This window comes from Streptomyces sp. ISL-99, from assembly GCF_018614005.1.
Taxonomy (GTDB): Bacteria; Actinomycetota; Actinomycetes; order Streptomycetales; family Streptomycetaceae; genus Streptomyces; species Streptomyces flavidovirens.
On the sequence record NZ_JAGGPC010000022.1, the window covers coordinates 114,033 to 168,079 of the forward strand.

Genomic DNA, 54,047 nt, shown 5'->3' on the forward strand with positions numbered 1-54,047 from the left:
CCGAGATCGCACCCGCAAGGCGCCGTACCGGTGCCGGTCGAGGTGCGACCCCGAGGTCCTCACTGCCGCCCGCCCCGCCCTCTCAGGCGCCGGCCACCAGCAGCCCTCCCATCGTGACCATGGTCGCGGCGACCAGGCCGTCCAGTACCCGCCAGGACGTGGGTCGCGCCAACAGGCCGCTGAGCAGGCGGGCCCCGTAGCCGAGGGTCGTGAACCAGGTCAGGCTGGCGAGTACGGCGCCGAGCCCGAAGGCCCAGCGCAGCGTGCCGTGGTCGGCGGCGACGGAGCCGATCAGCAAGACGGTGTCCAGGTAGACATGCGGGTTGAGCCAGGTCATCGCCAGGCAGGTCAGCACGGCCTTCCGGGCGGAGCCGGCCGTGGCGCCCTGCGCCGTCAGGGCCGCGCCGGGGACGGGCCACAGCACACGCCGGGCGGCGAGGACGCCGTAGCAGATCAGGAACCCGCCGCCGGCCAGGCCGACCACGGTCAGGGCGGCGGGCCACGCGGTGACCACGGCTCCCACTCCGGAGACGCCGAGCGCGATGAGGAGCGCGTCGGACAGGGCGCAGATGGCCACCACCGCGAGGACGGCGTGCCGCCGGGCGCCCTGGCGCAGGACAAAGGCGTTCTGTGCGCCGATGGCGACGATGAGGGAGAGTCCGGTGCCGAAGCCGACGAGTGCCGCCGTGATGATTCCGTGGGTCATGCAGACGACGGTATGGATCATTGCGTCATCAGTACAGCTAAAGGTTCTAACGTACCCTTAGCGTTTGTGATGGATGAGCTGCCCCTGGACCTGGTGCGTACGCTGCTCGCGGCGGTGGACGAGGGCACCTTCGACGCGGCCGCCGCCGCCCTGCATGTGACCCCGTCGGCGGTCAGCCAGCGGATCAAGGCTCTGGAGCAGCGCACCGGCCGGGTGCTGCTGATGCGTACGAAGCCGGTGCGCCCGACGGAATCCGGGCAGGTCGTGGTGCGGTTCGCGCGTCAGCTGGCCCGGCTGGAGCTGGACGCGCGGGCGGACCTGGGCATCGCCGACGCACGGGGCCCGGCGCGGCTGCCCATCGCGGTCAACGCCGACTCCCTCGCCACGTGGTTCCTCCCGGCGCTCAACCGCGTGCCGCAGGATCCTCCGGTCTGTTTCGAGCTGCACCGCGAGGACGAGGCCCACACCACGGCCCTGTTGCGCGAGGGGCAGGTGATGGCGGCGGTCACGTCGTCGCCCGACCCGGTCGCGGGCTGCACGGTACGCCGCCTTGGCCTCGCCCGGTATCTGCCGGTGGCCGGCGGCGCCTTCGCCGCGCGCCACCTGACCGGGCCGCTGGAGCGCGACCTGCGCGACGCCCCGGTGATCGTCTTCGACCGCCGCGACGACCTTCAGGACGCCTTCGTACGGTCCCTCACGAACGACGGGACGGGGGCGGGCCCGGTGCGCCACTACGTGCCCACGTCGGAGGGGTTCTGCGACGCGGTGGCCGCCGGACTCGGCTGGGGACTCGTACCGGAACCGCAGGCGGAACCGCTGTTGCGCGCAGGCGTGTTCACCCTGCTCACGCCCGGCCGGCGCGTGGACGTTCCGCTGTTCTGGCAGCAGTGGAAGCTGGACTCGCCCGCCCTGGCAGCCGTGGCGGAAGCGGTGGCCAACACGGCCGCCGAGACTCTGCGCCACCCTGAGTGAGCCGGCCGGGCCTGCGGGCTGCGGCGTTTCCCTCTGTGCGGCGAAGCCTTTGGGGTGATCTGTCGCAACCGGCGCGGACACCCCGCGTTGATCAGCCCGCGTGATCAACATTCGCCCGTCCGCGGACCTCCCCGCAACTGTCAGGAGCCAGCCCATGCTGTACGGCAAAGCCTTGAGCGACGAGATCGCCTCCGCGGGGACGACACCTCTCATCGGCGTGTACGACATGTACTCCGCCTCCCTCGCGGCCGCGCATTACGACGGACTCTTCGTGTCCGGATTCGGCTTCGCCGCCTCGTACTACGGGCTTCCCGACATCGGGTTCATCGCCTGGCCCGACATGGTCGCCTTCGCCGAACGCCTGCGGGGCGCGTTCCCGCGGCACCACCTGCTCGTGGATATCGACGACGGCTACGTGGACGCGGAACTGGCCTGCCACGTGGTGCGGCGTTTGGAGCGGTCAGGCATCTCGGGAGTGGTCCTGGAGGACCAGAAGCGCCCGCGCCGCTGCGGCCACACCGAAGGCAAGCAGGTCCTGCCGCTGGAGATGTACCTCGCGAAGCTGAACCAGGTACTCGCGAGCCGGACCGACCTGCTGGTCGTCGCGCGGACCGATGCCACCGACGACGAGGAGATCCTGCACCGCGCGAGCGCCCTGGCGGCGACCGACGCGGACGTGGTGCTGGTCGACGGGGTGCGCAGTGTCGAGGCGATCCGCCGGATCCGTGGAGTCATCGGGAACAAGCCGCTGCTGTTCAACCAGATCGCCGGGGGCAGGTCCCCGCGGCTGTCGCTCTCCGAGCTCGCCGCGCTCGGGGTGGATGTGGCGATCTACAGCACGCCGTGCCTGTTCGCAGCGCACCGCGCGATGGAAGAGGCCATGGCCGAACTCAAGGCCACGGACGGACGCCTGCCCTCCGTCGACGGCAGCGGCAGCTCCCGTGCCGGTGCCGCTGTCGGTGTCGGTGTCGGTGTCGGTGTCGGTGTCGGTGTCGGTGTCGGCGAGGTCACCGCGATGCTGACGGAGAACCTCCGCCGCCACAGCACGCGCTGACCCACGAACCGCCCGTCACTTCGTGGTCAGGCCGCTCGAAGTCAGTGCGGCTGCCTCGGGCCCGGGTACAGCCTCCGCCGTACCTGCCACTCATGGACGAGCCGCCCGGCCAGCCCCCCTCCGTACACCACGAATCCCACTCCCACCAGCCAGGACTGCAGGACCAGCACCGTCCCGAACGGGCCGAACGTCACCGCGTTCGACGCGATCAGCGGCGAGAAGACGTACTGCGAGAAGATCCGGAGCCCGAGCAGCCCCACAGCCGTCAGGGCAGCCCCGGGCGCCAGTGCGCGCCAGCGGATCCGGCCGCAGAGCAGCAGCCGCTGCGACGCCCAGAAGAAGAGGAACAAGCCGACGACGTCGCCCCCGGCGACCAGCATGGTCACGACGGCGGGCGACCCCTCGGGAGCAGGAGTCTTGACAAAGAGCAGTAGGGCGGCGACCAGCATGGCCAGCCAGACGACGTGACGCCACATCGTGTGCCATCGCGCCGTCGGCAGGTCCCAGACGCGTTCGTACCCGGTCTGCACGGCGGATCCGAAGGTCACGCCGAACGCGGCCAGCGCGGCCAGACCGAATGCCGTGGTCCGCTGCAGTGCCTGCCCCGGCCGTCCGAACAGCTCCTGGATCTCCGCCTGCGACACCTCGGACACCCCGAGGCCTGTCACCAGCCACCGGGCGAAGCCCTGCCCGCTCGGCAGGTCGGCCGCGGCGACGACGATCAGGAGGGGCACCAGCGTGAGGAAACTGAGCGCCGCGAAGCCCATGGCGCGGTGCATGAGCTCCACCTCGCGCCCGCGCTGCCAGGTGAGTCCGACAACCGAGTCCCCCAGCCGTCGCTGCAGTCGGTCGAACGCATGTCCGTGCTGCGGGTGACCATCTTGCGGCGCACCGGAATTCAGGGGCATGTCCCGTGGAGTACCCGTAAGCGCTCGCGCCCCCTCGGACGTGCCTCCGAACGGGTGCCCCGAGGTTCAGCCTCGGCTACGGGTCCTTCACCGAACGGCGCCGCACCTCACAGACCGGTGGCACGAGGAAGCCTCGGTCGCGCCACCGGCCTTTCTTTCGTACGGCGAACCCCGGCAGTGCGGGGCCCGGCCCTCACCAGTAGTGCCGTCGACCACCCACCGCGCGCCCCAACGATCCCAGGATCCAGAGGACGGCCCCGATGGCGACCAGAACGATTCCGATGGTCCACAGGATGGCGATGTCGGCCACGAAACCGATGATGAGCAGAATGATTCCGAGGACGATCATGGTGTCCTCCGATCTTGCGGGAACGATCCTTCCACCCAGGGTGTCCCCACTCCCCATCAGGCCAAACCAGAATCCGCTCATACCGGCCGATGCCGCAGCGGCGCTACGGCTTCCACCAGGCGGACGAGGCATCGCGCAGCGTGTTCGTGCCGCAGTGCACCTCGCCCTGGCCGAGGTGGTACGTGTACCAGTCGTCGAGGTACGACACCTTCATGCCCGCCCCGGTGTACGCGGCGTTCACAGCGGAGGTGAATATGTCCTTGTCGCCGATGACCGGTCCCCATTGCCGCGGGGCCAGATAGCGGTTCCTGCCGAGTACGATCCCGTTGACAGCCCCCGGGACATAGGCACTGGTCATGACGGTTTCCGGGCCCTGCCCAGCACGGTCGGCGTGCCGCGCGAGCTCCTTCTGCTGCCCGTACTCGCGGACCGCGTCGGGTACCTCGCCGGCGCCCATCCGCGTCAGCCGCGGCATGCGCTCACCCCGCTCACCCTCTTCCGTACCCCGCGTGTAGAGCGCGGGCACCCGTACGACCTCGGCGTCGGTCGCACCCGTCGCGCGCTGGAGCACCTCCAGGTTCGCCTTGATCCGCTTCGCGGCCATGGCGTTGTCGGCCACCAGCCACTTCGAGGCGAGCGCCTGGTCGATGGTCTCCTTGGGGGCGGGCATGTCCTGACTGTCCGGCACCGAGAACATCCGCGTCCTGCCGTGGCCGGCCTCCTGCGCCTCGCGCAGCAGGCGCAGCCCCGCCTCCGGATCGGCGATTGCGATCTTCCAGCCGCGCGGGGTGCCGGCGGGGAGGAACTGGACGAACTCGTCCACGTGGCCCACGTGCAGCCACGAGGTGTCGAGGAGCAGCGGGTCCTGGAAACCCTGGGACTTCAGGAGCGTCCGCATCGCCTTCGCGGGCTTCGAGCCGATGTCCTTGCGCTCGCCCATGATGATGCGCCCGGCCGGGAAGGACCGGCCGCCGTGGGTGTACGGAGGGATGGTCTCCAGGTTTCCCATGGAGTTGAGGGTCCACTCCTCCGAGTCACGGACCCCGGACACCTGCACCACACCCACGCCGTTGCCGCGCAGCTTCTCGAACAGCTCCCGGCCGGCCTCACGGTCCGCCTGCGCCGACCGCAGCATGACGCGCATCGCCTGCCGGCGCCCGCCGGGGCCGGCCATGCTCACGTAGCCGGGCTCGACGAAGTCCTGTGCCCAGATGTCCCCGTACTTGTCGAAGGTCAGCAGCGGCTTGTCGATCCCGGCGGACTTGACCTCGGCCGCGAGGCCCTTGACGAAGGCATGCTGCCGGCGCGCGTACTCGTCCCTCCCCGGCACCTTGGTGACCATCAACTGCTGGGCGTTCTGGAGGTGGTGGTGGGTGAGCAGCGGGGCGACCCGCAATGTGACGTCGTCCGAGGTGCTCTTCCCGCCGGAGGTCACGGTCAGGCGGATCACAGCGCGGCCGTCCCAGGCGGCGCTGTCGCGTATCACGTCGGTTCCCTCGACGCCGAACTCCACGCCGGAGCGGAGTTCCGCGGCGGACAGGCGGGTCCTGGCCGTGACCACTGTCCAGCCTGAGGAGCGTTTGACGAAGACCCGCGTCTTCTTGCCGCCGGCCACGATCTTCAGCGTGCCGGTCGCCGTGGCGGGCAGCTTCGCCATCGGTACGGACCGCACCCGGGCCAGGTCGGCCGCGTCGCCCGCGCCGTTGACCTTGGCGTCGGCCGCGTCGTTGCAGGCGGCCAGCTTGGCGTCCGGCAGCCGTCGGCCGTCCGGGCCCTTGACCGCGCAACGCCTGGTGTCGTCGTCGATGTTGGGCAGGAAGACCGCCCCTCTGCGGGCGGACCAGCTGTCCTCACCCGCGGTGTCCGCCGCGCCGGTGACGTCCACCCGCCCGTCCCGGTTCACGTCCACCCGGAGGTCTGCCCGCGGCGGACCGGTGGCGAACGCCGGTGACACCGGCGCCAGTACGGCCCCTATGACAGTGAGAGCCACTGCCGCGCTTCTCGCCCGGCTCGTACCCAAGACGCATCCCTTCCTGGTGATCGGTTGTCAGACGGGAAGAGGCCGGGGACGAGCGGTGCGTTGCTTGCCGGCGCCGGGATCATCCCGGAGGTGTGCCGGGGTGCGGCTGGTGGACAAGGCGGCATCAGTCCGCGGCATGACGAAATGTGAGGCGTGGTCGGGTACGGGCGTGAGACGGCGACCGGCGGTATTCCCCCACACCCGGCGAGGGTTCACAGTTTCTTGAATTCAGAATCTCGTGTACCGTCCTGGCCGTGCTGACTCTCGCGTACGACATCGAGGTGCTTGCGCGGTTCGGCCGCGCGCTCGCCGACCCGATCCGCTGCCGGATCCTGCTCGCCCTGCGCGCGGCCCCGGCCCATCCCGCCGATCTCGCCGACGCCCTGGAGATCTCGCGGACAAGGCTGTCGAACCACCTTGCCTGTCTGCGGGACTGCGGCCTGGTCGTGGCCGTGCCCGTCGGCCGCCGGACACGCTACGAGCTCGCGGACGAACGGCTGGGGCACGCGCTGGACGACCTGCGAACCGCCGTGCTGGCGGTCGAGGCGGACCGTACCTGCCCGGACACGGAAGACAAGGATTGCTGCTGATGACCGCCGGGATACCCGTGGGCACCGACCCGTCCGCCCGCGCCGCCCGTGAAGTACTGACTCGCCGGATACGGCTGCTGGTCGCGGCGACCATCACCTACAACGTCGTCGAGGCCGTCGTCGCGATCACCGCGGGCACGATCGCCTCCTCCACCGCGCTGGTCGGCTTCGGCCTGGACTCCGTCATCGAGGTGTCCTCCGCCGCCGCGGTGGCCTGGCAGTTCTCCGCCCGCGACCACGCCGTCCGCGAGGCCCGCGAGAAGACGACGCTGCGGATCATCGCGCTCTCGTTCTTCGCGCTCGCCGCGTACGTCAGCGTTGACGCCGTCCGCTCTCTGAGCGGCACCGGCGAGGCGGACCGCTCCATTACCGGCATCGTGCTGGCGGCCCTCTCCCTGGCCGTGATGCCGTTCCTCTCCGTCGCCCAGCGCAAGGCCGGGCGGCGGCTGGGTTCGGCCTCGGCGGTCGCCGATTCCAGGCAGACCCTGCTGTGCACCTACCTGTCCGTCGTCCTCCTGGTGGGCCTGGTCCTCAACGCCACGCTCGGGTGGTCGTGGGCCGACCCGATCGCCGCTCTCGTCATCGCCGTCATCGCGGTCAGGGAGGGAGTCGACGCCTGGCGCGGCGAGGGCTGCTGCGGCTGACCCTCTGGGACGAGCCGGACGAAGCGATCACGCACACCGCTTCGACCGCGACCGGGACCGCTTGTGCCGGTCATACGGCCTCCGCCTCACGCGGGACGGGAGCGTCGCGCCGGGGCCGCAGGATGCCGGCCGTACAGGCGGCGATGACGCAGAAGGCCACGGGCAGGAAGAACGTGAGGTTGAGCGGGACCCAGTGGGTGAGCGGTCCGATGACGGCGGGCCCGGCGAGCATGCCGAGGTAGCCGAGGCCGGCGACACGGGAAACGTTGACTCCGGAGGCGTCCGGGTCGGCGTGGCCGGCGGCACTGAAGAGCTGCGGGATGCAGCCGGACAGCCCGGCCCCGAACATGGTCCAGCCGATCAGCGCCAGGGGAATCCACGGGGACAGCGCCGCCATGGTCAGGCCGAGCGCGGCGACGGAGGCGCCGTACCTCACGATGGCCACCGCTCCGAAACGCGCGGCCACCCGGTCGGCAAGCAGACGACCGACGGTCATGGCGGTGGCGAAGGCCCCGTACGCAAGGGCGGCGGTCGCGGCGGGCGCGTCCAGGACATCCCGCAGATGAAGCACACTCCAGTCGTTGGCCACACCTTCGCAGAGCATCAGCATGAGTGCGAGAGCGGCCAGTACCCAGATGCGCCGGGGTGTCCTGCGGGCCGCCTTCGCCCCGGCGGTGGGGGCTTCCGCGGCCGGGACCTCTGCCGTGCGGGCGGGCTCGGGCCGCAGCAGCGCGGGGGCGGCCACCAGGGCCGCGACGAGGCCGAAGAGCGCCACCGCTGCGAGAGTTACCGCCGGACTCACCCCCCAGCTGAGCGTGCGGGCGCCGACGAGAGCGGCCAGTACACCCCCGACGGAGAAGGTGGCGTGGAACGCGGACATGACGGGCCGCTCGTAACCGCGCTCCACCTGAACGGCGTGGGCGTTCATGCTGACGTCCAGGCAGCCGTTGCCGAAGCCGAGTACCAGCAGCGCCGCCCCCAGCGTCCAGGTGCTCGTGGCCAGACCGGGCAGGACCACGGCGGCACTGCACAGTGCCGCGCTGACCGGTACCGCAGTGCGGGCGCCGTAGCGGTCGGTGAGCGGGCCGACGATCTGCATGCCGGCGAAGGCTCCCGCGCCGAGCAGCAGCAGGAGCCAGCCGAGCACGGCATGGCTTGTCCCGGCACGATGCTCGATGGCGGGGATGTGGACGATCCACATCCCCATGAGGAAGCCGTTCAAGGTGAAGTACGCGAAGGTGGCCAGCCGACCGGCCCGCAGTGATCTCTCCATGCATACGAACATAACGAACAACCAGCTTGTTCGAAAGATTGCATTGGAAACAGGATCGATGTTCAATGCGAGTATGGGGAGCACAGACCGATGGAGACAGATCACCGATGCCGTGCGCGAGGCGGGCCGCATGGGTGTCGCGGAGCTGGCCGGACTCACCGGCGCTTCGGAGATGACCATCCGCCGCGACCTGGAGGTCCTGGCCGGCCAGGGCGTTCTTGAGCGCTACCGCGGAGGAGCGAGGAGCCTGCTGCTGTACGGCGACGAACCCCCGTTCGCGCTGCGTGCGCGGGAGGGGCTGGAGAGCAAGCAGCGCATCGCCGCCGAGGTCGCCGCGCTGATCGCCGACGGCGAGTCCGTCGTCCTGGACAGCGGCACCACCTGCCTGGAAGTGGCCCACGCGCTGGAGCACCGGCGCCTGACCGTGATGCCGTTGTCCCTCCACGGAGTCAACGCGCTGGCCGGGGCACCTCAGCTGACGCTGCTGGTGCCCGGCGGGCGACCACGACCGGGTGAGCTGGCGCTGACCGGCCCGCTGACCACGGCGTCGCTGGCCGCCGTACGCTTCGACACCGCCGTGATCGGCTACTGCGGACTGAACCCCGCGGACGGCCTGACGGCGTACGACCTGGACGATGCCGCCGTCAAGCGCGCCGCGATCGCTTCGGCCCGTCGCGTCATCGCCGTCGCGGAGTCCGCCAAGCTCTCCCGCACCGCCCTCGCCTTCGTGGCGCCCCTCTCCGCCCTCCACGTCGTCGTCACCGACGAGGCAGCCCCGGACGACGCGACCGGCGCGCTGGCCGCGGCAGGCGTGACCGTACGAAAGGTGTGAGACCGGGCCCTGCCCTGGCGTCCCTGAGCATCGCAGGCCATACGGGCCTAACGTGGAAGAACGGTAGCAAGCTCCTCTCCCTGGAAAGGAACGACCGGCTATGACCGATACCGGAACCCAGAACGTCAGTGGGAAGCACGGCGACCCCGCCAGCCGGGGACGGACCACCATCGCCGACAGCGCGGTCGAGAAGATCGTCGGAATGGCGGCCCGCGACGTGGCCGGCGTCCATGCGATGGGCAGCGGAATCTCGCGGGCCTTCGGAGCGGCGCGAGAGCGCGTGCCCGGCGCGGCCAGGTCCGTTTCGAGGGGCGTCAAAGTCGAAGTGGGTGAGAAGCAGACGGCGGTCGACCTGGAAATCGTCGTCGACTACGGCGTCTCGATCACGGATGTCGCCGGCGCCGTGCGAGAGAACGTGATCTCCGCGGTCGAGTGGATGACGGGCCTGGAGGTCGTCGAGGTCAACATCGCGGTCAGCGACGTGAAGCTTCCGGAGGAAGAGGAAGAAGAGGAAGAAGAGCAGCCACGGCTCCGCTAGCCGGCCTGCCGGCTCGGCCGCACACGGTCTGCTCTCCGGTTACGTTTACGTCCGCACGCGCTGTCCGGCGATACAGCTCACTTGTCGCTCGGCGGCGTCGGCTCACTTGTGTCGCTCGGCGCCGCCCGCGACGAGGCCAGCACCCCGATCTTGTCGATACGGTGCTCCGGGTTGCCCTTCTCGTCGCGCCAGAAGTTCCCGGCAGCGTCGTCCTCCGGCGTCGCACAGGTGGAGAGCGTCATCATGGCCTTGGTGGGCTGCTTGCCCGGCGAGCCCGGGACCGCGGCCCGCTGCTCAGCCAGTGACCGCTCCGAGCGGAACGACGTCATCCTGGTGTCGGTGATTTTGTACTCGTAGACCTTGCCGCCCGCCGTGACGAACACGGAGTCGCCCTCGTCGACGGACGGGAGTTCGCGCAGGGGGCCACCGGCCGAGAGGCGGTGTGCCGTGACGAGGTAGTTGCCGACTTCGCCGGGCCCGACACCGCCTTCATCGCCGTACGGGCTGGCGGCCACACCACGGTCCTGGATCCGCGTGCCTGCCCAGTCGTCGGTCGTCCCCTCGTACGGGACGACGCGCAGGTTCACGAGGCCGATGGACGGAATGGCCAGCAACGCCGTCTGCTTCCGCGTGCTGCTCTCGGGCGCAGCCGGCTCGGCACTGGACAAGGAGGGCGCCGGCCCGGCGATCGTCGCCGATGCCGCCGAGGCGGTGTCCGGCGAGAGCACCGCGACCGTAGCGGCCGCGGGTTTGTCCGCTGCGCCGTCATCAGCGCCGGTGGCGCAACCCACCAGGGCGACGAGGAGAGTGCCTGCGAGGGCGGCGGGGACGGGGCGGGGAGTGAACATGGCATTCCGGATCACGGGGGGGCGTCGGACAACGCCTGCGGAAAGGGCGCCCAGCTTTCCCACCAGAACAATCCGAACCGATCAGGTGTTCCCGCCCCGAACATCGTCACCATGCCCCCTCCCGCAAACAACGGCACTGGCCTTCGATATCGTCCGGCCAGCACCGTGCGAGGAGATCACCGATGAGCGCGACACTACGCCTGGGGGCCGAGCCCAGGACCAGCCCGCACGAAGTGGAACACGAGGTGAGGTACGCGGATACCGAGGGCGGGACCCCGCGCGTGGCAGCACACGTAGAACGCGAGCTGCCGCCCGGAGGCGTCCCGCAGCGGCCTGCGCACGCGCTGGACGGTGAGTCAGACCGGCGCGCCGGAAGCTGTCGGCTTCAAAGGCCGGATCTTCTGGTGGTACGTGTGGTGGCTGCTCTTCCCGCTCCAGGCCGCGATAGCCGTAGGCAGCCTTGTCGGGGGCGGCGGCGACGGCGCACGCGGGCCCCGGCGGATCATCTGGCGTACCAGGAAGGAGACGCCGCTGGAGTTCCGGTCCGGTGACGACGAAGTGCGCGTACACGTGGACTGGGTCGACTGGCGGCTTGCCGCCGCACTGCTGCTGCTGGTCCGCAGCTTCGGTCACTCCTGCTGGGACACGGTGAATCAGTAGAGGACGGAGGGGAGATACGCCCCGGCGGGCTCGTTGTAGAGGCCGATCGTCATGACGCTCATCAGCTGTTGCACCTTGAGGCCGTTTCCCAGACACCACTGGAGCAGCGCGCTGTTGGACGCGGGGACGAGAATGCCCGTGCCGCCGAAGGCGGGCGCCGCGGCGATGAGAGCACTGATGTCCTCAGTGCTCTCGCCGACCGCGTGCGCGAAGAAGGACAGGTCCGTGGCGTAGCCCGTGATACGCCCGCCGTGTTCGGTCACGCGGGCTGTGCCCATTTTGATCGCGTCAGTGAGTTCACCGCCGCGGTCGGTCCCGTGAACCTTGCGGCACACCTGGTTGCAGGCCGCCACATCCGCGTCCGTCGCGGGCCGCACCTCGTACCCCGGTACGGTCTTTCCGATCGGCGGCCCCTGCAGGCAGGCCACGGTTTCACGGAACTCGAACCCGAGGCCGGCGTAGAGGGCGAACGACCTGGAGTGATACCCGCTCTGCAGCAGCCGGATGCCGGGCACACGCCGCTCGGCGGCCCGCTGCATGACGTCCTGCATCAGCCGGCGCCCCACGCCGCCGTTCTGGGCGGCCGGGTCCACGGTGACGGGCCCGACGCCGACGACGGGCGAGCGCTCGTCGAGGAAGTTGCTGCCGACGATCCGGCCGTCGATTTCGGCGACGACACTGTAGAAGCCGGGATGGTTCAACAGCGTCTCCATCATCCCGCCGGCCGCGTCCGCAGCAGGAGTGTCCGACGGGAACCCGTGCTGTCGGGCGATTCCGGAGAAGGCATCGAAGCAGATCCTGCCGGACTCCGCGGCATCTTCGGGCCTTCCTGGGCGCAGTACGAGATCCACGATCCGATGCACCTCCTGTATCCGCTGCCTCAAGCCCTTTCCGGCCGGGGGGCTCTCCTTCCATCAAACGTGCAGGCCGCGCCCGCGGCAAACCGGTCCGACCGCCCTGCCGGTCTGTCGCGGGCGCGGCGTATGCCGCGTAGGCCCCTCTAAGCGTCAGCGGGACGCACCTGGACCGCCGCCGCTGGGTCCTGGTGCCCGCCGCTGGCGAGCATCCGCACCTCGTCCCGGTCGCTGATCTCGGCCAGGACAATGCCGGTGTCGTCCGCGTACACCGGATGACCACCGGGCCCGTTCCGATCCGTACGGTGCACTTCCACGACATCCGCAGCTTCCGGAACGGCTGCGGATGTGCCTGGATGCACGAAAACCAATTCGTAGCGATCGAACCTGCCCATGTCGTCGCCTCCTCGATGAGAAGCCACCAGCCCCGCCCGTATGTCCATAATCACGCATTAAGCGCCCGGGGGGTCCATTTCGCTGTTGTCGTTCAGATGTGGAGTTCGGGCGGGAAGCCGGTCCAGCGCAGTTCCGCGGGCAGGTGCCGCATGTCGTTGTAACAGAGCACGGAGGACGGCCTGCCGGGCGCGTACCTGATCACTGTCAGAGCGGCGTTGCAGTGGTTGAGGCCCATCCAGCGCCACTCGGGCGCGTCGTGGGCGGCTCGTACCAGCCATCCGATGAGGAAGTTGTGGGTGACGACCAGTTCGTGGCGAGGCTGACGGCCCGGCGCCGGTCCTGTGAACTGCGCGAGCGCTTCCCTGGCAAGCTCCGGACCACGCTCGCGCTCATCTGCCGGAAACCGCGCGAGGAAGCCCAGCAGGGAATCGGCCGAATCCGGCGGCAGCTCCTGCTTCCGCGGCAGGTAGGGGAGGTAGTCCCCGGCAGCCTCCGACTGACGCAGTGGTACGCCGTCAAGCTGTTCGCCGATCAGCCGTGCCGTCTGCGCCGCCCGGGGCAGCGGACCGTGATGGATCGCGGACAGGGGCGCAGCGCGGAGCCGTTCACCGAGCAGAACGGCTTGGCGGCACCCGTGTTCGGTCAGAGACGTCTCGTCGGGGGACGCCTCACCGTGCCGGGCGAGATACAGGTACCGAGTGGCCGTGTCCGTCATGTCCGAGGTCCCCCGAGAACGTCCGTGACTGTGATCTTGCGCATCGAGCCGGTGGACGCAGGGGCCTTCCCCTCGGTTCCCGCTGCGCCCCGGCCACGCGACAATCGCGTCGACGCCGACGTACCCGCCGCCTACGCTCACCCGTATGAGCAGCAACGGCACGGTACGACGGCCGCTGGTCGCCGTCCTCAGCGGAGCCGGGATCTCCACCGACTCCGGCATCCCCGACTACCGCGGGCCGAACGGCCTGTGGCGGCGTGACCCGCAGGCCGAGAAGCTCGTCACGTACGACTTCTACATGGCCGACCCCGAGGTCCGGCGCCGCGCCTGGCGCATGCGCCTCGACAGCCCCGCCCGGCGTGCCCGGCCGAACGACGCCCACCGGGCGATCACCGAGCTGGAACGCTCCGGGGTTCCGGTCCGGGTCCTCACCCAGAACGTCGACGGACTGCACCAGCTCGCGGGGCTGCCTGCCCGCAAGGTGCTGGAACTGCACGGGACCGCCCGGTCGACGGTGTGCACCGGTTGCCACGCCCGGTCTCCGATGGAGGAGGCGCTGGCGCGGGTGGAAGCGGGTGAGGAGGACCCGCCGTGCCTCGCGTGCGGGGGCATCCTCAAGTCGGCCACGGTGATGTTCGGGCAGCGGCTCGACCCCGCGGTGATGGGTGAGGCTTTGGCGATCGCCAAGGCGAGCGACGTGTTCGTGGCCGTCGGCACCAGCCTCAAGGTGCAGCCGGCCGCGTCGCTCGCGGGGATCGCGGCGGAGTACGGCGCACGGCTCGTCGTCGTCAACGCCGAGCCGACGCCGTACGACGAACTGGCCGACGACGTCGTACGCGAGCCGATCGGGACGGCGCTGCCCGCCCTGCTGAAGCGCTTGGCGGCCTGAGCCCGAGGGCGGACCCTCCGCGTACGGCCGGCAACGGCGCTGCTTGCGGACGTTTCGTCCTACCAGCGCGTCGCCCTCGCGCGCACAGCGCTGAAGTCCATCGCCTGCTCCACCTCCCGAAGAGTTTCCTCGGCGGCCTGGCGTACCTCGGCAGGTACATCGCCCCGCTCCTCTACGAGGCCTGCATAGATCGGTGCCTCGGCACGGTTTGCGGAACTCACGTCGAAGAGTGCCCTTCAAGTCGGTACGTGCGGTTCTCTGGCGGCAGCCAGAACGGAGGACGAGTGTAGGTGGTCCGTGGAGCACCGGAGCAGGCCGCCCCCGTTGCCCGTACTCCGCGCCCGCAGCCTACGGCGTGGCCTCATCGCGACTCATGGCAGGTGCCACGTCGGAGGCCGCGGGACACCGCCAGGGTTTATCGAGCTCCGGCGCCGGCCCTGGCCGTCTCCGAGCGGAAGCCGTGACCGACTTCGGGGGCAAGGCCGTGATAATGACGGAAGTTGTAGATGAGAGGGCTCCACACAGCGGGGTCTATGTGCTGGGTCCCCGGCACCACGATGTGCTCATCGGCATGCACGCGCAGGACTTCGCACTCGACGGTGAAGAACAGCCCCGCGCCGCCGGCCGTCATCGCTGTCACGGTCGCCTCCAACTGCAAGGGGCATTCGGCGACTCGGGCCGGCCGCACCTCCTGCGCATCCTGCGGCCGGAGCCCGGCGGCGGAGAATTTGTCGCCCTCGTACCGGTACACCTCGCGCTTGCTCATCGGGACCGGGTCGGCGCCGGTGAGCGGCGCCAGGCGTTCCACCGACTCCCACAGTTCGGGCGAGGGCAGGTTGATCACCAGTTCCGGCCGTGCGGAGAGATTCCGGGCCGTCTGGCTTTCGCTGCCCAGGCCGAGGACAACGTGCTGCCCCAGCGCCCAGGCCGACGAGATCGGCGCCAGATTGCAGGAGCCGTCCTCGTTCTCCGAAGTCACAAGGACCACGGGCGTTCCGAAGTAGAGAATGCTCGGCCGGATCACCAGGTGTCTGTCGTCGGCGGTGTGTTGTTCGTGCTTGTCGGTCTTCATGGCCCGGAACGCTAGACGTCTGACACTTTGATGCCGGCCGAACTGACGAAGGGCGAGAATGAGCCGGTGACCAGCCGCGACTCGCACGCCGACAGCCCGGATCTCGCCTCCCTGGCAGCCCTTTTCGCGGACCGTACCCGCGCCGCCTTCTGCCTCGCGCTGCTCGACGGCCGGGCCTGGACGGCTACGGAACTGGCCCGCCTCGCCGGCGTCGCTCCGTCCACCGCGACTGGTCATCTGCACCAACTGGTCGCCGGCGGAGTGCTGGCGGAGGAGCGCAGTGGCCGCCACCGTTACGTTCGCCTCACGGGCCCGGACACCGCCGAGATGATCGAAGGGCTCGCGGCCCACGCACCGCAGCGTCCGACTCCGGTCCGCTCGCTGACGGACGCCCGTCGTCGCCGCGCCCTGGCCCACGCCCGTACCTGCTACGACCACTTGGCGGGCGCCCTGGGAGTGGCGATCACTGACGCCATGACCGCGCAGGCCCTGCTCGCCTGGGACTACGGCCCCGCTCTCACCGAGTCCGGCGCGTCGTGGCTGCGCGGCCTCGGGGTGGCCGACGACCGCTCCGGCACTTCCCGCCGCCCCCACGTCCGTACGTGTCTCGACTGGACCGAACGCCGCGCCCACTTGGCCGGGGGCGGTGGGCGCCGCCCTCTTCCGCCATGCGCTGGAGGCCTCCTGGCTCGTACGTCAGGGAAGTACGCGCATCATCACGCTGACGGACGAGGGCCGCGACGCGCTGCGTCGTCACCTTTCACTTCCGGACGAGGTGCTGCTCGCGGGGGCCGACACGGCGAGCTGAGCCGATCGCCGGCATACGGGCGTCCAGCCTTCGGACACCGCTCCACATCATTCCAAGATGCGGAATATATTTTCCACTCACTGCGGTCGTCAGGGGGAGGAACCACACCATGGGCATCGACAAGGCACTGCCACGCCGAGCGGCCGCCGAACTGGTGGGGACCGCGGCTCTGGTAACCGTCATCGTCGGCTCCGGCATCCAGGCAGGCGGCCTCAGCCAGGACGCCGGAGTCCAGCTCCTGGCCAACGCACTGGCCTCGGCCGTCGGACTGGGCCTGCTGATTCTCCTGTTCAGCCCGGTCTCCGGAGCTCACCTCAACCCGGTGATCACGCTCTTCGCATGGTGGTCCCAACGGCGCGGCCAGGCCCGCTTCAGGCGCCGCGAAGTCGTCCTCTACCTCACCGCGCAGCTCGCCGGGGCCGTCACGGGTGGCCTGCTGGCCGAGGCGATGTTCGGCCGGACACCCGGCGTCTGGTCCACCCAAGTGCGATCGGCCGGTCACGTGCTGCTCGGCGAAACGGTCGCCACGGCCGGGCTTGTCCTGGTGGTGTACGGACTGGACCGCACAGGCCGCGCCCAACTCGCCCCGGTCGCGGTCGCCTCGTACATCGGCGCGGCCATCTGGTTCACCTCTTCCGGATCCTTCGCGAACCCCGCGGCAACGGTCGGAAGGGCGTTCACCGATTCCCTCACCGGCATCGCCCCCGCGTCGCTCCCCGGCTTCCTCACCGCCCAGCTCCTCGGCGGCCTCCTCGGCGTCGGCCTGGCGGCCATCCTCTATGGGCCACCCGCGACTCGCCCGTCGTCCGACAACCTGTTGCTGAGCGACCGGGTGCGGGGCCGGTCGCTCTCTCGGGGTGCGTAACGACACCATCGAGTCATGCCGCGCGGGCCGGCAGTCCTCGGCTCAGGCACTCGGTGAGACGGACCGCGATCGTCCCGTCGTGGTCCAGGCGGGGATTGAAAATCGTGACGTCGAGCCCCCGGGCCCGTTCGTCCCCGAGCGCCGCCCGCAGCACACTCTCCAGTTCCACCCAGGTCAGCCCGCCGGGCAGGCGGTAGTCGACGGCCGGCATGATCGCGTCGTCCAGGACGTCCACGTCGAGGTGGACCCAGTAGCCGCCGCTCCCCCCGCCGGTGAGCAGGTCGAGCGCCCGGCGCGCTGCCGCGTCCGCGCCTGCCGCGCGCACCCCGTCGAGGTCGATCGCGTGCAGCCGTGGCGGCAGCGACTGCATACCCGCCTCGGCGGACTGTGCGGAGTCGCGGAAGGCGAAGGCCACGACGTCCTCGTCCCGTATGAGCGGCCCGCGTCCCTCAAGGTCGGTGAGCGGCCGGGGTCCGCGCCCCGTGGCCAGGGCGAGTTCCATCGAGGCGGCCTCGCCGGCCGGCTCCGCGGACGGCTGGTAGAAGTCGGTGTGGCCGTCGAGGAACGTGCCTCAGCAGGTCGGCGTCGAGCAGGGCGGCCGGCGCGTCCTGCACGCCGGACAGCCGCAGCCCGAGTACGGACGGCGCCTCGACGACGGCTGGTTGCCGCACTTCCGCGTCCTTCCCTCCTGAAGCCGTCCTGGAGTCGTCCTGAAGCCGTCCTGTAGGTCAGAGCTGCTCCGCCGGCTCGATGTTCTGGTTGACGTGGAAGAAGTTGTGCGGATCGTACGTACGCTTGACTCCCGCCAGCCTGTCGTAGTGGTGGCGGTAGGTGGCCCTGACCCGGTCCTGCCTCTCGCCGACGCCCATGAAGTTGACGTAACCGCCGCCCATGGAATGCGGGTGCAGTTCCTGCCAGTAGTCGACACACCACTGCTTGAGTGCCTCGGCGTTGGCGGGATCGGGGTCGATGCCGGCGATGACGCCGGACCATACGGCGTCCCGGTAGCTCCACGCGGTGTCGTCCGGGCCGACACGGCTCGCGGCCCCGTCCACCGGGTACAGGTGCGTCATCGACAGGTCGGTGGGGAGGTTCTCGGCGTACTTCACGTGTACGTCGATGGCTTCGTCCGTGATCCGGTCGAAGAAGTGCCCGCGCCAGTACCACTGCAGGCCGGTGGGGAACAGCTCGTCGAACATGGTCTGCAGGGCCGGGTAGGGCATCGGTGCCGTGAAGTGGAAAGCCGGTGCGCCCGGTTCGTTCACCACCGCGAGGGTCTCGTCGAGGCGGGCCGGGTCCCCTGTCCAGCACCAGACGACTCCGCACATCTTGTGGCCGTGGATCTCTTCCGGGAAGGGCGGGCCGGGTGGAACGGTGAGCGTCGCGAAGAACCCGCTCAGGTCATCGGCCGCCTGCGGCAGGAAGTCGCGGTACCACCGCAGCACCTCGCGCGTGCTGTCGACCGGCCACACGGTGATGCCGACGCCCACGGTGTCCACCGGGTGCAGCCGGAAGCTGAACGACGTGACGATGCCGAAGTTCCCGCCGCCGCCGCGCAGGCCCCAGAAGAGGTCCGGGTTCTCCGTCTCGCTGGCGGTGACGAAGCTGCCGTCGGCCAGCACCACGTCCGCCGCGAGCAGGTTGTCCGCCGTGAGTCCGTACTTGCGGGTGAGATGGCCGTGACCGCCACCGAGGGTGAGGCCGCCGACGCCCGTCGTGGACATGATGCCGGAGGGGGTGGCCAGGCCGAAGCCGTGAGCGGCGTGGTCGAGGTCGCCGAGTTGGCTGCCGCCGCCGACCCGCGCGGCTTTCGCGGTGGGGTCGACGCGGGCCCAGCGCATGGGGGACAGGTCGATGGTGACGCCGTCTTCCACCAGACCCAGGCCGGGGCCGCTGTGGCCGCCGCCCCGGACGGCGACTTCGAGCCCGTTGTCGCGGATGAAATCGACCGCGGCCATGACGTCCGCCGCGTCCGCGCACCGCACCATGGCGGCCGGACGCCGGTCGATCATGGCGTTGTAGATTTTGCGGCTCTGGTGGTACTCCGGGTCCTGCGGGGCGATGACCGGGCCGCGCAGCGCGGTCCGCATCGCTTCCAGAGTTCTCCCGTCCATGACCATCTCCTTGCCGAGACGCGGAACCGCTTCCCCACCCGGCCTCTCCCCTGTCGGGCCCGCCGGTGAGCGGTCGTGCGCCGGCGCCCCGGCACCCCCGTTCAGCCACGTCACAGGCGCAACGCACGCCCGGACGGCTGACACCTCCAGCATCCCGCCGTGCGCAGAGCCCCGCAATCTCGCCGCGAGGTGCCCGGGTCCCACGGAGTGCGCGGGCAATGGGCGGGCGGCACGGCCGGGATGCGGCCCGTCGCCGTGCGCCCGACCATGGAAGCCGGAGCGCCGCAGGGCGCCACACCGCTGAACTGGACGGACGTTGTCAATGGACGACCTGGACTACGGCACCACCGCCGACGCCGCCCCCGACCCGGTCCGCACCGCCTCGGTCGAGGCCGCCCGACGGGCTCTGACCTCGACCGGAGTGCACCTGATGCCGCCGGACGCCCTGACAGCGTGCACCGGAAGCGACCGGCAGGCATGGGACCGCTTCTGCGCCCACTGGGACGATCTGTCGCCCGACAAATACGCGGCGGAGGGCTGCACCTGCCGGTTGCGTCGCTTCGGGCGCTTCTCCCTCCCCGCGGACACGGGGGAACCGTCGCTCCTGCCGCACGTCCCGTTCGTACAGCCGAAGGACACCAATCCGCTCTACGTCCAGGTGGACCGCCACTTCGACCCGCTGACCGACGCCTTTGTGGCCGACCCCGTTCTGCTGTCCCTGCTCAGGCTGCTGGGGGATCTCGCGGGCGGCCTGGAGCAGCCGGCGGAGTGGAGCGTGATGGTCCATCCCTTCCGTGTCATCGCCTCGGCCGACGGGCAGGGAAAGCCCACGCCCGAAGGGCTGCACCGGGACGGCGTCACCCTTGTGTCCTCGCTCCTGATCGCCCGGCGGAACGCCGACGGTGGCGAGAGTTCGGTGTTCGACCCGGACGGGAAGCAGGTGCTGGCGACGACGCTCAGCGAGCCGGGAACCCTGCTCCTCGGTGACGACCGCCGCACCCTGCACCAGGTCTCACCGATCCGCCCGCTCGACCCCGGCCGGCTCGCGTACCGCGACGTACTGGTGACGACGCTCACGGCCCGCTGAGCGCCGGGCACGCTCAGCCAGGAGGGTGGTCCCACCTGGCCGCGGCGGTCGCCGCGACGAGACTGTCCACGACGCCGCCGGGCCCCGCACCCGTGGCCGCGGCGGCGCGCTGGCGGCTCGCGCCGCAGCCGCGTGCCGTCAGACGCCGCAGGAACGCCGTCACCTCGCCCATGTCCCCGAACTCCTCCAGAGCGGGACGCACGTACGCGACGAGACGCCCGGCCTGCACCGGAGCGGGCAGGATCTGTCCGCTCAACGCGTCGACACCCGCGCCGGACCAGCCGTCGCGTGCCGCGCGCCAGTACGCGGCGCGCAGGAGCTCACTCGAGGTACGAGGGCCTGGGTCGCCGCGCACGGCCTTCGCCTCCGCCGTCACCACGAGCGCCCTGATCAGCGAGGTGAGTGCCACCGTGTCGTCGATGTCCGGCAGGACGTCCATGGTGCGGATCTCCAGCGTCGGCAGCCGCGGGTTGAGCCGGACGTCCCAGAACGGCATACCGGCTTCCAGCATGGCCTCCGACGCCGCCATCGCCTCGGCGAGCCGCTGGTGCTCTTCGAGCGATGCGGCGTACGGCGGTGGTCCCAGGCATGGGAACGCGCTCCTCATCACGGCACGCCAGCTCGCATATCCGGTGTCGCGTCCCTGGTGGAAGGGCGAGTTGGCGCTCATCGCCACGAGGAGCGGCAGCCACGGCCTGAGGTGGTTGGTGACCAGTACGCCCACTTCCCGGTCGGGCAGGTGCACATGGACGTGGAGGGCGGAGAGGGCGAAGTCGTCGAGCATGGCGCGGTACTGGTCCGCCCCCGCGCGGTATCGCGGGTGGTCGCCGATGTCGGCCGGCACTCCGCCTCGCATGACCGGTGTACCGGACGCGCACAGGCGCAGACCCTCCTCGCCTGCGGCTGTCACGGCTGCGGCGCGTACCCGGGTCAGTTCCTTGCGCAGTTCCTCGGGGGCCGTGCACGGGGGTGTCTTGCCCTCGATCTGGTACTGGGTGAATTCGCCCGAGACCAGGTCGCCCACGACAGCGGAGGCCCTCGGGAGGACCCTGGCACTCGCCGGCTCCAGCTGACGCGTCCGGGGATGGATGAGGAAGTACTCCTCCTCGACACCCACCGTGGGCACGTGGGCGCCGGTCGCCGGGCTGCTGGATCCCTGGTCCTGAGTGTTCACGGCATCAGCATCACGGGGTTCCGCGGTTCTGTCGCCTCGCACACCACCGCCATACAGGCGAAGCCGCCGGGTCGCTCGCCGTTCAGGTTGGTGACCCGCAGGTTGGTGACCGCGTGTCAGCGCTGTCGTGCGCAGTAGAGGTCGCGCAGCAGGGCGATCTCGGCTCCGTGGTGCAGCAGTTCCTGGTTGACCCACCAGACGGTTTCGATGAACGGGTCTTCCGGGTCGCTGCCGTGGGGACAGGTGCTGTGCCCGACCGTGTCGAGCGCCAAGTCGTCGGCGCTGAGCAGCGCTTCCCGCCACACCGTGGCGCCGGCGTCGAAGGCCGCGATCGCCCCGGCGGCGTCCGCCCCGGCACGGTAGTCGTCGCGGGTCAGGGCGTGGCTGCCGATCGTGTGGTCCGCGCGGAGGGTCAGCAGTTCGCTGAGGTGGTCCAGGCGCCACGCGATGGTGTTGAACGGCGGCGGCCAGGGGTGCGGGGCCGGCGTCAAGTCGCGTCCCCAGTCGCCCGCTCCGGCCAGGAGGGTGGCCCCCGGCCCTGGACCGGCCGTACGCCGCCGGACCGACCAGCAGTTCGGCACCGGCTCCCAGAAATACTCCTCGTCGGTCATGGGGGCGACTTCGATTCCCACGCCGTTGCCGCTGTCCATGACCGGGCCTGTCAAACGGCCGCCGAGGCGCTCACGCGCGAAATCGAACTGCTCCAGCAAGGGGACCAGTCGCGCCGGTGTCGCCATCGGACGCTCCTGTGGTGGGCCGGCGGGCCTCGGGGACGATACTGATCTGCCGCCCCGAACCCTGCCACAGGCGGTACGACCGCCGCGTGCCCTTTTTTCAGGCGCCGACGACCCGGCGCCTCGCCCCCCGCGGCTCCGCGCGGAGCCCCATGCTCCGCCCGGCGGGACGGGTGGCCCGGCAAGTGACCGGCCGGTGGCCTCGCGCGCGCCTGGGGCGCGGGGGCAGCCACCGGCCGGTGCCGTAGGCAGGGGCGGTTACTGCGGGGGGTAGATGTCCCCGCTGCCCATGCTGCTTGCCTGCTCGCTCTGTTCCCTGAGGCGGCGGGCTTTGTCCTTCAGCCGCTTGCGCTGCTCCGGGTCAGCGGCACGTTCCGCGGCCTGGTCCGCCTCCTGCGCCATCTGGCGCAACTCCTGGGCGCGACCGCCGGACTCACCTGCAACGCTCATGATCACTCCTCGGGTGACAGGACAGAGCGGGCTGAACCAGCGAAACAGCGCCGACGCGCCCGCGCATTCCGAACGGTCACCCACCGCTATCCCCGCAGGCCGGAGCCTCGGGCGAGGACTTCCGCGTACGGTGGTGTGCGTGCGCCTGCTGCTGACGTCCGACACGCATCTGCCCAAACGCGCCAGGGAACTGCCCGCCGAGCTCCTCGCACAGGCCCGGGAAGCCGATGCCGTCATCCATGCCGGCGACTGGGTGGACGTGGCCGCGCTGGACCTGCTCGAAGCGCACTCACGGCGCCTCATCGGGGTGTACGGCAACAACGACGGTCCGGACCTGCAGGCGCGGCTGCCCGAGGTGGCCCGCGCGGAGCTCGGTGGGCTGCGCTTCGGCGTCGTACACGAGACGGGAGCCGCTCAGGGGCGGGAGCGCAGGTGCGCGGAGCGGTTCCCGGATCTGGATGTGCTGGTGTTCGGCCACAGTCACATTCCGTGGGACACCACGGCGCCGGGCGGTCTGCGACTGCTGAATCCGGGGTCGCCGACGGACCGGCGGCGACAGCCCTACTGCACGTACATGACCGCCGTCGCGCAGGACGGACGGCTGAGCGAGGTCCGCCTGCACCGCCTGCCGCCCCGCCGCTGACATCCGGCGGGGCCGTCCGGCCCGTCCGGCGGTCTTCGCAGGCGTGGCGTTCGCAAGTGCGGGCGCTTTCTGTCGTTATGGTCCATCCGGACAGCGAACGCCGCACCGGACGAGAGACGCGATGAGACTTCGTGCCACTGCCAGCCGGCGACTGGCCCTCCTGCTGACCCTGGCCGCCGGGCCGGCGGTGACCCAGGCTCCCACCCCCGCGGCGTACGAACGCGCGACACACGAGCAGGCCGCGCCGTGCCCGGCCTCCGTGCCCTACCGGTCGGGTGATTCCGGGTACAACACCTTCCGCATCCCGGCCGCGCTCCAGGTCCCCGGCGGCGCGCTGCTCGCGTTCGCCGAGGGGCGGCGGAATTCCTCCGCGGACGACGGTGACATCGACCTGGTCCTACGGCGCTCCCTCGACGGCGGATGCACCTGGCAGCCGCTGCAGTTGGTCGCGGACGCCGGGAAGGACACGGTGGGCAACCCCGTGCCGATGATCGACCCCCGCAGCGGAGACATCGTCCTGGTGACGTGCCGGACCATCGGCGGCGCCACGAAGCGGCAGGTGACGTCGGGGCAGGTCGCCGCCTCGGTCCGTCGGGTGTACGTCCAGCGCAGCGCCGACGGCGGCAGCACGTGGTCGCCGCAGCGGGACATCACCGGATCGGTCAAACCCTCCGATTGGCGTTGGTACGCCGTCGGTCCCGGCCACGGGGCCGCCCTGCGGCACGCACGCCACCGGGGCCGGCTGCTGGTGCCCGCGAACCACAGTTCGGGCGCGACCGGGCGCAGTGGCGCGCACTCCCTCTACAGCGACGACGGCGGGCACACCTGGCGCGTCGGGTACGTGAGCGGGTCGGTCAGTGGCCCTCTCGCGCTCAACGAGAGCACGCTGGCCGAACTCCCGGGCGGCACGGTCTACATCAACGCGCGTGACCACGACCGGACCGCCGAGGGGTCTCGCGCGGACGCCTACAGCGCCGACGGCGGTCTGACTCTGTCGGTTCCCTTCCGGCCGCAGCCCGGCCTGACGGGTCCGACGGTGCAGGGCAGCGTGCTTCAGGTCTCCGGCGGTGCGACGAGGAGTCCGCTGCTGTATTCCGGCCCGTCGGACCCGGACAAGCGGCTTCGGATGCAGGTGCGTGCCAGCGGCGACGGCGGGCGGTCGTGGGTGCCGGTCTGGTCCGTGTCGCAAGACCCGGCCGGCTACTCGGACTTGGTGCAGACGGGCCCGGCCACGGTCGGCCTGCTCTACGAGACGGGGGCGCGGGCCACCCACGAGATCATCCGCTTCACACCTCTGCCCCCGGACGCGCTGACCTCCGAGCGGTGAGGGCGTCGCGGGGGTCAGGCGTGTGACAACGCGAAGGAAACCAGGAAGCCGCTGACCGTGATCAGGCCGATCGCCAGGTGGGCGTCCTCGAACGCCTCCGGGATCATCGTGTCGGCGATCATCGCGAGAATGGCACCGGCCGCCACCGCCGTCACCGCGGCCACCACCGCGGTCGGCAACCCGCCGACGACGGCGTACCCGAGTACCGCGGAAGCCGCGCTCGCGGCGGCGATCGCGCCCCAGATACCGAAGACGTACTTCTTGCCGCGGCCGGCCCGCCGCATGCCGACGGAACTCGAAAGGCCCTCGGGGACGTTACTGATGAACACCGCCACCACCGTCACCGTGCTGACCGCCCCGCCGTCGACGAGGCTGACGCCGATCACCGCCGATTCCGGCACACCGTCCAGCAGGGCACCGAGCGCCAACGCCAGCCCGGACCCGGCCTGCTGAGCCTCCGACGGCTGGGACCGCCGGTGTCCGGAACGCTTGCGGTGGCGGGCACCGCGGCGGGCCAGCCACATGTTGCCCGCCGTGTAGGCCACCGCACCGCCCACGGTGCCGACCGCTGCCGGAGCCAGCCCGGCCTGGTCGTACGCCTCCTCGACGAGTTCGAAGGAGACCGCCGACAGAAGTACCCCCGCACCGAACGCCATGACCGACGCCACCACCCACTGCGGGATCCGCACTCCGTATCCGAGCACGGCCCCGAGCAGCAGGGCCGATCCGGCCACCAGCCCCCACATTCCCGCCAGCACCACGTGTTCCATGGCACCCATGTACCCCGGAACCACACAGGAACAGCCCGCATGTGGCACCGCGCACACCAACGGGTCCGCCGGGGGCCCGTCAGGTGGCGCTGCGTTCGCTCGCGTCCCGCAGGTCTCGTTCGACGGCACGGTGGTGGGCGTCGTCCGGGCGGCCGCCCCGCGTTCCCGGCCGGCCCGCGCGCAACAGTTCCCGCCATCGCTCGGCGTTCCAGTCCGCCGGGCTCGTGCTCTCGATGAAGTCCTCGACGAGGGCGAGGAAGCGTACGGGCTCGGTGTGGAACGGGAAATGGCCCACCCCGGCGAAGATCTCCAGGCGGCTGCCCGGCATCGCGTCGTGCGCGCGGTGCGCGTGCCGCTCCGGGACGACGCTGTCGCGATCGCCCCAGATGAGCAGGGTGGGCATCCCCTCGGCCAGGTAGCAGCGGTCGAGCATCGTGACGACCTGGCCCCGCCAGTCGACGACCGCCCGCAGCGTCCGGATGAACGCGCTGCGCGAGGTCGCGTCGGGCAACGCGTCCACGAGGTGGAGCAGTTCGGTCGCGTCCTGGCCGAGATCCGTGCCGAGCAGCCTCATCAGTCCGGCGAAGGCGCGCGTCTGCCACCGCATGCCGGGGAGCGTGAGGGCCGAGAGCATCAGGTCGGCGCCGGGCAGGGAGACCGCACGCAGTGCGGGGTTGACCTCCGCTCCCACTCCCCCGGTGCTGACCAGCACGAGACGTTCGGTCCGTTCGGGGAACTGGTACGCGAACTGCATGGCCACGCCGCCGCCGAACGAGTGGCCGATCAGCGTGGCCCGTTCGATGCCCAGCGCCCCCAGCAGGTCGCGGATTCCGTTCGCGTAGGCGGCCACCGAATAGTCGGCGCGCGGTTTGTCCGACATGCCGTGGCCGAGCAGGTCGGGGGCGATCACCGTGTAGCGGCGGGCCAGGCCGGGCATGAGGCCGGCCCAGGTGGCGGAGGAGTCGCCGATGCCGTGGATGAGTACGACGGCCGGTCCGTCGCCCGCGATCCGGTACGCACGCCGGTAGCCGTGCACGACGCGGTAGTGCGGCTCGGCGTCCCCGTCCCCCACGGGGCGCAGCCGGCTCTCGCTCCCCGCTGGGCGTCGGCCGGGGTGGTCGGCCACGGGCATACCTCCCGATTCGGGCGTCCGGCCGGCTTCCGGAAGGGGAGCGGCCGGGCGGCGTATCCGTCCGTTCGTCCGAGCGTAGGCCTGCCGCCGCACCCGGGGTTTCCGGCGCGTTTCGCCCGGGATACGCCGCCGCCCTGAAACCCGTCGCGACACGGCCTCGCCCGATGGCGTCCGGCTGCCCCGCCACGCAGACTTGACGGCATGTCGGGCAAGCGAAGCGCGGGTCTCCTCCTGTTCCGGACCTCGGAGGACGGGGCCGAGGTGCTCATCGGTCATATGGGCGGGCCGTTCTGGGCCGGCCGTGACACCGCGTCCTGGTCGATCCCCAAAGGTGAGTACGAGCCGGACGAGACGCCCGAGGCGGCTGCCCGCCGGGAGTTCACGGAGGAGCTCGGTCTGCCGGTGCCCGACGGAGAGCTCATTCCCCTCGGTGAGTGCCGCCAGCCGAGCGGCAAGGTCGTCACGGTCTGGGCGCTGGAGGCTGATCTCGACCCCGCCCTGGCCGATTTCGGGACGTTCACCATGGAGTGGCCGAGGGGTTCCGGCGTGCAGCAGGAGTTCCCGGAGATCGACCAGGTCGTCTGGTGTACGCCGGAGAGCGCCCGCGACCGGCTCGTCAAGGGCCAGCGCGTCTTCCTCGACCGGCTCGCCCGGCACGTGGAAGCCCGTCGGGGGTAATCCCCACCTCGTACCGACCGGCTGGCGGGATGTCCGGGGCCGGGCCACGGTGGCCATCCTGATGGGGCGAGACGGGACCGCGACCGGGACCCGGACCCATCGCCTCACGGGGAGACGTGATCATGCAGTTCAGGAATCCATCGGGCCATGCGGCCACAGTTGTCGCGGCTGCGGCGCTGCTGGCCGTCACCAGCGGCATGGCCCTTCCCGCCGCCCCTGCCGGCGCCGTGTCCCGGTCACCGGACGGAGTGTGGCGCGTGGACGGATACGGCACGGTGCTCTCGGTCGAACGGGGGCGGCTCCAGGAGTACCAGACCACTTCTGTGAGTTGTCTGAAGGGCGAATCCGCCGCGCGCTCGGGCGGGGGCAGCACGTCGCCCCGCTACCTCACCGACGAAGGGGACGCCTTCACCGTACGATCCGGACCGCGCCCAGACCGGGCGTCGCTGCACGTGGACGGCTCGCCCAACTACCGTGACCTGCGCCGCGTTCCGGCGCTGCCCGCCTCCTGTGCGCGGGAGATGCCCGGCGGCCCGGTGGCGGCCTTCGACGTCCTCTGGCGGACCTTCGAGGAGAACTACCCGTTCTTCGCCGCCAAGGGGATCGACTGGGACGCCGTCCGGGACCGTCACCGGCCCCGGATCCACGCCGGGACCACGGACGCCGAACTGTTCGCCGTCTTCGAGGAGATGCTGGCGCCGCTGCACGACGCGCATGTCGCCCTCCTCGCCGGTGACACCGGCACTTTCGCCCGGAGCCGGCCCGGCACCGTCATCCCCGACCGGACGCTGGAGGACCGGATCAAGGCGTACATCCAGGAGCGTGACCTGGATGGCCGTCCGCTGCGGGAGTTCGGACAGGGCCGGATCGGATACGCCGATCTGCCCGGCGGCCAGGGGTACCTCCGCCTCTCCGCGTTCGGCGGCTACACGAAGGCCAACACCTTCGCCGCCAACAGCGCGGAGCTGGACCGCGCGCTTGACGCGATCCTCACGCCCGCGCGCACGGCGCGGATGAAGGGCCTGATCATCGATCTGCGGATCAACGGCGGCGGGTCCGACAGCCTGGGGCTGCGACTGGCCGCGCGTCTCACCGACCGCCCCCACTTCGCCTACGCCAAGCGAGCCCGTAACGACCCCGCGGATCCGGCCCGCTTCACACGCCCGCAGCCCCTGTACGTGCACCCCGCGGCGGGCAGGCCCCGGTATCCGGGGCCGGTCACGGTGCTGACCAGTGGCACGACGTTCAGTGCGGGTGAGACCTTCACGCAGGCCCTGATCGACCGTCCCGGGCGGACGGTACGGATCGGGGAGTCCACCCAGGGTGTTTTCTCGGACGCACTGGAGCGACGGCTTCCGGGAGGCTGGACGTTGCTGCTGCCCAACGAGGAGTTCCTCACCCGGTCCGGGCACACCTTCGACGGCCCCGGCATTCCGCCGCATCTGAGGGAGCCGGTGTTCACGGACGAGGAATTCGCCCACCACCGCGACTCGGCCTTCGACCGGGCGGTGGAGGTACTGCGCGACCCTCGCTGACAGGCCGCGCCGGCGCCCGCGCGGGGCGGTCGGCAGTGATTCGTACCACAGGGCCGAAAGCCTGCGGGGGCACCCGCGGCGCGCCCCTGCCGAGCTCGGTTCCCGAAGCCGTACGGGCCCGCAGAACGCGCCCCCGGCGTGGTCAGGGGGTGTGCCCCGGCGCTCACACCGGCAGGGCCGCCCTCGGACGGGCGGCTGCGCGGCGAGGCCGGGGAGGGCGGGAAAGCCCGGCGGGGCCGGGGCGCCGATCTCAGGTGGTTTACCGTTGGCAAGGGAAGAGCAGTCGCCTACGCCGCCGACAGCCGCGTCGCCCGTATCCACGAGGCCGAAGACGGTCTGTCCCCGGCAGAAGCACCGAAGGCAAGGTCGCACTGCCACTCAGCCCGCTCACTCAGCCCGGCCGCCCCGGCCGACAGATTCCCACCCGCCCCCTCTCATCGGCGCCCCCGGCCGATGGCGCGGCGCGAAATCCGCGTATGCGCGGCGCTGCGAGCCTCCCCCGCGCGCCTGCGGCCCCCATCCGGCCGGCCGGCGACGCCGCCGAGCGTCTCCCGGCCAGGGCCCGGTCTCCCGAATCCCCCTACGCCCGCCCGGCCTCCACCAGAAGGACTCATCACCATGCCAGTGCAGACTTCGGTACGCCCCCCGCCCCCGCCCCCGCAGAAGCCCGGCAGTGACTTCGCGAGGCTGTCGAAGAAGATCACCGCAGCCGGGCTGATGGGGCGCCGCCCCGGCTACTACACGGCCCGTATCGCGGCAGTGGCGGCCCTCTACGTCGGCGGCTGGGTCGCCTTCGTGCTCGTCGGCGACAGCTGGTGGACGCTGGCGGTCGCCGGTTTCCTCGCCCTGGTCTTCGGCCAGGTCGCGCTGGTGACGCACGACGCGGCCCACCGTCAGGTGTTCCGGCTGCGCAAGGCCAGCGAACGCTCGGGCCGCATTCTGGGGAACCTCGGCATCGGCATGGGGTACGGATGGTGGCAGGACAAGCACACCCGCCACCACGCCAATCCCAACCACGCGGAGCTCGACCCGGACGTCCTGCCCGACGTACTCGTGTGGTCCCAGGACCAGGCGCGCGTGGCCAAGGGGCTTCCCCGGCTGCTCGGCCGCTCGCAGGCGTTCTTGTTCTTCCCGCTGCTCACCCTGGAAGGCTTCAGCCTTCATGTGGCGGGCGTACGGGCACTGGCCGACCGCACGCTCAAGAACCGCACGCTCGAAGGCACGCTGCTCCTCGGCCACTTCGCCCTCTACCTGACCGCGCTGTTCCTGGTGCTGCCGCCCGGCATGGCGATCGCGTTCCTGTTCGTCCACCAGTGCCTGTTCGGCGTCTACCTGGGGTCCATCTTCGCCCCGAACCACAAGGGCATGCCGATCCTGACCGGCGACGACCGGCCCGACTTCCTGCGCCGCCAGGTGCTCACGTCACGCAATGTGCGCGGCGGCTGGTTCACCGACCTCATGCTCGGCGGGCTGAATTACCAGATCGAGCACCACCTGTTCCCCAGCATGCCCTCCCCGCACCTGCGGCGGGCCCAGGTCATCGTCCGGGACTACTGCCGGGACCTCGGCATCAGCTACCTGGAGACCAGCCTGATCACCTCGTACAAGCAGGCGCTCACCAGCCTCCACCGGGCCGGAGCCCCGATCCGCGAGGCCCGCGCGTCCGCGGCCCTGTCCAAGGCGTAGTACGACCGCGCGGGGCCGCGGGTCAGTGCGCCTCGCCCCACCGCGCGCGGGCCCCGTCGAGTGCGGCGCGGTAGGCGGCGTAGCCGTCCTCGTACACCGCGCGTGACTCCTGTCGCGGCTCCACGGTGCGGAACAGCTGCGACTTCGTCTCCGGCCCTTCGCCGAGGAAGCGCCGCGCGACGCGGACCGCGCCGAGTGCGCCCACCTCGTTCTCCACCGGGATACGGACCGGGCGCCCCAGTATGTCGGCGAAGAGCTGCGCCCACGGGCCGGAGCGGGTGCCGCCGCCGCACGCGGCGAGGGTGCCGGTGAGGCCGGCGGCCTCCAGACAGTGCCGGGCGGCGTAACCGATGGCCTCGCACATGGCGCGTACCGCGTCGGCGCGGGTGTGGGCGAGCGTGAGCCCGTCGAGGCGGCCACGGGCGGCAGGGTCCACGAACGGGGCGCGCTCCCCCGCGTCGGAGAGGAAGGGCAGCGCGGTGACGCCGTTCGCGCCCGGCGGGCTCCGGTCGAGCAGGCCGTCGAGGTCGGCCGTGGTCGTGCCGGTGAGGGCCAGCACCCATTCGAGGGCGGCGGTGCCGACCATCGCGGGCATCGCGCGCAGCCAGCGGTCGGGGTCCGGGGTGCACAGCCACATGCCGGCCGGTTCGGTGGAGCTGTCTGTCCTGGCGCGGTCGGTGAGGACCTGACAGGCGAGGGTGGTGCCGACGATCAGCAGTCCGTCGCCCACGTCGCGTACGCCGCTGCCTATGGCGCAGGCCGGCAGGTCGTACGGACCCGCGGTGAGCGGCAGTCCTACGGGCAGCCCCAGCAGTCCGGCGCCGTGGGCGTCGAGGGCGAGGACCGTTCCGGGCGGGGCGGGCGCGGGCAGCAGGTGTGCCTGGTCCTCGATGCCGCAGGCGGCGAGCGCGTCGGGCGAGTACGTACGGCTCACCGGGTCGAGGAAGGGCAGGGTGGCGTCGGAGGCGTCCACGCTGACCCGGCCGGTGAGGCGCTGGGCTACTGCGTCGACGCAGTAGCCCGCGGTGACCGCGCGTCGCAGGGTCTGCGGCTCGTGCTCCTGGAGATGGGCGAGGAGCGGGGCGTGGCAGCCGGGGAACATGCCGGAGCCGGTGTGTTCGTACACCTCCTGGACCGTGCCGTCCGCCAGCCAGCGCGCGACGAGGTCGGAGGCGCGGCCGTCCATCCAGGAAATGGCGGGGCGTACCGCGTGGCCTTCCGCGTCGCGCAGCCACAGGCCGTCGCCCTGGCCGGTGAGGGCGAGCGCGGTGGGCGGTCCGGGTAGTGCGGCGGTGGTTTCCCGGACGACCTCGGCGACCGTACGGACGACGTCGTCGAGGTCCTGTTCGACGCGTCCGCCGGACAGCCGCACGACGGTGCTGCGGCGCGTGGCCGAGGCCAGCGGGGTCCCTTCGCGGTCGAAGGCGACGGCTTTGGTGACGGAGGTGCCGATGTCGACGCCGATGATGACGCTCATGGGCGCGCGGCCTCCTGGACCTCGGGGTTGGCCGGGTGGGCGAGCTTCTCTCCGCGTACGAAGCGGCCCGCCTCGGCGGCGGTGATGGCGGCGGCGCGGTGCGCGGTCTGCCGGGTGGCGCCGGCCAGGTGGGGGGCGGTGACGACGTTGGGGGCGTCGTGCAGCGGCCAGTCGGCGGGCGGGGGTTCGATGTCGTACACGTCGAGGGCGAGGGCGCCGAGGCGGCCGCTCCTGAGCAGGCCGGGCAGCGGGGCGTAGTCGAGGAGCCCGCCGCGGGCGGAGTTGACCAGGACAGCGCCCCTGGGGAGGAGTTCCAGCTTGGCCGCGTCGATGAGGTGGTGCGTCTCGGGGGTGAGGCGGGCGTGCAGGCTCACGACGCTGCTGCGGCGCAGGAGTTCGTCGAGTTCCACCGGTTCCACGCCCTGCGCGCGGGCGGCCGCCGGGTCGGTGTAGGGGTCGGCGACCAGGACGTGGGAGCCGAAGGCGCGCAGGACGCGGGCGACGATGCGGCCGATGGCGCCGTAGCCGACGAGTCCGACGGTGGCGCCGTCGAGTTCGATGCCGCCCTCGTCGTACGCGTAGAAGTCGCCGCGCCACTTTCCGCGCTTGAGCTCGGCGTCGGCGGTGGTGATGCGCCGCATGGCGGTGAGCATCAGGCCGATGGCGAACTCGGCGGCGGCGGGGGCGTTGCGGCCGGGTGCGAAGGAGACGGCGACGCCGTGGCGGGTGGCGGCGGCGAGGTCGACGTTGACCGGGCCGCCCCGGGAGACGGCGACCATGCGCAGGTCCGGGCAGGCGGTGAAGACCTTCTCCGTGAAGGGCGCCATCTGGGTCACGCAGATCGCGGCGCCGTCGAGCGCCTCGATGAGCTCTTCCTCCGTACCGCTCGCCTCGTGGACGTCGCCGACCGGGCCGAAGGGCTCGTGGGGCCAGGGGAGGGTGAGTTCGGTGATCTCCTGGCCGGCGCCGAGCTCCTCGCGCAGTGCGGCGCGGAGGAGGTCGGGGCGGACGAAATGATCACCTGCGGCGAGGATGCGCATGGAGCGGTGCCCTTCTTGGGGTCGCGGTGGCGATGCGCGTCAGCGTTGCCACGCCACTAACACTGGCGCTGATAGATTTAACATCATTGTTTTGAAGAATCAATGCACTGCCGGCGCGATCTCGGTACGCGCCGCCACCTCGCAGGGGAGAGATCACCGATGGCATCACGCCTGTTGCTCGTGCGGCACGGAGAGACCGAATGGCACGCGGAGAACCGGTACGCCGGCATCTCCGACGTCGCGCTGACCGCGAAGGGGCTGCGGCAGGCGCAGGAGCTCGGGAACTGGGCGAAGCACCGCGGCGTCGACGCCGTGGCCTGCTCGCCGGTCAGCCGCGCCCGGCTGACCGCCCAGCCCGCCGCCGAGGCCCTCGGCGTGGAGCCGGAGATCGTCGAGGGGCTGCGCGAAGTGGACTTCGGCTGGGGTGAGGGCCGCACCATCGCGGAGATGGCCGCCGAGGACCCCGAGGCCGTACGGCGCTTCCTGGAGGACGCCGAGCTCGGCGCCTTCGTAGGATCGGAACCGCCGTCCGAGGCCGCGGCCCGCGCCTCGACCGCGCTGCGGGGCCTGGCGCGCAAACACCCGGGCGGCACGGTCCTGGTGGTGGCGCACAACACCCTGCTGCGCATGGCGCTGTGCGCGATGCTCTCCATCCCGGTCGGCCGCTACCGCCTGGTGTTCCCCCGGCTGGACAACGCGGCCGTGACCGAGATCGAGGTGTCGGACGCCGGCACCGCTCTGCGCTCGCTCAACGTCCCCACCTGGGCACCTCTCCACGGCGGTACGCGAAACTTGGGCACATGACGACGACCGGCGCGGAAGCCCGCAGGCAGATCATCACCGAGCACGTCCTGAAGCACGGGACGGCGAGCGGGGCCGAGCTCGCGGAGCTCACCCGCGTGAGCCTGATGACGGTGCACCGGGACCTGGACGAACTGGCCAGACGTGGGGTGCTGCGCCGGTTCCGGGGCGGGGTCTCCGCACTGCCCTCGACGGTCTTCGAGTCGAATCTCGACTACCGGCTCGGCGTCAACACGGCCGAGAAGGAGGCCATCGCGAAGGCCGCGGCCGACCTGGTCGAGCCGGGCATGTCGGTGATGCTGGACGACTCCACGACCGCGCTCGCGCTGGCCCGGCTGCTGGTGGACCACGCCCCGCTGACGGTGGTGACCAACGCCCGGCGGGTCATCGACCTGTTCGCCGGCCATGAGGACATACGCCTCATCTCGCTCGGCGGGGAGTACTCACACACCCATGACTCCTTCCTGGGCGTTCCCTGCCTGGAGGCGATCGAGGCCCTCTCGCTGGACATGGTGCTGGTCTCCACCTCGGCGATGGACGCCCGGATGACGTACCACCAGGAGCAGGACGTGGTGCTGGTCAAGCGGGCGATGCTGGCCTCCGGCACGCGCAAGGTGCTGCTGATGGACCGTACGAAGCTGGCCAGGACCGCGCTGCACCGGCTGGCGCCCGTCGAGGACTTCGACCACCTGGTGGTGGACGACGGGGTGGGCGGCGAGCTGCTGGCCGCCCTCCAGGAGCGTACGGATGTTCGAGTCGCGGTCACGCGCTGACAACGAGCCTTCTTAAACTCTTGCGTGTTAATTTCACAGAGGTCATGATGCATTCCCGGTCGCGGCTGTTACGTCCGCGGGCCCATGGCACCTCAATGTGGAGGCACGAGCAATGAGCAGCACCGCCGCACCAGCCGCGCGCACGGGAGGAACGGGAGGGACCGTCTGGGATCGCATCGGGATCCCCCGGCCTCTCCTCTTCGGCTTCATCGGCGTCCTGATCTTCATGATCGGCGACGGTGTCGAGTCCGGTTTCATCGCGCCGTTCATCGAGGGCAACGGCGCCGGCAGCGAGGTCCGCGCGAGCTATGTGATCACGGCGTACGGCGTCACGGTCATGCTCGCCTCCTGGCTGTCGGGCGCCCTGTCGGAACTGTGGGGCCCCCGGCGCGTGATGCAGCTCGGCCTCGCCATCTGGATCGTCTTCGACATCCTCTTCCTGACCCTCGGCGCGGCCCAGGACAACTACACCCTGATGCTGGTCTTCTACGGCCTGCGCGGCTTCGGCTACCCGCTCTTCGCCTTCTCCTTCCTGGTGTGGGTCACCGCCACCGCCCCGGTGGCCCGGCTCGGCGCGGCCGTCGGCTGGTTCTACTTCGCCTTCACCGGCGGCCTGCCCACGCTCGGCTCACTCACCGCGTCCGTCACCAATCCGCTGTTCGGGAAGTTCGGCACCCTCTGGGTCGCGCTCGCCCTGATCGCGCTCGGCGGCGCCTTCTGCCTCCTCGGTGTACGCGAACGGACCGGGTACTCCCGGCTCGCTCCGCCCGGGGTCAAGCCGGTCCAGTCGCTGACCCGCAGCCTGTCCATCGCCTGGACCAATCCCAAGGTCGCCGTCGGCTGCGTGGTGCGCATCATCAACACCGCCCCGCAGTTCGGCCTGTGGGTGATCCTCCCGGCCTTCTTCACCGACGAGATGGGCTTCAGCGACGGCGACTGGCTGCGGCTGCTGTCGATCATGTTCGCCACCAACATCTTCTTCAACCTGCTCTTCGGGCTGGTAAGCGACCGGATCGGCTGGCGCACCACCATCGGCTGGTTCGGAGCGGTGGGCTGCTCGGTGAGCGTCCTCGCCCTGTACTTCGTACCGAAGCTGATGACCGACAACTACTGGGTCGCCGTCGGCGTCGGCATGGTCTACGGCGCCACGCTCGCCGGGTTCGTCCCGATCTCCGCGCTGATGCCGTCGCTGGCCCCCGAGAACAAGGGTGGCGCGATGGCGCTGCTCAACCTCGGCGCGGGCGGCGCGGCCTTCGTGGGACCGGCGATCGTCTCGCTCTTCCTCGGGCCGCTGGGCCGGGACGGCGTCGTACTGATCTTCGCCGGTCTGTACGTCGTCGCCGCGGTGCTCACGCTCTTCCTGAGGCTGCCGAGGGCGTCGGAGGAAGCCATCGAGCAGGGCAAGTCCCTCCAGGAGGCGGCCGTACCGGTCGCCGCCCGCGCCACCACCTGATCCGTACAGACCGTTGTACGCGCGTACCCGAAAGGACCCGTCCCGCCCATGAGCAGCACCGTCGACGCACCCCGCTCCCCCGTCCCCGTTGTGGCCGGCATCGATGTGGCCACCGCCGCGGTGAGAGTGGTGTGCGCCGATGCCCGCGGGCAGGTCCTCGCCGAGGGGCGGGCGCCGCTCCCCCAGCCGGTACGCGGCGCGGGCGGCCACAGCGAGCAGGACGCCCGCACCTGGTGGCCCGCGGCCGCCGCCGCGCTGCGGCAGGCCACCGGCGCGCTGCCCGGCGGCGGGCGGGAGGTGGTGGCGGTCGCCGTCTGTGCCACCTCCGGGACCCTGGTCCTGGCGAGCCCGGACGGCGAGCCCGTCGGGCCCGCCCTGATGTACGACGACCGGCGGGCCGCCGACCTCAACGCCAAGGCGCAGGGGCTGGGCGCCGGGCGGTGGCGGGCGCTGGGTCTGACGGTCGGCCCGACGGCCGCGCTCGGGAAGCTGATCTGGTACGCGAACCGGGCCGGCTCCGGCCAACGCGTCCTGCACACACCGGACTTGCTCGGCCACAAACTGACCGGGCACCCGGTCGCCACCGACTGGAGCCACGCGCTGAAGACCGGCTACGACCCGCGCGCGGGCGAGTGGGCCACCGAGGTCTTCGACGCCTTTGGTGTCGATGCGGGCCTGCTCCCCCGCGTCCAGCCACCCGGCACCGAGGCCGGCACGGTCTCGGCCGGGGCGGCGGCCGAGACCGGTCTGCCCGTCGGCTGCCGGGTCCGGCTCGGCATGACGGACGGATGCGCGGGCCAGATCGCCACGGGCGCCGTGGAGCCGGGACAGTTCGTCGGCGTACTGGGGACGACGTACGTGCTCAAGGGCGTCACCCGCGACCTGGTCACCGACCCGGCCGGCGCCCTCTACAGCCACCGCCACCCCGACGGCTGGTGGCTGCCCGGCGGCGCCTCGAACACCGGTGGCGAGGCGCTTGCCGCCGTGGACCCGGCCCGGCTGCCCGGCCTCGACGCGGCGGCGGACGCCCGTGGTCCTGCCTCGTGCCTGAACTACCCGCTGCGCCGGGAGGGCGAGCGGTTCCCGTTCGTCTCCGGCGACGCGCGCGGCTTCGTGACCGGTACGCCGCAGGACGAGGCCGACGGGCACCGGGCCGCGCTGGAGGGCGTCGCCTTCCTGGAGCGCCTGGCCCTGGAGCGCGTCCAGGCGCTGGGCGTCGAGGTGCGGGGCCCCCTGCACGCGGCGGGCGGCGGCAGCCGAAGCGACCTGTGGACGCGGATCCGCGCCACGGTCCTGGGCAGGCCGCTGCGCGTCGCCGAACGGGCCGAGACCGCGTTCGGAGCGGCCCTGCTCGCCGCCGCGGGCACGCTCCATCCGGACCTGACGGCCGGTGCGGCGGCCATGACGGCGGCGGGGCGCCTGGTCGAGCCGGTGGAGCGGGAGCGGGCGGCGCTGGACGAGTCGTACGGGAAATTCGTCGCGGAACTGCGTGCGCGGGGCTGGCTGGACGCCGGCTGAGGGCCGGCCGACGCGTTCATCACGGTCCTCGCCGAAGTCGTCAGGCCTCGCAGATGCGGACAGCGGGAGGTGCGGGGACCCTGTAGGGGTGGGGGCGACAAGCTAGGAGGCTAGCCCATGTCCATGATGGACAAGCTCAAGCAGATGATGAAGGGCCACGAGTCCCAGGCCGGGAAGGGCGTCGACAAGGCGGGCGACGCCGTCGACGACCGGACCCAGGGCAAGTACAGCGGCCACGTGGACACCGCCCAGGACAAGCTGAGGGGCCAGCTCGGCAAGGACCAGGACCCGGGCCAGGACCGGCCGCCCCAGCCCTGACCCGATCAGCGGTTCGGTGAGGGCGGGACATCGCTGTCCCGCCCTCACCGCGTGCTGTCGCCGGCCGGCAGGTGTACGACGACGAGGGTCAGGCCTGCGACGAGAAAGTTCCTGGTGGCGGCGTCCAGCCCGTTCCAGTCGGCGGACTGCCACATCGCGAACCACTCGCCCCCGACAGCGATGAATCCGGCGCCGAAGAGCAGCAGCACCATCAGGAGACCGTGGGTGGCCAAGCGCCTCGCCCGGCCGAACTCACCGCTTCGCAGCCCGATCGCCCACTGGGCGGTCGCCACGATCAGCACGAGCGCGGCCACGGTTTCCCACCCGATGATGGCGATGTACGCGATGTCCTGCACCCGCGCCGAGTCGATGGACCGCCACATCAGGTCCTCGTCCTTGAAGGTAGTGTCCATCGCGAGGACGTGCCGTACGAATTCCTGGTTTGTGCCGAAGTCGGTGATGTTGCCGAAGGCGACGAGCGCCATGTAGAGCGCGACCGTGCCGACGAGCGCAGTGGCCGCGGCGGCAAGGGGCCGCGCAGGGCGCGCGCCCGCGTTCCTGACTGTCATATACACCTCGGCGTAGGGTTGTTGAGATGGCCGTGCGTCCGAGTGTCCCGGATGCGCGCGGCTGTGACGATGCCCCCGGCCTACCCAGTATGACCTGTCCACGTCATACTCCGAGGGCCGATCGGGGCGGTCGGCGATCGCCGGCCGACCGAGGGGACCGGGCACATGAGCATGGACCGGCGCGGCTTTCTCACGGGAGCGGCGGTGGTCTCCGCGACCGCTCTGCTCGGATCCCCAAGAGCTGCCGCCGCGGCGCCGCGGACCCTGTCCGTACAGGACTGGATGGCGGGCCTCGCCGACTCCACGCCCGTTCAGCGGCTGACCGTCCCCGGCACCCACGATTCGGGCGCGCGCGTCGGCGGCCCCTGGGTGGCGTGCCAGAACACGTCCGTCGCCGAGCAGCTGCTCAGCGGCATCCGCTTCCTGGACGTACGGTGCCGGGCCGTCGGTGACTCCTTCGCCATCCACCACGGCGCGTACTACCAGAACCTGATGTTCGGTGATGTGCTCATCGCCTGCCAGGACTTCCTGCGGGCCCGCCCCTCCGAGACGGTCCTGATGCGCGTGAAGCAGGAGTACTCGCAGGCGGCCGACGCCGAGTTCCGCCGGATCTTCGACCTCTACCTGGACGGAAAGGGCTGGCGGCCGCTCTTCCGTATCGACGCGGGCCTGCCGACGCTGGGACAGGCGCGCGGCAAGGTCGTCCTGCTCGCCGACAACGGCGGGCTGCCCGGCGTACGGTACGGCGACTCGGCGCTCTTCGACATCCAGGACGACTACATGGCCGAGCCGGGCGCCAAGTACCCGCAGATCGAGGCCCAGTTCCGCGAGGCCGCCCAGCAGCCCGGCAAGCTGTTCCTCAACTACGTCAGTACGTCGGCGCTGCTGCCGCCCCGCTGGAACTCGGACCGCCTCAACCCGCGGGTGCACAGCCTCCTCGACGGGGCGGAGGCGGCCGGCTGGACGGGGCTCGGCGTGGTCCCGATGGACTTCCCCAACACCCGCTCCGGACTGGTGGAGTCCCTGATCCGGCACAACGCCGGCCAAGCCGTCGCACGCCCGGGGATCCGGTAGCCGACGATCTCCGGTCGGTGATTACCGCCCCGCCCGGCTGCTCGGAAACCTCACGCCATACGGGTGAGACACGCCACCAGGTCCTGGACTACCCGCGCTCTGCCCACTAGACCAGCGGCGATGACCATGCCTCTTCCACATGGCGGCACGGCGGCCACGTTCACTGATCCGAGCGCCCCGCTGACGCGCGTCGCCAGGACCGCCCGGTTCGGAGCGCCACGATGTACCTGACCCGCAATGCGCTCGGACAGCCAGGACAGTCCGGACAGCGCGACCGGTCCGGCGCCCCGGCCGTCGGACGGCGGACCCTGACGGCAGGTGTGCTGGCCGGGGCGGCACTGCTGTACAACGGCTGGCTTCTGGAGCTGTCGTTGCCGACCGGCCTGGACTACCGGCATTCGTACGTGAGCGAGCTCTTCGCAGCCGACCAGCCCTTCAGGGTGCTGTTCGGCGGGATGGAGATCGCATGCGCCGTACTGCTGATGACGGGTGCTCTGCTGGCGCGCGATCTGCTGCCCGGCGCCGCGGCCCGTGCCGCCTGGTGGTCGCTGTTCGGATTCGGCGCCTCCTCCCTGGCCGACGTACTGCTGCCCATGGGCTGCGCCCCCTCCCTGGAACCGGCTTGTGAAGCCGTGCACCCCTGGCACACTGTCACGAGCGGGCTGGTCCATTTCTTCCTCTTCGCCTGCATGGTCCTGTTCTGCCTGGCAGCGGCATCCGAACCGTCCCGGGCACCGGTGATCCGCCGCTGGGGCCCACGTCTGCTCGCCGGTGCGCTCGTGTCCGCCGTGATCACCATCGGCCCGCTCGTCGGCCATCCCGGCTGGCACGGTCTCCCCCAGCGAGCCCACGTGTTCCTGGTGGGACTGTGGTTCGCCCTCCTGGCCCGTGAACTCCTCGCACCCGGCGCCCCGGAGAGCCGGCCGGCCGGCCGCACCCCTTGAGTTTCCGGCGAAGCGGAGGAAGCGCCGCGTGGCATCCGTACTCTCCGTGCTGTTCGCCGTCCTGGCGGCGCTGGGCAACGCCACCGGCACGGTGCTGCAGCGGATCGCCGCCCAGCGCGTACCGCCGGGTGACGCCTTCAGTGTCCGGCTGATCCCCCACCTGGTGCACAGCGCGGCGTGGCTCGGCGGGATCGCCGTCATCGTCGTCGCCGCGGCGTGCCAGGCCCTCGCCCTGACCCTGGGGTCGATGTCGCTCGTTCAGCCCATCCTGGTCAGCGAACTGCCGTTCACGCTCCTGATCGCCTGCATGGTCTCCCGGCGTCGGCTTCCCGCGGCCGGCTGGACGGCGGCGGCGATGATCGCCGCGGGCCTCGGCCTGGCACTGGCCGCGGCATCTCCGTACGAACGCCACTCCCATGTCGCGCCGGGCGTGTGGGTACTGACCCTGCTGACGACGGGCGGCGTCATGACGCTCTGCGTGCTGGCCGCCCTGCCGCGACCACGGGGCATGGCACGCGCGGCCCTGTTCAGTTCGGCCTCCGCGATCGGCTACGCCCTGACGGCCACGTTGATGAAGTTCTCCACCACTACGTTCGAACAGCACGGTTTCGGCGCCTTCTTGGCCTGCTGGCAGACCTACGGCTTCGTGGCGGCGGGCGCGTGCTCACTCTTCCTGCTGGCCAACGCCATGGAATCCGGCCCCCTGGTGGCCTCCCAGCCCGCCCTCACGCTGGGAGAGGCGTTGGTCAGCGTGGCACTCGGCATGCTGGTGTACGGAGATCAGGTACGCACCGGGTGGTGGCTGGTCCCGGAGGGCATCGGCGCGGTGATGGTCACCTGGGGCGTGCTGCTGCTGCCCAGGGTCAGGACGGAGGACCAGGACACACCCGCGACCTGACTGTTCCGGCGGCTCGCGGGACGCGGCCGGACGTCATCCGGGATTCCGCCCCGAAGCCCCTCTTCTGCCACGCCCGGATGGCGCAATTGGCCGAAATGCCCCTTTGATAGACCAAAGCGTGCGTCTAGGTGGCGCACGACAACCGAACGGTGTGTGCCACCGGAAGTACGGCGAACGGAGCCGCGCCATGACAACCGACCCGACAATGCCCTCTACGCCCAACGACGACCGCTCGAAGCCGCCCGACGGCTCAGCCGCCGCGTATGCGGACGCCGCCTACGCGGCCGCCAGGAGCGAGTCCACCGGGAGAGCGGCACCCGCGAGTGAAGCCGCCGCGAGTGCGACCCCCGCGAACGTGACGGCCGCCGGCGCCGCCGCCGCGGATGCCTGGCCGCAGGGTGCGGCCCCCGACTCCAGCGACGAGCCCATACGGACTCTGCTGTGGACGGCGGCCACGTGCCGGCCGCTGGAGGAAGTCGCCGCACTCGTGAGCCTGCTCAAGCGGACCGGGGAGGTCCCCAGCCCCGGCGACGAAGCACTGCGCGCAGCCGCCGTGGCCCGTCCCCTGGACGAGGTCCGGCAGCTGGTCGCCATGCTCGCGGAGCACCCGCACGAGGTCGACGAGGCCGACACGACGCTGCGGGCCGCGGCCGTGGGCAGGCCGATCGAGGACGTGGCGCAGCTGGTGAGCATCCTCGGCCACGAGGACGGCGACCCCCAGCGGCCGCCCGCCGGTGAGGCGGCCGTGGCCCCCAAGAAGCGGGGGACGCTCGACGGCGGGACGACGCCCGGCGTGGACGGCCGCAGCACCGACGGCAAGCCCGCCGCCGCCCCCGAGCGGCCGGGTGGGCGCCCTGCGTGGCCCACCCTCGACCCCCGGGGCGTCATCCCGGCCGTCGGCGACGCGCTCGCCGCCGGGCATGGCGGCGACACCGTCTCGCCGGCCCTTCGTTCCGTACTGCGATGGCCCGCGGCCGTTCTCCTCTTCGTCAGCGGCGTCATCCACCTGCCGACGGACTTCGCGCATCTGCGCTCCGGTGGATACGCGGACGCGCTGGCCATCGCCGTCACTGTGCTCTGTCTCGTGTTCGGTGTGTGGCTGGCCGTACGCGACACCATGCGCGTCTGGGCGGCAAGTGCCGCGACCGCCATCGGCATCGTCGCCCTGCACGCGTTGGCGAGCGTCGGCACGGTGGACCTGCTGGAGAGCAGTCTGGGTGAGTCCCTCGCGTGGGCGGACGCCGCAGCGGTGTCCTGTGCCGCGATCGGCGCGGTCCTCGCCGGTTCGGCCCTGTTGCGCCGCCAGAAGGAACCCGACGCGACGAACGGCGTCTGACAGGCAGACAGGCAGGGCCGGATCACCACGGAGGGCGGCCGTATCCGGCCGCCCTCCATCGCGGTCGCGGTGCGGCAGGCTGTTCCCGTACCACTCGTATGCAGCGATCAAGAAAGCCCGGAAACGGGCATATGACGCCGCATATGAATAGTCATCAGCCTGAGCTGCGCGCCGCCGTGCGGCGCCTGGGACGCCGTCATTTCCTCACCTTCACCGCGGCCGCGGCCGCGCTCGCCTTCGCCACCGATCTGCCGGCCGCCGGCGCGGCGAGCGTCCCCGAGCTGGATCCCAGGAAGCTCACAGAGAACCCGTTCACGCTGGGCGTCGCTTCCGGGGACCCGCTGCCGGACAGCGTGTTGCTGTGGACCCGGCTCGCTCCCCGCCCGCTCGAACCCGACAGCGGTCTGCCGGAGAAGCGGGTGGTGGTCACCTGGGAACTGGCCCACGACGAGACGTTCCTGCGGATCGTCAGGATCGGGACGGCCACCGCGCATCCCGAGTTCGACCACACCGTGCATGTCGAAGTCACCGGCCTCGATCCGGACCGTCAGTACCACTACCGGTTTCGCGCGGGGGCGTGGGACAGCCCGACCGGCCGCACCCGCACCGCGCCCGCGGCCGGCACGGCGAAGTCGCGGCTGAAGCTGGCCGCCGTGGCCTGCCAGGCGTACCACCACGGCTACTACACCCCGTACAAGCACCTGGCCGGTGAGGACCTGGACCTGGTCGTGCACCTCGGTGACTATCTCTACGAGTACGCCGTCAACAGCGCCGGCGGCTCCCGGAACTACACCGACCGCCGGCTGCCCGCCCACTTCGACCGCGAGACCATGACGCTCGCGGACTACCGGCTGCGGTACGCCCTGTACAAGTCCGACCCTGATCTCATCGCCGCGCACGCGGCCCACCCGTTCGTCGTCACGTGGGACGACCACGAGACCGAGAACAACTACGCGGGCGAGACGTCCGAGAACAACGTCCCGCCCGAGGAGTTCCTGCTCCGGCGGGCCGGCGCCTACCGCGCGTACTGGGAGAACCAGCCCCTGCGTGCCCCTCAGCAGCCCCGTGGCCCCGACATGCGGCTCTACCGGCGCCTGCGGTTCGGGCAGCTCGCCCAGTTCGACATCCTCGACACCCGCCAGTACCGCTCGAAACCGGCCTACGGGGGCGACTGGCACAAGCCAGGCCCGGAGTCCGAGGCGCCGTCACGCACCATGACCGGCGAGACGCAGGAGCGCTGGCTGCTCGACGGGTGGAAGAGCTCCGGCGCGACCTGGAATGTCGTACCGCAGCAGGTCACCTTCGCACAGCGCCGCGACGTACCGACGGCCGACTTCAAGCTGTCCATGGACGCCTGGGACGGCTATCCCGCCGCGCGAAAGCGGTTCCTCGACGGAGCGGAGGCGGCGGGCGTCGAGAACCTGCTGGTGCTGGACGGTGACGCCCACGTCGGTTACGGCTTCGACCTGAAGAAGGACTTCGACGACCCGGCCTCGCGCACCGTCGGCACCGAGATCTCCACCACCTCGGTCTCCAGCGGCAGGGACGGCGCGGACAAGCTCCCCAACTGGGACAACCTCATTCAGGCGAACCCGCACCTGAAGTTCTACAACGGCCGGCGCGGATACACGGTCATCACCCTGGGCACGGACCGGGCCCGCGCCGACTTCAAGAGCGTCTCAGGGGTCACCGAGCCCGGGGGGACGCTCACCACAGCCGCTTCGTTCGTCACCGAAGCCGGCAGGCCAGGCCTTGCGCCGGCCTGAACCGGCTCTGGCGGGCAGTTATCACCCGCGCCACGGGGGTACCCCTAACCAGCGACGACCCGCAGGCCGTAAGGGCTGTGGGCACCCAGGAACGAGGTGTGCGCAATGAGCGAGAAGGAATCGCGAAAGCCGGACCGCGAGCCCCGGCCGCGCACAGAGAAGGGCCCCGGCGCCCACTCCGGCGCGGAGCGCCAGGCCCAGGAACGGGTTGTGCCCGGAACGGCGAGCGCCCGCGAGGGCTACTCGGAAAAGGGCGGAACAGCGGGCGGTGAAAGCCTCGCCGGTGTGGAATCGTCCGGCGAGGAGCGCGGAGCGCAGCGCTCCCGCAAGGGCGAAGTCACCGACACGCCCGCCCGCCGCAAGCGCCACAGGTGACCCCGGAAAAGGCGGCCTACGTGATCACTGAGGAGCATGTCCGGGATCTTCTGCGCTCGCGCGCGGACGATCCGACGCTGGTCGTCGTCCAGGGCCGGGCCCGGGTGGTCCCGGCGGCCGAGCTGGACAGCGACGACTACCGCGGTGCCATCGAGGTCGTCTCGGCCCAGGATCTCGGCCGGCGCATCGGCGCCCGGCCCCCGTCCGACCAGGACATCACCACTCTGGCGCGGACGCTGGACGCCGCGGTCGCGGAACTGGGCGCCTGACCAACGCCCGGACTCCGGCTTTCACTCACCCCCCGGCCACCGTCATCCCGGACCGCCGTCACCCATGTGGAGTGCCTCGGACGGCCTTCGGGCCGTCCCCGCGTTCCACTGGAGGCGGTAGCGCACGTACCGGGAAACAGTGCATGGGGTGAAATGGCCATGGTCCAGATTTCGATCGTCGTGCCGTGCTACAACGAGAGCGAGGTGATCGAGGCCTTTCATGACGCCGTGATCACCGCTCTCGAACCGCTCGGGACGACCTTCGAGATCTGCTACGTCGACGACGGCAGCAGCGACGGGACCATAGCGATACTCAAGGACCTCGCCGGAGCGGACCGGCGGGTGCGCTACACCTCCTTCAGCCGGAACTTCGGCAAGGAATCCGCGATGCTCGCCGGCATGCGCATGTCCCGGGGCGCCGCGGTCGTCCTCATGGACGCCGATCTCCAACACCCTCCCGAGTTCATCCCCCGCATGCTGGAGCTGCACCAGCACGGGTACGACCAGGTCATCGCCCAGCGCGACCGCACGCACGAGGGGGCGTTGCGGACGGCGCTCTGCCGCGCGTACTACCGCCTCGTACGCCGCTGCATGAACGTCGAGATCGTGAACGGGGCGGGTGATTTCCGGCTCTTGTCGCGACGGGCCATCGACGCCCTCCTGTCGCTTCCGGAGAACAACCGCTTCTCCAAGGGCCTCTTCTCCTGGATCGGCTTCGACACGGTCAGCTTCACGTACGAGAACGTCCAGCGCGCCGCCGGGCAGTCCAAGTGGAGCGGCCGCCATCTGCTGAACTACGGCATCGACGGCCTCATCTCCTTCAACAGCCGCCCGCTGCGCCTCGCCATCCACACCGGTCTCTGGCTCTTCCTGTCCGCGCTCGTGTACGCGCTCTGGATCATCGCGAACGTCGTACTGGACGGGGTCGAAACGCCCGGTTACGCGACACTGATCACCGCTGTCGTCGCGCTCAGTGGAATTCAGCTCGCCACTCTGGGCGTCATCGGCGAGTACGTGGGGCGGATCTACGACGAGTCGAAACGCCGGCCGCACTATGTGGTCCGCGAAACGAACGAGTCCGCCGCCGTGCTCGATTCCGGTCTTTCGCTGGAGCCCGCCGGACAGGCGCGGCCGGAGGCATGAAAGCCCGGGCCCTGCGCCAGTTCGCCGTCTTCGCCGCGATCGGCTTCGTCAACACAGCCGTCTACTACGCGGTGTACGCCTCGCTGAACATCTGGCTGCCGTATCTGGTCGCCCATGGTCTGGGCTGGGCGGTGAGCATCGTCGGATCGTTCCTGCTCAACTCGTACGTCACCCTTCGTACGAAGCCGACCTGGCGGGCCTTCGTCCGCTATCCCCTGTCGGCCGTGGCCAACGTCGTGGGCAGCGGGATCCTGCTGTACGTCGCCGTGAGCCGGCTCGGCATGCCCGAGAACCTCTCCGCGCTCGCCGCCGGTGTCCTCGTCACACCGCTGTCGTTCCTGCTCGCCCGGTGGGCCATCACCTCCGGGGCGGCTGCCACCCGGGCCTCCGGAGAGCGGCCGCAGGGGCCCGAGCCGCAGGTCACGGAAGCCGAGTCGAGTAAGTGACCCGGTCCAGGTGGTAGTAGTCGGCGACGCAGCCGGCCGGCCAGACGTTGCGCCCCTTGCCGCCGAACGGCTCCAGCGTCCCGGCGACCGAGAGCGGTGTGTACGGGAGGACCTTCGCGCCCTTCGCGGCCTGCGCGCGCAGGTACTGGTCCTGACGGTCCCATTTCTGAGCCCGTACGCGCATGTCGTGGCCCAGGTGGGAGAGCGGGGCGGCCAGTCCGAGGACGGCCGCGGCACACACCGCCGCGGCGAGCGCCGTCGCCACGCCGGTCCGCCGCTCGCGCTTGCGCACCGCGCGTCCCAGGAAGGCACCGGCGCCGACGAGGACCACGACGTACAGCAGGAGGTAGTCGTTCCAGGTCCGCTGGGCGGTCACCACGCGTGCGCCGAAGACGGGATAGGTGATGACGGTGCAGAGGTAGCCCGAGAGGAGGAAGGCGAGCGCGCCGAAGGATGTCCACAGCAGCGGCCGGCTGGGCAGCAGGACCGGTGGAGCCCCTTCCCGGCTGCGCACCAGCAGCCCCAGCAGCACTCCGGCCGCGATCGCTCCCACGTACTGCCAGGTCGTGAAGACGGTCTCCAGGATGCGTACGTACCCGCGCAGTGACGCGATCAGCGACTCCGGGGCCAGCATGGAGGTGGTTTCGAGGCCGAACCGGTCGCGTCGCCTGCGCCCTCCGGGGGAGGTCATCAGGACGATCGTGCCGATGCCGATTCCGGCCATGCCGACCAGAGCCCAGCAGCGGGCGACGGTCAGGGCCCGCTCGGTGAAGATCCAGCGGCCGAGCAGTACGACAGCGGAGAGCACCACCAGGCAGACCACCGACGCTTCCTCGGACAGCGTGCCCATGAAGACACCGGCGACGAGCACGACGGCCAGGGCGGCGATCATGCCCCGGCGGCCGCGTGCCACCAGGAGCGGGAGGGCCGCCGCGCAGGCCAGAACGGGAGCCAGGGTGTGCGAGACGGAGGCGGCGGGCCAGTAGAACGTCTTGTACGTATTGGGAGTGGCGAAGAGGAAGACCGCCGTGATCATGGACGCCACGAGCAGCGGGACTCCACGGGGCGCCGTACGGCCGGCCCTGCGCAGCAGCAGGACGGTCAGGGCCCACAGCACAACCAGCATGATCACGCCGCTGATCAGGGCGAACCACTGATGGCCGGCGACCGGGAACTGGGCGTACATCCCGACGAGCAGGCCATTGCCGATCCGGCCGTTGTCGGTGGCGTAGAACTTCTCGACCATTCCCCAGACACCGAGGTCACGGACCTTGGGCAGGAAGCACCATTCGTCCGCGCTGGGGCGGACGTGACGGCCCAGCCACGCCCCCGCCGTGAGCAGCCCGAGCGGCAGCAGGCACAGGCCCGTCGTCCAGACGGCCGTCCACGACCGGAAGAGGCCCAGGCCCGTTCCGCTCCCCCGGCCGGGTCCGCCTCCGCCCGGTACCGGTTCGCGCGGGATGGCGACACCCGGTGCAGCCGTCACAAGGTCTCCTCTTCACCGCCGGATTCCGCAGCGGAACCTGTCCACCGCTCGGAATCGTGACCGGCGACGGTGCGTCCGGAGGGAAGCCCACGCCGCCGCGCGCCCGTTTGCCGCCCAATGGAGCAACCCACGGCGCACGACCCACGGCGCATGCCTGACGGTGGTCGGACCCGGTGTCAGTAGTCGAGTCCCAGCGCGGGCAGCACGAAGTAGCCGTCGTCCCCGCAGCTGATGTCCCGCACCTTCAGATCCGCCGGGCTCCGCGCGCCGCGCGCCCGGGCGTCGGCTATGAGGAGCCGGGCGAGGGCCTCCCCGCTCTCCTGGCCCGGCTCCGAGAATTCGGCCTTCCAGACGTGCTCGGTCCGCTTCTGCCAGCCGAGGTCGCGCATGGCCGACTCGCGTTCCGGGCTCTCGTCGCCGTCCCTCACCTGCATGTGTGCGAACAGACCCGTGCCCGGCTGGAAGCCGACGACCCCGCATCGGTGGTCGTCGGCGGAGTTGTAGAGCTGGAACCCGGCCCAGTCCCCGACCATCGCCGGCAACTGCTCGCTCCAGGCGGCCAGCAGCATCCCCAGCGACTCCTCCAGGTGCTCCCAGTTCGTGACCGGGCGCATCACGGGGAGCATGCCCAGGCAGCGGCAGCCGCCCACGAGCCGCTCTCCCTCGTGGCGGTGCAGCAGCCACAGGTACGGAAGATCGTCGTACGAAGACACCTGCTCCTCGCCGTCCCCGACGCCGTAGTCGAAGTACCAGCAGTCCATGCGCTCCAGCTCGCCGCTGGGGTGCACACTGAGGTCCGCGCCGAAGGTCCGGCCGTCCAGCACCAGCGTCCACTGCCCGCTCCGCCACCGGACCTGCGGCCCGCCCGCCGAGCCGCCGCACCAGGCCGGCTGCCCGACCCGCCCGGTGATGGCGTCCATCACCTCACGGAAGGCCTGGCCGCGCTCCTGGACACTCCACTCGTACGCGAACTCCTTTATCCGTACGGCGTTGTACCCGGTCTCCTCCGGTTCCGGCCGGCTCAGCAGCCGCTCGGCGAGGTCCGCTGCCGCGTCCAGGGTGTAGGTGTGCGGCACACTGCTCATTTCCGTATCGCTCATGAAGATCAGCCTGTCAGACACCACTGACAATCCGGCGTACGCGTGTGCGACGGGGGTCTGGTCGGCGAAGATGTGGCTGTCACCTGTTACTGACCCGTCAGAGCGAGCGAGGAGCGTCCGCCCAGATGCCCACTTCCGGTTCCGGTGCACGGCCGCCGACGATCGCCGATGTCGCGAAGGCCGCTTCGGTGTCGCGGACGACCGTCTCGCACGCCCTGAACGGGCTCGGCAAGGTCGACCCCCGGACCCGCGAACGCATCAAGAAGGTCGCCGCCGAGCTCGGTTACCGGCCGAATCTGCGGGCCCAACGGCTGCGGCGGGGGCAGGCGAAGGCCATCGCGCTCGCCTCGTCGATGCCCTTCGCAGTGGCCGGCGGGCCGTCCCGGCTCGGCTTCTACATGGAGGTCGCCGCGGCGGCTGCCGAGCGGGCGCTCGTGCACGGCTACGCGCTCGTTCTCGTACCGCCCGTCCAGTCGGCCTCGGCGCTGTACTCCCTCGACATCGACGGCGCCATCGTCGTCGAACCGGACGAGAACGACATCGCCGTGGCGCAGTTGCGGGAGCGCCACTTGCCGTACGTGGCGCTCGGGCGGCCCGTGTCGCCCGCGGACGACGCCCCGTACGTCGATCTGCACGGCGGCCTCGTCGTCGAACTGCTCCTGGCGCACCTGCGGGAGCAGGGGGCGCGCAGTCCCGCTCTGATCATCGGGGCCGGTGCCCGCCATTCCGCGGTGGACGCCCGCGCCGCGTTCGAGCGCGCCGCCGCCGAGCACGGCTGGGCACCGCTGGTCGCGACGGCCCCCGAGGAGGGCGGCGAGCAGGCCGGATACGACCGCTGCGCCGCCCTGCTGGCCGAACACCCGCAGACGGACGCGGTCTGCGCGCTCGTGGACGCTTTCGCGGTGGGCGCCGTACGGGCGATCCGCGACAGCGGCCGCAGGATCCCGGACGACGTCATGGTCGTCACCCGGTACGACGGTCTGCGGGCCCGGACCTGCGAACCGCCGCTGACCGCCGTCGACCTGCACCTGGACCGGGCCGCCGCCGACGCGGTGGAGCTGCTGCTCGGCCGGCTGAGCGGCGCGCCGGACACCACGCAGGCCACGAACGCGGCGGTGGCGACGGTGCCCGAGCCGCGCGTGATCCCCCGCGCATCCTCGCTGCGCGTCACGGCGCCAGCATGAGCACCGCCCCGGAGACGAGGGCGAAGGTCAGCACGAACAGGCGCATCCTGCGGGCGTCGAGGCGGTGGTGCACCAGGCGGCTCAGCCAGGCCCCCGCCGCCAGCGCGGGCAACAGCAGCAGCACCCACCCCAGTTCGGCCGGGCTGCCCTGCCCGGTCGCGAACAGCAGCGCGAGCGAGGCGACTTCACCCACGAGGAAACACACCGCCACCGTGGAGCGCAGCTCCGCCGGCGGGCGGTGCTGGTAGACCAGCGCGAGGGGCGGCCCGCCCACCCCGGTCGCGGTCTCCGTGAGTCCGGTGACGGCCCCTGCGGCGACGTACGCGCCGCGCCCGGGCGTGAACGCCGGAGCGGCGAGGCTCACCACCGCCGCCAGCACGGTCGCCGCCCCGACGAACAGGCCGAGACTGCGGTCCGGGATGACCCACAGCAGCATGAGCCCGCCGGGCGTGGCGGCCAGCCGCGCAGCGGTGATCCACCCCGCTCCCTGCAGGTCCAGGGAGTCCCGTTCGCGCCAGGCGACGTACAGGTTGAGCGGGATCATCGACGCGAGGACGAACACCGGGACCAGCCCCGGATCGAGGAGTCCGGCCACCGGTGCGACGATCAGCGCGAAGCCCAGACCGCTGCTTCCCTGGACGAACGCCGCGACGGCCACCGTCACCGCGAGGATCGCCATCGTCTCCGTACTCACTGCGCCGTGCTCCACTCCGCCTGGGCGTGCCGTGCCTCCGTGGACGTGGGGTGGACACGGGTCACGGGCGCGCGCAGCAGCACGTCCCGGCTCAGTTCGGCGGCCCGCCGCACCAGCGCCGGGCCGTCCCAGTCGAGCGGCCAGCCGCGCCACAGACGCAGTCTGCCGCCGACGAAGACCGCGGTGATCTGGTCGCGGTTGCCGCGCCGTACGAGCTCCCACGGCAGGTCCCACGACAGCCGCATCTCCGGGCCGCTCACGTCGACGAGCAGGAAGTCGGCGGCGGCTCCCGCGGCTGTCCGGCCGGTACGGGCGCCGAGCCCGACGGCGTCGGCGCCTCCCCGGCCGGCGTGTTCCAGCCAGGTCCAGCCGGCGCCGCAGGAGGAGTCCCCGGTGGCCAGGCCGTACGCGAGGCGCTGCGCGAACTCGGCGGCCTCGGCCAGGCGGAACGCGTCACCACGGGTGCCGTCCGTGCCCAGTCCGAAGCGGATCCCGCGTTCGGCCATGGTGGTCGCCGGGGCCACCGCGTTGCCCTTCCAGGCGCTGGCGACGGGGTTGTAGCTCACCGCGGCTCCCGAGTCGGCGAGCAGGGTCACTTCACGCGGGGTGAGCAGGGTGGCGTGGGCGGCCAGCAACTGCGGGCCGAGGGCGCCCACTTCGTGGAGGTACTCCAGTGGGCGCAGCCCGTGCTGGACGAGGGAGCGTTCCACGGCGGCGAGATGCTCGTTGACGTGGATCTGGACGACGGCTCCAGCCGCCGCGGCCAGCCGGGCGGTGTCGCGCAGGGTGTGGGCGGTCGCGGCTTCCGGGACGGAGACGGCGAGGGAGGGATGGATCAGCTCCTCGGTGCAGTAGCGGACGAGGTGCTTCTCGGCACTGGCCAGGGTGGTCGAGGTGTCGGCGCCGCTGTCGGCGTCGTTGCACACGAGGCCGAGTACGCACCGGATCCCGACGTCCCGGGCGGCCGCGGCCACCAGCTCCACGTCCACCTGGGCCCGGGTGCCCGCTTCGGCGACGGTGGTGAATCCGCCGCGCAGCGACTCGAGCGCGGCGAGCTTCGCCGCGACGTACACCGCCTCCTCGTCGAGCGCGCCTTCGAGGGGCACCCACAGCCGGCGGAAGATCTCGGAGGGTTCACCGAAGGCCAGGGCCGCGCCGAAGGTCTGGGTGAGGTGGTGGTGGGCGTCGACGAATCCCGGCATCAGGATGTGTCCGCGCAGCCGTACGGGCGTCAGGTGCGGGTAGGTCCGCTCCAGTCGTTCGGCCGGTCCGACCGCGAGGAAGGTACCGCCGGTGACGACGACCGCGTAATGGTCCATCGGTCCGTCGGACGTCAGCACCACGTCGGGCGCCAGGAGCAGCGCGTCGCCGTCGGCGCGCAGATGGTCGGGGGTCAGGTCGAGCTGGTCGGTCATCGGGCTCTTTCCGGTACGGGTGGGGTCAGTGGTGCTGGGCGGGGGCGGGTTCGCCCGCTTCTGGCTCGGCCTCGGCCTGGGCCGGGACGGCGGCGGGCGGCGGCGGCTTGCGCGTGAGCCGCGGCCTGACGTGGTGGAAGAGGATGTTGAGTACGGCGGCGACGAACGCCCCGACGGCGACGCCGCTTTCGAGCAGGATCCGGACGCTGGGCGCGAAGCCGCCGTACACGCCGGGGATGAGGATGGGCAGCAGGCCCAGGGCGATGGCGACGGCGCAGATGAAGGTGTTGGTGTGCCGGTCGAGGTCGGCGCGCCCCAGCATCTGCACGCCGAGCACCGTGATCACGGCGAAGACGACCATGGCGGTACCGCCGACGACGGCTGACGGGACGATGCTGATCGCGCGGGTGATGGGCGCGAGGAAGCCGATGGCGATGAGTACGACGCCGGCGGCCGCCGTGACGTACCGGCTGCGTACGCCCGTGACGCGCACGATGCCGATGTTCTCGCCGCTGGTCACCATCAGCGGCAGGCCGAAGAAGCCGCCGAAGAGGGACGTGAGGGCGTCGCCGCGGATGGTCTTGGGGACGTCCGCGCGCTTGTCGATCTCCTTGCCGACGGCTTCCGCGTTGATGACGGTCTGTCCGGTGGCCTCCGCCATGGAGGCGAGGCTGTAGAGCATCAGCGGCAGCGCGGCGAGCAGGTTGAACTGGGGCGAGCCGAACGGCAGGAGCTGCGGCATGCTCAGGAGTGCGCCCCCGGCCGCCGGGCCGGCGTCCACCGCGCCGAGTGCGAAGGCCAGGACCGTACCCGCGATCAGGCCGAGCATGACGGCGAGTTGCCGCAGCATTCCGGTGAACAGCCAGTAGAAGGCGACGGTGAAGCCGATCGTCGCCAGGCCGAGCAGGAGGTTGGTGGTGTCGGCGAAGCCGGGCTGCCCGGGGCGGCCGGTGACCAGCAGCGCGCCGACCTTCACCAGGTTGACACCGACGATGACGATCATCGTGCCGATGACGAGGGCGGGGAAGAACGCGAGCAGCCGGGAGAAGACGGGCAGCACGACGAAGTAGAAGGCGGCGGTGATGATCACCGCGCCGGTCGCGGTGGGGAGGCCGTGCTGTTCGGCGATGGCCAGGAAGAGGATGAGCGGGGCGCCGCCGGGCAGCATGACGAACGGCAGTCTGGGGCCGAACTTCCATGGCCCGAGCGACTGGATCAGGCTTCCGATCCCGGAGAGCAGGAAGGCCGCCGAGAGCAGGTTGACGGTCAGACCGGGGTCGAGGCGCAGGGTCGCGCTCATCAGGAAGATCGCCGAGATGGGGGTCGCGGCCATGACGAGGACGTGCTGGATGCCGAAGAGCAGGATCCTGCCGATCGGCCGGGATTCGTCCACGGGGTGGATCGGTTCCGGATGGGTCGACTCGGGGTGGATCGACTCGGGGTGAAGGGACGCGGGGCGGGGACTGGGCACGTTCGAGCTCCGTTCGGCTCGCTCCGGTTTCGACCGTGATCCGGCCCGGGACGGGGGCCAAATCGATTCGGCCAAATCGATTTGGCCGTCAGTATGTGAGGGCCTGGAGGACGCGTCAAGACATCGCGCACGCCCGCTTCGGAGCGCGGCCGCCCCAGAGGCCCGCAACCGATC

Annotated in this window: 55 protein-coding genes and 2 pseudogenes; 32 read left to right on the forward strand and 25 right to left on the reverse strand. The window is 71.1% G+C overall.

The features are described from left to right. Positions 1-82 precede the first annotated feature (82 nt). Positions 83-706 carry a LysE/ArgO family amino acid transporter gene (locus J7E91_RS13410; RefSeq protein WP_214902760.1) on the reverse strand — a complete coding sequence of 208 codons (624 nt, stop codon included), beginning with the start codon at positions 704-706 and terminating at the stop codon, positions 83-85. A gap of 69 nt (positions 707-775) precedes the next feature. On the opposite strand from J7E91_RS13410, the gene J7E91_RS13415 reads away from it, so the two are divergent. Together J7E91_RS13415 and J7E91_RS13420 are read left to right on the forward strand one after the other, a co-directional pair. Further along, on the forward strand, positions 776-1,678 hold the full coding sequence (locus J7E91_RS13415; RefSeq protein ID WP_214902765.1) for a LysR family transcriptional regulator ArgP: 903 nt from the start codon (positions 776-778) through the stop codon (positions 1,676-1,678). Between the two features lie 154 nt (positions 1,679-1,832). Then, positions 1,833-2,732, forward strand: coding sequence for an oxaloacetate decarboxylase (locus J7E91_RS13420; RefSeq protein ID WP_214902771.1), 900 nt, complete (start codon positions 1,833-1,835; stop codon positions 2,730-2,732). A gap of 41 nt (positions 2,733-2,773) precedes the next feature. Here J7E91_RS13420 and J7E91_RS13425 read toward each other — a convergent pair whose 3' ends face one another. The 3 genes from J7E91_RS13425 to J7E91_RS13435 form a co-directional block, all read right to left on the reverse strand. Beyond that, positions 2,774-3,640: a YhjD/YihY/BrkB family envelope integrity protein gene (locus tag J7E91_RS13425; RefSeq protein ID WP_214902776.1), complete on the reverse strand. Its 867-nt coding sequence runs from the start codon at positions 3,638-3,640 to the stop codon at positions 2,774-2,776. Between the two features lie 193 nt (positions 3,641-3,833). Further along, entirely contained in the window at positions 3,834-3,989 is a 156-nt protein-coding gene (locus J7E91_RS13430) for a DUF6131 family protein (protein ID WP_214902780.1), read from the reverse strand. 103 nt (positions 3,990-4,092) lie between these two features. Next, complete coding sequence (locus J7E91_RS13435; RefSeq protein WP_308376491.1) at positions 4,093-5,979, reverse strand: protein-arginine deiminase domain-containing protein; 1,887 nt, start codon at positions 5,977-5,979, stop codon at positions 4,093-4,095. Between the two features lie 284 nt (positions 5,980-6,263). Between J7E91_RS13435 and J7E91_RS13440 the strand changes: the two genes are divergently transcribed. Together J7E91_RS13440 and J7E91_RS13445 are read left to right on the forward strand one after the other, a co-directional pair. After that, positions 6,264-6,599 (forward strand): helix-turn-helix transcriptional regulator, encoded by a 336-nt coding sequence (locus J7E91_RS13440; protein WP_214902788.1) that lies wholly within the window; start codon positions 6,264-6,266, stop codon positions 6,597-6,599. After that, a complete protein-coding gene (locus J7E91_RS13445; RefSeq protein ID WP_214902791.1) occupies positions 6,599-7,243 on the forward strand; it encodes a cation transporter in 645 nt (214 codons plus the stop codon). The genes J7E91_RS13440 and J7E91_RS13445 overlap by 1 nt, the downstream gene beginning before the upstream one ends. A 70-nt stretch (positions 7,244-7,313) precedes the next feature. Here J7E91_RS13445 and J7E91_RS13450 read toward each other — a convergent pair whose 3' ends face one another. Further along, positions 7,314-8,516 (reverse strand): MFS transporter, encoded by a 1,203-nt coding sequence (locus J7E91_RS13450; RefSeq protein WP_214902794.1) that lies wholly within the window; start codon positions 8,514-8,516, stop codon positions 7,314-7,316. A gap of 73 nt (positions 8,517-8,589) precedes the next feature. Between J7E91_RS13450 and J7E91_RS13455 the strand changes: the two genes are divergently transcribed. Together J7E91_RS13455 and J7E91_RS13460 are read left to right on the forward strand one after the other, a co-directional pair. Continuing rightward, entirely contained in the window at positions 8,590-9,348 is a 759-nt protein-coding gene (locus J7E91_RS13455) for a DeoR/GlpR family DNA-binding transcription regulator (protein ID WP_214902797.1), read from the forward strand. 100 nt (positions 9,349-9,448) lie between these two features. Continuing rightward, complete coding sequence (locus tag J7E91_RS13460) at positions 9,449-9,886, forward strand: Asp23/Gls24 family envelope stress response protein (protein WP_214902800.1); 438 nt, start codon at positions 9,449-9,451, stop codon at positions 9,884-9,886. A 77-nt stretch (positions 9,887-9,963) separates the two neighbouring features. Here the strand turns inward: J7E91_RS13460 and J7E91_RS13465 are convergent, their stop codons facing one another. Beyond that, entirely contained in the window at positions 9,964-10,734 is a 771-nt protein-coding gene (locus J7E91_RS13465; protein WP_214902803.1) for a class E sortase, read from the reverse strand. Positions 10,735-11,085: 351 nt separating this feature from the next. On the opposite strand from J7E91_RS13465, the gene J7E91_RS13470 reads away from it, so the two are divergent. Beyond that, the gene (locus J7E91_RS13470; protein WP_251015604.1) at positions 11,086-11,394 is read left to right on the forward strand and encodes a hypothetical protein; all 309 of its coding nucleotides are present in this window, start codon (positions 11,086-11,088) and stop codon (positions 11,392-11,394) included. Here J7E91_RS13470 and J7E91_RS13475 read toward each other — a convergent pair. The 3 genes from J7E91_RS13475 to J7E91_RS13485 all read right to left on the reverse strand — a co-directional run bounded on the left by J7E91_RS13475 (position 11,388) and on the right by J7E91_RS13485 (position 13,359). Beyond that, positions 11,388-12,245 (reverse strand): GNAT family N-acetyltransferase, encoded by an 858-nt coding sequence (locus J7E91_RS13475; RefSeq protein WP_214902806.1) that lies wholly within the window; start codon positions 12,243-12,245, stop codon positions 11,388-11,390. The genes J7E91_RS13470 and J7E91_RS13475 overlap by 7 nt on opposite strands. A gap of 149 nt (positions 12,246-12,394) precedes the next feature. Beyond that, entirely contained in the window at positions 12,395-12,643 is a 249-nt protein-coding gene (locus J7E91_RS13480) for a DUF6296 family protein (protein ID WP_214902809.1), read from the reverse strand. A gap of 92 nt (positions 12,644-12,735) precedes the next feature. Beyond that, on the reverse strand, positions 12,736-13,359 hold the full coding sequence (locus J7E91_RS13485) for a histidine phosphatase family protein (RefSeq protein WP_214902810.1): 624 nt from the start codon (positions 13,357-13,359) through the stop codon (positions 12,736-12,738). A gap of 145 nt (positions 13,360-13,504) precedes the next feature. Here J7E91_RS13485 and J7E91_RS13490 point away from each other — a divergent pair, with 145 nt between their 5' ends. Beyond that, a complete protein-coding gene (locus J7E91_RS13490) occupies positions 13,505-14,248 on the forward strand; it encodes a Sir2 family NAD-dependent protein deacetylase (RefSeq protein ID WP_214902813.1) in 744 nt (247 codons plus the stop codon). A gap of 415 nt (positions 14,249-14,663) precedes the next feature. On the opposite strand, the gene J7E91_RS13495 is transcribed toward J7E91_RS13490, so the two are convergent. Next, complete coding sequence (locus J7E91_RS13495) at positions 14,664-15,320, reverse strand: flavin reductase family protein (protein WP_214902816.1); 657 nt, start codon at positions 15,318-15,320, stop codon at positions 14,664-14,666. A gap of 30 nt (positions 15,321-15,350) precedes the next feature. Here J7E91_RS13495 and J7E91_RS13500 point away from each other — a divergent pair. Next, positions 15,351-16,128, forward strand: a pseudogene (locus J7E91_RS13500) (ArsR/SmtB family transcription factor). Positions 16,129-16,237: 109 nt separating this feature from the next. Continuing rightward, entirely contained in the window at positions 16,238-16,993 is a 756-nt protein-coding gene (locus tag J7E91_RS13505; protein ID WP_214902819.1) for an aquaporin, read from the forward strand. Positions 16,994-17,006: 13 nt separating this feature from the next. Here J7E91_RS13505 and J7E91_RS13510 read toward each other — a convergent pair. Further along, positions 17,007-17,543: pseudogene (locus J7E91_RS13510) on the reverse strand (arginase family protein); the annotation flags it as partial. A gap of 16 nt (positions 17,544-17,559) precedes the next feature. Here J7E91_RS13510 and J7E91_RS36755 point away from each other — a divergent pair. Beyond that, complete coding sequence (locus tag J7E91_RS36755) at positions 17,560-17,685, forward strand: hypothetical protein (protein ID WP_285439081.1); 126 nt, start codon at positions 17,560-17,562, stop codon at positions 17,683-17,685. 36 nt (positions 17,686-17,721) lie between these two features. Here the strand turns inward: J7E91_RS36755 and J7E91_RS13515 are convergent, their stop codons facing one another. Further along, entirely contained in the window at positions 17,722-19,107 is a 1,386-nt protein-coding gene (locus J7E91_RS13515; protein ID WP_214902822.1) for an FAD-binding oxidoreductase, read from the reverse strand. Between the two features lie 322 nt (positions 19,108-19,429). Between J7E91_RS13515 and J7E91_RS13520 the strand changes: the two genes are divergently transcribed. Beyond that, a complete protein-coding gene (locus J7E91_RS13520) occupies positions 19,430-20,194 on the forward strand; it encodes a 2OG-Fe dioxygenase family protein (protein ID WP_214902826.1) in 765 nt (254 codons plus the stop codon). 13 nt (positions 20,195-20,207) lie between these two features. Here J7E91_RS13520 and J7E91_RS13525 read toward each other — a convergent pair whose 3' ends face one another. From J7E91_RS13525 to J7E91_RS13535, 3 genes are all read right to left on the reverse strand, one after another. After that, a complete protein-coding gene (locus J7E91_RS13525) occupies positions 20,208-21,368 on the reverse strand; it encodes a glutamate--cysteine ligase (RefSeq protein WP_308376492.1) in 1,161 nt (386 codons plus the stop codon). Between the two features lie 116 nt (positions 21,369-21,484). Continuing rightward, positions 21,485-22,105, reverse strand: a complete 621-nt coding sequence (locus tag J7E91_RS13530) for a DinB family protein (protein WP_214902829.1) — start codon at positions 22,103-22,105, stop codon at positions 21,485-21,487. Between the two features lie 255 nt (positions 22,106-22,360). Then, positions 22,361-22,552 carry a DUF6381 family protein gene (locus J7E91_RS13535; protein WP_214902832.1) on the reverse strand — a complete coding sequence of 64 codons (192 nt, stop codon included), beginning with the start codon at positions 22,550-22,552 and terminating at the stop codon, positions 22,361-22,363. Between the two features lie 139 nt (positions 22,553-22,691). On the opposite strand from J7E91_RS13535, the gene J7E91_RS13540 reads away from it, so the two are divergent. Then, positions 22,692-23,195 carry a metallophosphoesterase gene (locus J7E91_RS13540; RefSeq protein ID WP_214902835.1) on the forward strand — a complete coding sequence of 168 codons (504 nt, stop codon included), beginning with the start codon at positions 22,692-22,694 and terminating at the stop codon, positions 23,193-23,195. A gap of 121 nt (positions 23,196-23,316) precedes the next feature. Beyond that, positions 23,317-24,522 carry an exo-alpha-sialidase gene (locus J7E91_RS13545; RefSeq protein WP_214902838.1) on the forward strand — a complete coding sequence of 402 codons (1,206 nt, stop codon included), beginning with the start codon at positions 23,317-23,319 and terminating at the stop codon, positions 24,520-24,522. 14 nt (positions 24,523-24,536) lie between these two features. On the opposite strand, the gene J7E91_RS13550 is transcribed toward J7E91_RS13545, so the two are convergent. Beyond that, complete coding sequence (locus J7E91_RS13550; RefSeq protein WP_214902841.1) at positions 24,537-25,292, reverse strand: ZIP family metal transporter; 756 nt, start codon at positions 25,290-25,292, stop codon at positions 24,537-24,539. 79 nt (positions 25,293-25,371) lie between these two features. Further along, entirely contained in the window at positions 25,372-26,424 is a 1,053-nt protein-coding gene (locus J7E91_RS13555; protein WP_214902844.1) for an alpha/beta fold hydrolase, read from the reverse strand. 201 nt (positions 26,425-26,625) lie between these two features. On the opposite strand from J7E91_RS13555, the gene J7E91_RS13560 reads away from it, so the two are divergent. The 3 genes from J7E91_RS13560 (at position 26,626) to J7E91_RS13570 (ending at position 30,323) form a co-directional block, all read left to right on the forward strand. Then, the gene (locus J7E91_RS13560; protein WP_214902847.1) at positions 26,626-27,102 is read left to right on the forward strand and encodes an NUDIX domain-containing protein; all 477 of its coding nucleotides are present in this window, start codon (positions 26,626-26,628) and stop codon (positions 27,100-27,102) included. A 122-nt stretch (positions 27,103-27,224) separates the two neighbouring features. Beyond that, complete coding sequence (locus J7E91_RS13565; RefSeq protein ID WP_374224690.1) at positions 27,225-28,637, forward strand: S41 family peptidase; 1,413 nt, start codon at positions 27,225-27,227, stop codon at positions 28,635-28,637. 618 nt (positions 28,638-29,255) lie between these two features. After that, positions 29,256-30,323: an acyl-CoA desaturase gene (locus J7E91_RS13570; RefSeq protein ID WP_214902850.1), complete on the forward strand. Its 1,068-nt coding sequence runs from the start codon at positions 29,256-29,258 to the stop codon at positions 30,321-30,323. 22 nt (positions 30,324-30,345) lie between these two features. On the opposite strand, the gene J7E91_RS13575 is transcribed toward J7E91_RS13570, so the two are convergent. Beyond that, positions 30,346-31,800 carry an FGGY-family carbohydrate kinase gene (locus J7E91_RS13575; protein WP_214902853.1) on the reverse strand — a complete coding sequence of 485 codons (1,455 nt, stop codon included), beginning with the start codon at positions 31,798-31,800 and terminating at the stop codon, positions 30,346-30,348. After that, on the reverse strand, positions 31,797-32,840 hold the full coding sequence (locus tag J7E91_RS13580) for a 2-hydroxyacid dehydrogenase (protein WP_214902856.1): 1,044 nt from the start codon (positions 32,838-32,840) through the stop codon (positions 31,797-31,799). The genes J7E91_RS13575 and J7E91_RS13580 overlap by 4 nt, the downstream gene beginning before the upstream one ends. Before the next feature lie 159 nt (positions 32,841-32,999). Between J7E91_RS13580 and J7E91_RS13585 the strand changes: the two genes are divergently transcribed. The 5 genes from J7E91_RS13585 to J7E91_RS13605 all read left to right on the forward strand — a co-directional run bounded on the left by J7E91_RS13585 (position 33,000) and on the right by J7E91_RS13605 (position 37,703). Then, positions 33,000-33,644: a histidine phosphatase family protein gene (locus J7E91_RS13585; protein WP_214902859.1), complete on the forward strand. Its 645-nt coding sequence runs from the start codon at positions 33,000-33,002 to the stop codon at positions 33,642-33,644. Next, on the forward strand, positions 33,641-34,414 hold the full coding sequence (locus tag J7E91_RS13590; RefSeq protein ID WP_214902862.1) for a DeoR/GlpR family DNA-binding transcription regulator: 774 nt from the start codon (positions 33,641-33,643) through the stop codon (positions 34,412-34,414). Before J7E91_RS13585 ends, J7E91_RS13590 begins: the two co-directional genes overlap by 4 nt. A 112-nt stretch (positions 34,415-34,526) precedes the next feature. Beyond that, complete coding sequence (locus tag J7E91_RS13595; protein ID WP_214902865.1) at positions 34,527-35,867, forward strand: MFS transporter; 1,341 nt, start codon at positions 34,527-34,529, stop codon at positions 35,865-35,867. Between the two features lie 48 nt (positions 35,868-35,915). Continuing rightward, positions 35,916-37,385 (forward strand): FGGY-family carbohydrate kinase, encoded by a 1,470-nt coding sequence (locus J7E91_RS13600; RefSeq protein ID WP_214902868.1) that lies wholly within the window; start codon positions 35,916-35,918, stop codon positions 37,383-37,385. A 117-nt stretch (positions 37,386-37,502) separates the two neighbouring features. Next, a complete protein-coding gene (locus J7E91_RS13605; protein WP_214902870.1) occupies positions 37,503-37,703 on the forward strand; it encodes an antitoxin in 201 nt (66 codons plus the stop codon). Between the two features lie 44 nt (positions 37,704-37,747). On the opposite strand, the gene J7E91_RS13610 is transcribed toward J7E91_RS13605, so the two are convergent. Beyond that, positions 37,748-38,272, reverse strand: a complete 525-nt coding sequence (locus J7E91_RS13610) for a DUF2165 domain-containing protein (protein WP_214902873.1) — start codon at positions 38,270-38,272, stop codon at positions 37,748-37,750. 171 nt (positions 38,273-38,443) lie between these two features. On the opposite strand from J7E91_RS13610, the gene J7E91_RS13615 reads away from it, so the two are divergent. From J7E91_RS13615 to J7E91_RS13655, 9 genes are all read left to right on the forward strand, one after another. Further along, a complete protein-coding gene (locus tag J7E91_RS13615; protein WP_214903426.1) occupies positions 38,444-39,346 on the forward strand; it encodes a phosphatidylinositol-specific phospholipase C in 903 nt (300 codons plus the stop codon). Positions 39,347-39,567: 221 nt separating this feature from the next. Beyond that, complete coding sequence (locus J7E91_RS13620; RefSeq protein ID WP_214902876.1) at positions 39,568-40,290, forward strand: DUF998 domain-containing protein; 723 nt, start codon at positions 39,568-39,570, stop codon at positions 40,288-40,290. A 28-nt stretch (positions 40,291-40,318) separates the two neighbouring features. Further along, positions 40,319-41,188: a DMT family transporter gene (locus J7E91_RS13625; protein WP_214902879.1), complete on the forward strand. Its 870-nt coding sequence runs from the start codon at positions 40,319-40,321 to the stop codon at positions 41,186-41,188. 187 nt (positions 41,189-41,375) lie between these two features. Then, complete coding sequence (locus J7E91_RS13630; RefSeq protein ID WP_251015607.1) at positions 41,376-42,524, forward strand: hypothetical protein; 1,149 nt, start codon at positions 41,376-41,378, stop codon at positions 42,522-42,524. A 143-nt stretch (positions 42,525-42,667) separates the two neighbouring features. Then, entirely contained in the window at positions 42,668-44,290 is a 1,623-nt protein-coding gene (locus J7E91_RS13635) for an alkaline phosphatase (RefSeq protein WP_374224692.1), read from the forward strand. A gap of 105 nt (positions 44,291-44,395) precedes the next feature. Then, entirely contained in the window at positions 44,396-44,665 is a 270-nt protein-coding gene (locus tag J7E91_RS13640; protein WP_214902884.1) for a hypothetical protein, read from the forward strand. A 20-nt stretch (positions 44,666-44,685) separates the two neighbouring features. Further along, complete coding sequence (locus tag J7E91_RS13645; RefSeq protein ID WP_214902887.1) at positions 44,686-44,934, forward strand: hypothetical protein; 249 nt, start codon at positions 44,686-44,688, stop codon at positions 44,932-44,934. Positions 44,935-45,093: 159 nt separating this feature from the next. Beyond that, positions 45,094-46,077 (forward strand): glycosyltransferase family 2 protein, encoded by a 984-nt coding sequence (locus J7E91_RS13650; protein WP_251015608.1) that lies wholly within the window; start codon positions 45,094-45,096, stop codon positions 46,075-46,077. Next, on the forward strand, positions 46,074-46,523 hold the full coding sequence (locus J7E91_RS13655; RefSeq protein ID WP_214902896.1) for a GtrA family protein: 450 nt from the start codon (positions 46,074-46,076) through the stop codon (positions 46,521-46,523). The genes J7E91_RS13650 and J7E91_RS13655 overlap by 4 nt, the downstream gene beginning before the upstream one ends. Here J7E91_RS13655 and J7E91_RS13660 read toward each other — a convergent pair. Continuing rightward, positions 46,498-48,009, reverse strand: coding sequence for a DUF6056 family protein (locus tag J7E91_RS13660; protein ID WP_374224693.1), 1,512 nt, complete (start codon positions 48,007-48,009; stop codon positions 46,498-46,500). The two genes, J7E91_RS13655 and J7E91_RS13660, sit on opposite strands and share 26 nt — an antisense overlap. A 176-nt stretch (positions 48,010-48,185) precedes the next feature. After that, positions 48,186-49,109, reverse strand: coding sequence for a hypothetical protein (locus J7E91_RS13665; RefSeq protein ID WP_214902902.1), 924 nt, complete (start codon positions 49,107-49,109; stop codon positions 48,186-48,188). Positions 49,110-49,234: 125 nt separating this feature from the next. On the opposite strand from J7E91_RS13665, the gene J7E91_RS13670 reads away from it, so the two are divergent. Then, positions 49,235-50,293, forward strand: coding sequence for a LacI family DNA-binding transcriptional regulator (locus tag J7E91_RS13670; RefSeq protein ID WP_214902906.1), 1,059 nt, complete (start codon positions 49,235-49,237; stop codon positions 50,291-50,293). Here J7E91_RS13670 and J7E91_RS13675 read toward each other — a convergent pair. The 3 genes from J7E91_RS13675 to J7E91_RS13685 are packed head-to-tail and all read right to left on the reverse strand — an operon-like array spanning position 50,277 to position 53,873. After that, positions 50,277-50,987, reverse strand: a complete 711-nt coding sequence (locus J7E91_RS13675; RefSeq protein ID WP_214902910.1) for a sulfite exporter TauE/SafE family protein — start codon at positions 50,985-50,987, stop codon at positions 50,277-50,279. The genes J7E91_RS13670 and J7E91_RS13675 overlap by 17 nt on opposite strands. Next, positions 50,984-52,402 (reverse strand): amidohydrolase family protein, encoded by a 1,419-nt coding sequence (locus J7E91_RS13680; RefSeq protein ID WP_214902913.1) that lies wholly within the window; start codon positions 52,400-52,402, stop codon positions 50,984-50,986. The genes J7E91_RS13675 and J7E91_RS13680 overlap by 4 nt, the downstream gene beginning before the upstream one ends. A gap of 25 nt (positions 52,403-52,427) precedes the next feature. Beyond that, entirely contained in the window at positions 52,428-53,873 is a 1,446-nt protein-coding gene (locus tag J7E91_RS13685) for a uracil-xanthine permease family protein (RefSeq protein WP_308376494.1), read from the reverse strand. Positions 53,874-54,047 lie beyond the last annotated feature (174 nt).

Excerpts from the sequence above, each read along its gene's own strand:
- J7E91_RS13410 (WP_214902760.1), bottom strand. The coding sequence starts at position 706 with ATGACCCACGGAATCATCACGGCGGCACTCGTCGGCTTCGGCACCGGA.
- J7E91_RS13415 (WP_214902765.1), top strand. The coding sequence starts at position 776 with ATGGATGAGCTGCCCCTGGACCTGGTGCGTACGCTGCTCGCGGCGGTG.
- J7E91_RS13420 (WP_214902771.1), top strand. The coding sequence starts at position 1,833 with ATGCTGTACGGCAAAGCCTTGAGCGACGAGATCGCCTCCGCGGGGACG.
- J7E91_RS13425 (WP_214902776.1), bottom strand. The coding sequence starts at position 3,640 with ATGCCCCTGAATTCCGGTGCGCCGCAAGATGGTCACCCGCAGCACGGA.
- J7E91_RS13430 (WP_214902780.1), bottom strand. The coding sequence starts at position 3,989 with ATGATCGTCCTCGGAATCATTCTGCTCATCATCGGTTTCGTGGCCGAC.
- J7E91_RS13445 (WP_214902791.1), top strand. The coding sequence starts at position 6,599 with ATGACCGCCGGGATACCCGTGGGCACCGACCCGTCCGCCCGCGCCGCC.
- J7E91_RS13450 (WP_214902794.1), bottom strand. The coding sequence starts at position 8,516 with ATGGAGAGATCACTGCGGGCCGGTCGGCTGGCCACCTTCGCGTACTTC.
- J7E91_RS13455 (WP_214902797.1), top strand. The coding sequence starts at position 8,590 with ATGGGGAGCACAGACCGATGGAGACAGATCACCGATGCCGTGCGCGAG.
- J7E91_RS13460 (WP_214902800.1), top strand. The coding sequence starts at position 9,449 with ATGACCGATACCGGAACCCAGAACGTCAGTGGGAAGCACGGCGACCCC.
- J7E91_RS13465 (WP_214902803.1), bottom strand. The coding sequence starts at position 10,734 with ATGTTCACTCCCCGCCCCGTCCCCGCCGCCCTCGCAGGCACTCTCCTC.
- J7E91_RS13480 (WP_214902809.1), bottom strand. The coding sequence starts at position 12,643 with ATGGGCAGGTTCGATCGCTACGAATTGGTTTTCGTGCATCCAGGCACA.
- J7E91_RS13485 (WP_214902810.1), bottom strand. The coding sequence starts at position 13,359 with ATGACGGACACGGCCACTCGGTACCTGTATCTCGCCCGGCACGGTGAG.
- J7E91_RS13490 (WP_214902813.1), top strand. The coding sequence starts at position 13,505 with ATGAGCAGCAACGGCACGGTACGACGGCCGCTGGTCGCCGTCCTCAGC.
- J7E91_RS13495 (WP_214902816.1), bottom strand. The coding sequence starts at position 15,320 with ATGAAGACCGACAAGCACGAACAACACACCGCCGACGACAGACACCTG.
- J7E91_RS13505 (WP_214902819.1), top strand. The coding sequence starts at position 16,238 with ATGGGCATCGACAAGGCACTGCCACGCCGAGCGGCCGCCGAACTGGTG.
- J7E91_RS13515 (WP_214902822.1), bottom strand. The coding sequence starts at position 19,107 with ATGGACGGGAGAACTCTGGAAGCGATGCGGACCGCGCTGCGCGGCCCG.
- J7E91_RS13520 (WP_214902826.1), top strand. The coding sequence starts at position 19,430 with ATGGACGACCTGGACTACGGCACCACCGCCGACGCCGCCCCCGACCCG.
- J7E91_RS13530 (WP_214902829.1), bottom strand. The coding sequence starts at position 22,105 with ATGGCGACACCGGCGCGACTGGTCCCCTTGCTGGAGCAGTTCGATTTC.
- J7E91_RS13535 (WP_214902832.1), bottom strand. The coding sequence starts at position 22,552 with ATGAGCGTTGCAGGTGAGTCCGGCGGTCGCGCCCAGGAGTTGCGCCAG.
- J7E91_RS13545 (WP_214902838.1), top strand. The coding sequence starts at position 23,317 with ATGAGACTTCGTGCCACTGCCAGCCGGCGACTGGCCCTCCTGCTGACC.
- J7E91_RS13550 (WP_214902841.1), bottom strand. The coding sequence starts at position 25,292 with ATGGAACACGTGGTGCTGGCGGGAATGTGGGGGCTGGTGGCCGGATCG.
- J7E91_RS13555 (WP_214902844.1), bottom strand. The coding sequence starts at position 26,424 with ATGCCCGTGGCCGACCACCCCGGCCGACGCCCAGCGGGGAGCGAGAGC.
- J7E91_RS13560 (WP_214902847.1), top strand. The coding sequence starts at position 26,626 with ATGTCGGGCAAGCGAAGCGCGGGTCTCCTCCTGTTCCGGACCTCGGAG.
- J7E91_RS13565 (WP_374224690.1), top strand. The coding sequence starts at position 27,225 with ATGCAGTTCAGGAATCCATCGGGCCATGCGGCCACAGTTGTCGCGGCT.
- J7E91_RS13570 (WP_214902850.1), top strand. The coding sequence starts at position 29,256 with ATGCCAGTGCAGACTTCGGTACGCCCCCCGCCCCCGCCCCCGCAGAAG.
- J7E91_RS13575 (WP_214902853.1), bottom strand. The coding sequence starts at position 31,800 with ATGAGCGTCATCATCGGCGTCGACATCGGCACCTCCGTCACCAAAGCC.
- J7E91_RS13580 (WP_214902856.1), bottom strand. The coding sequence starts at position 32,840 with ATGCGCATCCTCGCCGCAGGTGATCATTTCGTCCGCCCCGACCTCCTC.
- J7E91_RS13585 (WP_214902859.1), top strand. The coding sequence starts at position 33,000 with ATGGCATCACGCCTGTTGCTCGTGCGGCACGGAGAGACCGAATGGCAC.
- J7E91_RS13590 (WP_214902862.1), top strand. The coding sequence starts at position 33,641 with ATGACGACGACCGGCGCGGAAGCCCGCAGGCAGATCATCACCGAGCAC.
- J7E91_RS13595 (WP_214902865.1), top strand. The coding sequence starts at position 34,527 with ATGAGCAGCACCGCCGCACCAGCCGCGCGCACGGGAGGAACGGGAGGG.
- J7E91_RS13600 (WP_214902868.1), top strand. The coding sequence starts at position 35,916 with ATGAGCAGCACCGTCGACGCACCCCGCTCCCCCGTCCCCGTTGTGGCC.
- J7E91_RS13605 (WP_214902870.1), top strand. The coding sequence starts at position 37,503 with ATGTCCATGATGGACAAGCTCAAGCAGATGATGAAGGGCCACGAGTCC.
- J7E91_RS13610 (WP_214902873.1), bottom strand. The coding sequence starts at position 38,272 with ATGACAGTCAGGAACGCGGGCGCGCGCCCTGCGCGGCCCCTTGCCGCC.
- J7E91_RS13615 (WP_214903426.1), top strand. The coding sequence starts at position 38,444 with ATGGACCGGCGCGGCTTTCTCACGGGAGCGGCGGTGGTCTCCGCGACC.
- J7E91_RS13620 (WP_214902876.1), top strand. The coding sequence starts at position 39,568 with ATGTACCTGACCCGCAATGCGCTCGGACAGCCAGGACAGTCCGGACAG.
- J7E91_RS13630 (WP_251015607.1), top strand. The coding sequence starts at position 41,376 with ATGACAACCGACCCGACAATGCCCTCTACGCCCAACGACGACCGCTCG.
- J7E91_RS13635 (WP_374224692.1), top strand. The coding sequence starts at position 42,668 with ATGAATAGTCATCAGCCTGAGCTGCGCGCCGCCGTGCGGCGCCTGGGA.
- J7E91_RS13640 (WP_214902884.1), top strand. The coding sequence starts at position 44,396 with ATGAGCGAGAAGGAATCGCGAAAGCCGGACCGCGAGCCCCGGCCGCGC.
- J7E91_RS13650 (WP_251015608.1), top strand. The coding sequence starts at position 45,094 with ATGGTCCAGATTTCGATCGTCGTGCCGTGCTACAACGAGAGCGAGGTG.
- J7E91_RS13655 (WP_214902896.1), top strand. The coding sequence starts at position 46,074 with ATGAAAGCCCGGGCCCTGCGCCAGTTCGCCGTCTTCGCCGCGATCGGC.
- J7E91_RS13665 (WP_214902902.1), bottom strand. The coding sequence starts at position 49,109 with ATGAGCGATACGGAAATGAGCAGTGTGCCGCACACCTACACCCTGGAC.
- J7E91_RS13670 (WP_214902906.1), top strand. The coding sequence starts at position 49,235 with ATGCCCACTTCCGGTTCCGGTGCACGGCCGCCGACGATCGCCGATGTC.
- J7E91_RS13680 (WP_214902913.1), bottom strand. The coding sequence starts at position 52,402 with ATGACCGACCAGCTCGACCTGACCCCCGACCATCTGCGCGCCGACGGC.